Source organism: Pseudoalteromonas sp. DL2-H2.2 (genome assembly GCF_021532535.1).
In the GTDB taxonomy this organism is placed as follows: Bacteria; Pseudomonadota; Gammaproteobacteria; order Enterobacterales; family Alteromonadaceae; genus Pseudoalteromonas; species Pseudoalteromonas rubra_A.
This window is the reverse complement of the sequence record NZ_JAKGBD010000006.1, coordinates 230,687-288,357: the sequence shown is the minus strand read 5'-3', so window position 1 is coordinate 288,357 and position 57,671 is coordinate 230,687. Positions and strand designations below refer to the sequence as shown.

40 protein-coding genes (2 of these 40 running past the window's edge) are annotated in these 57,671 nt (G+C 47.9%); 10 read left to right on the top strand and 30 right to left on the bottom strand.

The window, feature by feature from the left end:
- Nucleotides 1-43, bottom strand: partial view of a 4-hydroxy-tetrahydrodipicolinate reductase gene (dapB, locus tag L1285_RS12835; RefSeq protein WP_235412644.1) — the 5' end (the start) only. 761 nt of this gene lie to the left of the window's left edge; 43 of the gene's 804 nt are visible here — the first part of the coding sequence; the start codon lies at nucleotides 41-43; its stop codon lies beyond the left edge, outside the window.
- Between the two features lie 444 nt (nucleotides 44-487).
- On the opposite strand from dapB, the gene L1285_RS12830 reads away from it, so the two are divergent.
- The 6 genes from L1285_RS12830 to L1285_RS12805 all read left to right on the top strand — a co-directional run bounded on the left by L1285_RS12830 (nucleotide 488) and on the right by L1285_RS12805 (nucleotide 4,879).
- Nucleotides 488-1,801, top strand: a complete 1,314-nt coding sequence (locus L1285_RS12830) for a Na+/H+ antiporter NhaC family protein (protein ID WP_235412643.1) — start codon at nucleotides 488-490, stop codon at nucleotides 1,799-1,801.
- A 172-nt stretch (nucleotides 1,802-1,973) separates the two neighbouring features.
- A complete protein-coding gene (locus L1285_RS12825) occupies nucleotides 1,974-2,720 on the top strand; it encodes a nucleoside-binding protein (protein ID WP_442960499.1) in 747 nt (248 codons plus the stop codon).
- Between the two features lie 158 nt (nucleotides 2,721-2,878).
- Complete coding sequence (locus tag L1285_RS12820; protein ID WP_235412641.1) at nucleotides 2,879-3,379, top strand: DUF2867 domain-containing protein; 501 nt, start codon at nucleotides 2,879-2,881, stop codon at nucleotides 3,377-3,379.
- The gene (locus tag L1285_RS12815; RefSeq protein ID WP_235412640.1) at nucleotides 3,376-3,915 is read left to right on the top strand and encodes a TetR/AcrR family transcriptional regulator; all 540 of its coding nucleotides are present in this window, start codon (nucleotides 3,376-3,378) and stop codon (nucleotides 3,913-3,915) included. The genes L1285_RS12820 and L1285_RS12815 overlap by 4 nt, the downstream gene beginning before the upstream one ends.
- Nucleotides 3,912-4,301 (top strand): DUF6463 family protein, encoded by a 390-nt coding sequence (locus L1285_RS12810; RefSeq protein ID WP_235412639.1) that lies wholly within the window; start codon nucleotides 3,912-3,914, stop codon nucleotides 4,299-4,301. Before L1285_RS12815 ends, L1285_RS12810 begins: the two co-directional genes overlap by 4 nt.
- A 104-nt stretch (nucleotides 4,302-4,405) precedes the next feature.
- The gene (locus L1285_RS12805) at nucleotides 4,406-4,879 is read left to right on the top strand and encodes a hypothetical protein (protein WP_235412638.1); all 474 of its coding nucleotides are present in this window, start codon (nucleotides 4,406-4,408) and stop codon (nucleotides 4,877-4,879) included.
- A 15-nt stretch (nucleotides 4,880-4,894) separates the two neighbouring features.
- Here the strand turns inward: L1285_RS12805 and L1285_RS12800 are convergent, their stop codons facing one another.
- Together L1285_RS12800 and L1285_RS12795 are read right to left on the bottom strand one after the other, a co-directional pair.
- A complete protein-coding gene (locus L1285_RS12800) occupies nucleotides 4,895-5,305 on the bottom strand; it encodes an MAPEG family protein (protein ID WP_235412637.1) in 411 nt (136 codons plus the stop codon).
- A 90-nt stretch (nucleotides 5,306-5,395) separates the two neighbouring features.
- Nucleotides 5,396-8,200 (bottom strand): tetratricopeptide repeat protein, encoded by a 2,805-nt coding sequence (locus L1285_RS12795; RefSeq protein WP_235412636.1) that lies wholly within the window; start codon nucleotides 8,198-8,200, stop codon nucleotides 5,396-5,398.
- Nucleotides 8,201-8,457: 257 nt separating this feature from the next.
- Between L1285_RS12795 and L1285_RS12790 the strand changes: the two genes are divergently transcribed.
- Nucleotides 8,458-9,255 (top strand): substrate-binding periplasmic protein, encoded by a 798-nt coding sequence (locus L1285_RS12790; protein WP_235412635.1) that lies wholly within the window; start codon nucleotides 8,458-8,460, stop codon nucleotides 9,253-9,255.
- Here the strand turns inward: L1285_RS12790 and L1285_RS12785 are convergent.
- Both L1285_RS12785 and L1285_RS12780 read right to left on the bottom strand, forming a co-directional pair.
- Complete coding sequence (locus L1285_RS12785; protein WP_235412634.1) at nucleotides 9,252-9,656, bottom strand: phosphate ABC transporter substrate-binding protein; 405 nt, start codon at nucleotides 9,654-9,656, stop codon at nucleotides 9,252-9,254. The two genes, L1285_RS12790 and L1285_RS12785, sit on opposite strands and share 4 nt — an antisense overlap.
- A gap of 10 nt (nucleotides 9,657-9,666) precedes the next feature.
- Nucleotides 9,667-10,866, bottom strand: coding sequence for a hypothetical protein (locus tag L1285_RS12780; RefSeq protein WP_235412633.1), 1,200 nt, complete (start codon nucleotides 10,864-10,866; stop codon nucleotides 9,667-9,669).
- A 554-nt stretch (nucleotides 10,867-11,420) separates the two neighbouring features.
- Here L1285_RS12780 and L1285_RS12775 point away from each other — a divergent pair.
- From L1285_RS12775 to L1285_RS12765, 3 genes are all read left to right on the top strand, one after another.
- Nucleotides 11,421-13,040 carry a methyl-accepting chemotaxis protein gene (locus L1285_RS12775; RefSeq protein WP_235412632.1) on the top strand — a complete coding sequence of 540 codons (1,620 nt, stop codon included), beginning with the start codon at nucleotides 11,421-11,423 and terminating at the stop codon, nucleotides 13,038-13,040.
- Between the two features lie 184 nt (nucleotides 13,041-13,224).
- Nucleotides 13,225-14,298, top strand: coding sequence for a porin (locus tag L1285_RS12770; RefSeq protein WP_235412631.1), 1,074 nt, complete (start codon nucleotides 13,225-13,227; stop codon nucleotides 14,296-14,298).
- A 10-nt stretch (nucleotides 14,299-14,308) separates the two neighbouring features.
- Complete coding sequence (locus L1285_RS12765) at nucleotides 14,309-14,716, top strand: phosphate ABC transporter substrate-binding protein (protein WP_235412630.1); 408 nt, start codon at nucleotides 14,309-14,311, stop codon at nucleotides 14,714-14,716.
- A gap of 192 nt (nucleotides 14,717-14,908) precedes the next feature.
- Here the strand turns inward: L1285_RS12765 and L1285_RS12760 are convergent, their stop codons facing one another.
- The 25 genes from L1285_RS12760 to L1285_RS12640 all read right to left on the bottom strand — a co-directional run.
- Nucleotides 14,909-15,616 (bottom strand): hypothetical protein, encoded by a 708-nt coding sequence (locus tag L1285_RS12760; RefSeq protein ID WP_235412629.1) that lies wholly within the window; start codon nucleotides 15,614-15,616, stop codon nucleotides 14,909-14,911.
- A 157-nt stretch (nucleotides 15,617-15,773) separates the two neighbouring features.
- Nucleotides 15,774-18,530 (bottom strand): Ig-like domain-containing protein, encoded by a 2,757-nt coding sequence (locus L1285_RS12755; RefSeq protein WP_235412628.1) that lies wholly within the window; start codon nucleotides 18,528-18,530, stop codon nucleotides 15,774-15,776.
- 88 nt (nucleotides 18,531-18,618) lie between these two features.
- On the bottom strand, nucleotides 18,619-21,261 hold the full coding sequence (locus L1285_RS12750) for a glycosyl hydrolase family 18 protein (protein WP_235412627.1): 2,643 nt from the start codon (nucleotides 21,259-21,261) through the stop codon (nucleotides 18,619-18,621).
- 19 nt (nucleotides 21,262-21,280) lie between these two features.
- Nucleotides 21,281-22,870, bottom strand: coding sequence for a lytic polysaccharide monooxygenase (locus L1285_RS12745; protein WP_235412626.1), 1,590 nt, complete (start codon nucleotides 22,868-22,870; stop codon nucleotides 21,281-21,283).
- A gap of 48 nt (nucleotides 22,871-22,918) precedes the next feature.
- On the bottom strand, nucleotides 22,919-26,080 hold the full coding sequence (locus L1285_RS12740) for a glycosyl hydrolase family 18 protein (RefSeq protein WP_235412625.1): 3,162 nt from the start codon (nucleotides 26,078-26,080) through the stop codon (nucleotides 22,919-22,921).
- 640 nt (nucleotides 26,081-26,720) lie between these two features.
- Nucleotides 26,721-28,442, bottom strand: coding sequence for a DUF3466 family protein (locus tag L1285_RS12735; protein WP_235412624.1), 1,722 nt, complete (start codon nucleotides 28,440-28,442; stop codon nucleotides 26,721-26,723).
- An 11-nt stretch (nucleotides 28,443-28,453) separates the two neighbouring features.
- A complete protein-coding gene (gene uup, locus L1285_RS12730) occupies nucleotides 28,454-30,367 on the bottom strand; it encodes an ATP-binding cassette ATPase Uup (RefSeq protein ID WP_235412623.1) in 1,914 nt (637 codons plus the stop codon).
- A gap of 1 nt (nucleotide 30,368) precedes the next feature.
- Entirely contained in the window at nucleotides 30,369-30,599 is a 231-nt protein-coding gene (locus L1285_RS12725) for a glutaredoxin family protein (protein WP_046003123.1), read from the bottom strand.
- A complete protein-coding gene (rlmKL, locus tag L1285_RS12720) occupies nucleotides 30,592-32,703 on the bottom strand; it encodes a bifunctional 23S rRNA (guanine(2069)-N(7))-methyltransferase RlmK/23S rRNA (guanine(2445)-N(2))-methyltransferase RlmL (protein ID WP_235412622.1) in 2,112 nt (703 codons plus the stop codon). The genes L1285_RS12725 and rlmKL overlap by 8 nt, the downstream gene beginning before the upstream one ends.
- A 121-nt stretch (nucleotides 32,704-32,824) precedes the next feature.
- Nucleotides 32,825-33,352 carry a cell division protein ZapC domain-containing protein gene (locus L1285_RS12715; RefSeq protein ID WP_235412621.1) on the bottom strand — a complete coding sequence of 176 codons (528 nt, stop codon included), beginning with the start codon at nucleotides 33,350-33,352 and terminating at the stop codon, nucleotides 32,825-32,827.
- A 245-nt stretch (nucleotides 33,353-33,597) separates the two neighbouring features.
- Nucleotides 33,598-34,608 (bottom strand): quinone-dependent dihydroorotate dehydrogenase, encoded by a 1,011-nt coding sequence (gene pyrD, locus L1285_RS12710; protein ID WP_046003125.1) that lies wholly within the window; start codon nucleotides 34,606-34,608, stop codon nucleotides 33,598-33,600.
- Nucleotides 34,609-34,864: 256 nt separating this feature from the next.
- Entirely contained in the window at nucleotides 34,865-39,703 is a 4,839-nt protein-coding gene (locus tag L1285_RS12705; protein WP_235412620.1) for an NAD-glutamate dehydrogenase, read from the bottom strand.
- Nucleotides 39,704-39,905: 202 nt separating this feature from the next.
- On the bottom strand, nucleotides 39,906-42,236 hold the full coding sequence (locus L1285_RS12700; RefSeq protein WP_235412619.1) for an efflux RND transporter permease subunit: 2,331 nt from the start codon (nucleotides 42,234-42,236) through the stop codon (nucleotides 39,906-39,908).
- The gene (locus tag L1285_RS12695) at nucleotides 42,236-43,234 is read right to left on the bottom strand and encodes a WD40/YVTN/BNR-like repeat-containing protein (protein WP_235412618.1); all 999 of its coding nucleotides are present in this window, start codon (nucleotides 43,232-43,234) and stop codon (nucleotides 42,236-42,238) included. The genes L1285_RS12700 and L1285_RS12695 overlap by 1 nt, the downstream gene beginning before the upstream one ends.
- Before the next feature lie 111 nt (nucleotides 43,235-43,345).
- The gene (locus L1285_RS12690) at nucleotides 43,346-44,713 is read right to left on the bottom strand and encodes a DUF1329 domain-containing protein (protein WP_235412617.1); all 1,368 of its coding nucleotides are present in this window, start codon (nucleotides 44,711-44,713) and stop codon (nucleotides 43,346-43,348) included.
- Between the two features lie 11 nt (nucleotides 44,714-44,724).
- Nucleotides 44,725-46,842 carry a DUF1302 domain-containing protein gene (locus L1285_RS12685; RefSeq protein ID WP_235412616.1) on the bottom strand — a complete coding sequence of 706 codons (2,118 nt, stop codon included), beginning with the start codon at nucleotides 46,840-46,842 and terminating at the stop codon, nucleotides 44,725-44,727.
- A 236-nt stretch (nucleotides 46,843-47,078) separates the two neighbouring features.
- The gene (locus tag L1285_RS12680; protein ID WP_235412615.1) at nucleotides 47,079-47,300 is read right to left on the bottom strand and encodes a DUF2835 domain-containing protein; all 222 of its coding nucleotides are present in this window, start codon (nucleotides 47,298-47,300) and stop codon (nucleotides 47,079-47,081) included.
- Nucleotides 47,301-47,342: 42 nt separating this feature from the next.
- Nucleotides 47,343-49,934 carry an aminopeptidase N gene (pepN, locus tag L1285_RS12675; protein ID WP_235412614.1) on the bottom strand — a complete coding sequence of 864 codons (2,592 nt, stop codon included), beginning with the start codon at nucleotides 49,932-49,934 and terminating at the stop codon, nucleotides 47,343-47,345.
- Between the two features lie 190 nt (nucleotides 49,935-50,124).
- The gene (gene nhaC / locus L1285_RS12670; RefSeq protein ID WP_235412613.1) at nucleotides 50,125-51,600 is read right to left on the bottom strand and encodes a Na+/H+ antiporter NhaC; all 1,476 of its coding nucleotides are present in this window, start codon (nucleotides 51,598-51,600) and stop codon (nucleotides 50,125-50,127) included.
- Between the two features lie 242 nt (nucleotides 51,601-51,842).
- Nucleotides 51,843-53,879 (bottom strand): carboxy terminal-processing peptidase, encoded by a 2,037-nt coding sequence (prc, locus tag L1285_RS12665; protein WP_235412612.1) that lies wholly within the window; start codon nucleotides 53,877-53,879, stop codon nucleotides 51,843-51,845.
- Nucleotides 53,880-53,889: 10 nt separating this feature from the next.
- Nucleotides 53,890-54,561, bottom strand: a complete 672-nt coding sequence (proQ, locus tag L1285_RS12660; protein ID WP_010386041.1) for an RNA chaperone ProQ — start codon at nucleotides 54,559-54,561, stop codon at nucleotides 53,890-53,892.
- An 8-nt stretch (nucleotides 54,562-54,569) separates the two neighbouring features.
- Nucleotides 54,570-54,854, bottom strand: a complete 285-nt coding sequence (locus L1285_RS12655) for a hypothetical protein (RefSeq protein ID WP_125721398.1) — start codon at nucleotides 54,852-54,854, stop codon at nucleotides 54,570-54,572.
- Nucleotides 54,855-55,313: a GAF domain-containing protein gene (locus L1285_RS12650; protein ID WP_046003322.1), complete on the bottom strand. Its 459-nt coding sequence runs from the start codon at nucleotides 55,311-55,313 to the stop codon at nucleotides 54,855-54,857.
- A 122-nt stretch (nucleotides 55,314-55,435) separates the two neighbouring features.
- On the bottom strand, nucleotides 55,436-55,816 hold the full coding sequence (locus L1285_RS12645; protein WP_235412693.1) for a hypothetical protein: 381 nt from the start codon (nucleotides 55,814-55,816) through the stop codon (nucleotides 55,436-55,438).
- An 86-nt stretch (nucleotides 55,817-55,902) separates the two neighbouring features.
- Nucleotides 55,903-57,671, bottom strand: the 3' portion of a protein-coding gene (locus L1285_RS12640; protein WP_235412611.1) for a complex I subunit 5 family protein. The gene runs 1,456 nt beyond the window's last position; only the last 1,769 of its 3,225 coding nucleotides appear in the window; its start codon lies off the right edge, out of view; the stop codon is at nucleotides 55,903-55,905.

Sequence of the window (57,671 nt, the reverse complement as noted above, 5' to 3'; positions counted from 1 at the left end):
GGCCCATGCGGCCATTGGCGCCAAAAATACCGATTTGTGTCATTTTACGGTTTTCCTTTGTGTTAGATATGCCACCTTTAAGGTGGTACGGAAACGTATTTTCCCGATTTTCAGCGCAAGAGAGATAAGCTTAATCAGCCCATTTTTATGCCGGGCGATTAATTTTGTGCCCTAGAGTTTACCCTATCTCTGTGTCATAGTCAGTTGACAATAATACGAATCTATCCTGTTTTGCGAGCTCGTCACTGGCGTGTAACCATACAGACAGCGTGCCATTTCAAGGTGTGTTTTGCGCTATCGAGCACGCTGTTCACGACCAAGGCGACGCACTCAGATAGGTAGATAAATATAATAACGAAACACAATGGACTTTAGACGTCTAACCATATAAACTTCCGCCCTCGCCGATTTCAATTATTGCGGGCGACGTAGTTTAAATGCAGCTAATAATGGATCCGTTGGCTGTGGTTAGTTTTTGGGGAGTGCTATGCAGCCAAACTTAAATCACACACAAGCAAAGCTTTCTTTGCTACCTCTTTTAACCTTTGTTGGCCTATTCCTGGGCGCGGGTCTGTACCTGCAATCACAGGGGGTCGATTATGCTTTCTATCAGTTACCTGCACCGGTGGCCATTTTGCCTGCCATAGTGATCGCGTTTTGGATCAACAAAGGCACCATCAATCAGAGCGTTGAAACCTTTATCAAAGGTGCCGGGCACAGCAATATCATCACCATGTGTTTAATCTACTTGCTTGCCGGCGCCTTTTCGTCGGTGGCCAGTGCCACAGGGGGCGTTGACGCAGTGGTCAACGCCGGTTTATCGCTGATCCCACCCAGTCTGCTATTACCCGGACTGTTTTTAATCGCGGCCGTGGTTTCAACCGCGATGGGGACGTCCATGGGTACCATAGGCGCCATCGGCCCCATTGCTTACGCTGTCTCCGTCAAAACCGGGATCGATCCGGCTCTGATGGCCGGTACCATAGTCTCAGGCGCGATGTTTGGAGATAACTTATCGATTATTTCTGACACCACCATAGCGGCAACCCGTACTCAGGGCTGTGAAATGAAAGACAAATTCAGGGAAAACCTGAAAATTGCTCTGCCCGCTGCTGCACTCACCGTTGCCTTATTGGTGTTCCTGACACCTGAGCCACAAGCCGTTGAAACCAAACCGTTTGACTGGCTGCTGGTGTTACCTTATGCGTTTATTCTGGTGCTGGCTGTGGTGGGTATTAACGTTTTTGTGGTGCTCTTTAGTGGCATTATTTTCGCCGCCCTGATGGGGTTCACCGGTGATTATCAGGGGGCTGCCTTTGTCAAAGACGTGTATAAAGGCTTCAGTGACATGCAAGAGATTTTCCTGCTTTCTATGTTCATTGGCGGTTTGTCTGAATTTATTCGCGTTAATGGTGGACTGGATTACCTGGCACATAAGATCCAGGCAATCACTGCGCTCATCGCCAAATGGCACAGAAAAGTAGCTGATCAACTGGGCATTGCAGCGCTCGTCCTGACCAGTAACCTGTGTATCGCCAACAACACCGTGAGTATTATTGTTGCCGGCCCGGTTGCTAAAAAGCTGGCCGATGATGGGGAGATCTCTGGTAAGCGCTCAGCCAGCCTGTTGGACATTTTTGCCTGTGTTATGCAGGGATCGCTGCCTTATGGCGCACAAGCTTTGTTACTGGGCGCGACCTTTAAGATCAGCCCCTGGGAAGTGTCTACCTCGTCCTTTTACTGCTTTATTCTGGCGTTTACTGCAATTGCCGTTATATGTTTGCGCCGTCATAAAGACTGATCACCAAATGATAATGGCATCCTGAGGATGCCATTATTTGTTCTAAACCAAGAAAATGCGTGTTTTTATTCCCCTTGTTTGTTGATTTGCGTTTATAATTCAGCTGTTTATAACCCCATACACACGAGAAACAATGAAAACACCATTTTTTTCTGCGCTTACTGCCAGTCTTATGCTTAGTGCTGGTACCGCTGCGGCGGCTGACTGGAGCAACACTCAGCTTCACCTTAATCACGGTGAGTTTAAAAACCCATTTAGCCAGCAAGAAGCCAATCAGACGATTTATTCTTTGCAACATGCATCCGGTTACCGCTATGGCGATAACTTCTTCTTTATCGACTACAGCACAGATGATTTAGACGATGGCTATCAGGATGGCGACTTTTATGGCGAGTGGTACTCCACATTTAGCCTGGGGAAACTGGCAGATCTGAAGTTTAATGATTCTGCGCTTCAGGACGTTGGGATTGTGATGGGCTTTAACGCCGCAGGCGATGCCAAGGTGATGAAGTACCTGCCAGGCGTAAAGCTTTCCTGGAATATCGACGGATTTAATTTCTTTTCTACTACTTTGACAGGTTACATCGACGACAGTCGAGGTCTTAATGGCGGTGGCGCACCAAAAGAAACCAACAGTTATATGCTGGATGTGGCCTGGGGCTACCCTTTTGCTATTGGCGGACACAAGTTTGAGTTCACGGGCCACGTGGAATACATCACAGGCCGGGACAATGAATTGGGCGGTGATGTGAAAGGCTGGCTACTGGCGCAACCTATTCTGCGCTGGGATCTGGGTCATGCACTGGAGATGCCCGACAATCAGCTAATGCTGGGTATCGAATGGCAGTACTGGCAAAATAAACTGGGCACCGACACCAACGAGTCAGTGCCTCAGATCCACCTGGCCTGGACCTTCTAAACCAGGCTTTTGCCGGATCATCTGCTCTGATCCGGCTCTCACTCCTTCTTTTTTGGCCTACAACAGTGATGTTTGCGAACAAAAAACAGACAAAGCCATTGACAACTTAACATACCATACTGCATGGTATGTTAAGTTGTCATAAAACGGAGTTGTTTATGTTCAGTCAGATCATCAGTCTTACACCTGAACGCGATCGCCTTCAGGCCAAAGCACGCGCGCACCACTTTCGCGACGCACTGCAAATAACGCTCGACACGCCATCCTTAACACCCAGCCAGCTACAATACCGGATTTTTAATACCTTGCCCGGCTGGGTGACGCAATTGATGCGACTCAGAAATAAGCTGGTTGCCGTATTTGGCTTTTCAGTAGGGCAAGACACGATGGAGCCTTCCAGTGATGAAATGGATGTGGGCGATCAGGCAGGTTTTCTGAACGTTTGCGAAAAGCACCCTGAAGAAATCATCAGCAGCGCTGAGGATCGCCATATGAACTTTTACCTGAGTGTGAAAAAGCAGCAAAATACAGTGATAGTTTCTACTTTAGTGAACCCAAAAACCCTAACGGGTCGCGTTTACCTCACTGCCATTTTGCCCTTTCATTATGTTATTGCCCGAAGTGTTATCTACAGAGCCAAGAAGGCAGGCAGATTATGAGTGACGCAAAACAAAGCTGGCTCGCGTTTGCGCTAAAAACGTTGGTCAGTCATGGCCCGGATGCCCTGACCATAGACCGCCTGTGCAGCCGTAAAAAAGTGACCAAAGGCTCTTTTTACCACCACTTTAAAAATCGCCAGGCTTTTATCGATGCACTGATGACATACTGGTATGAGCAAGCTACCGCACGCCTGATCACCATTGCCGATACTCAGCCCTGCCCTATGACCAGACTGGAACGCCTCGATGAGGCCATTGCGGCCACAGACATAGAAGCTGAACTGCATATTCGTGCCTGGGCCCTGAAAGATACCAGCATCGGGCAGCATTTGTGCACCATAGACGCTCAGCGCCAGCATTACCTTAAAACCTGTTACCTTGAATTAGGCCTGGAGCCAACTCAGGCAGAACAACTGGCAACCGCCAGCTATGCCAGTTTTCTGGGGCTACAGCAACTCTACCCGCGCCTGTCCGTACAGGACTGTCTGACACTGAGTTCCCAACAGGCAAAAACGCAACTGGAGACATTATCGTGAATCGTGCTGCTTTTTTAGGAAATGGATTGATAGCCACTGGCCTGCTTCACAATCTGATCGGTTTATTGATGGGCTGGGACGTACTCACTGAAATGCATCACGAAGGCTGGTTCGCCACGACCGTCGTCAACGGCAGTATGCTGTTTGATCGCGAAGCCATTGTCTGGTTTCTAAGTAGCGGAGTGTTATTTTTGCTCTTGGGTTCTGTGTTACGCCAACTCAGCACCTATCAGATACCCGTGCCAAGGCCTTTTGTACCGTCACTCATACTATTTGGTTTGATACTGGTGATCATCATGCCCCTCTCTGGCGCCTATTTGTTAATTTTGCTTGGCGTACTCCCGGTATTAATAGACAGATTCAGACGCAAGCCGTCGCATTTGTAGTGGTTTTAATCCTAAAGATGTCCAAATGATTGTCGATAAAGATTAAGATAAAAGTATTAATCGATACTTTGTGTGTTTAGCCAAGTGTGACCAGGGAAAGTGCTATGACATTTATAATTCACCAGACAACCAGAGACATTTCCACTTTTCAGAACAAGCCTGCTGTTGCCACCACTGACGAAGCAGCTGAAACCAAAGAGGTGCAGACGACGAAGTCTGTAACGGACACCACAGAAGAAACCCAGGGCATGACTTTGTCTAATGAAGACAAGCATGTGCTGTCTGGAGAAAAAGCCAAAGAAGACGCCGAGGAGTTTGAGGATGTCCCTGCCTATATCCAGCGAATGCTGGAACGCCTGGAGAAGCTCAAAGAGGAAATGACCTTACTCAAAGAAGAGTTAATGGCACTACAAACAGAGCGCGAGCCGGACGAAGCAACTCAGCAATTGACTGAAATGAAAAGCCAGTACCTGATGCAGTTGCAGGAGCAGTATTTTGATATGATAAAGAACATTCAGGAAGCGCTGAAAAAAGAAGGGATCACCGATCCCGGCATCATAATTCGCGCCATAACCTGAATACGCACGCCTGGATTATCTTAACCAGGCGGCCATGCCACTAACAAAAATACCCGACAGGCTGAGATAGCAGACGCCAAAAGAGATACTTCGCATTAGTTTCTGATCTAAGTAGTAACACACCATATGCCCAACTCTGGACAGCAGGTATGTGACAGCTAATCCGTTGAGCCAATCCGGATGTGTACCCGAGAATACCGCAAAAAGCACCACCAATATCAAGATCCCCACGGTTTCGTTGCTATTGGCAAACACTCGGTTACTTCGAAACAACAGCGTTTGCGGGTCCTGCGCGACCGCCACGCCAGGCGGATGCTTTTGCTTAATTGCGATAATATCGACAACCGCCAGTTGAATTAAAAACAGTCCACCCGATAACCCGAGCACCAGAATAGTCAGTTGATATGGGACCAGTAACTCTGTCACGCAGAGCTCCTTATTTGTATTTATTTTGGGTGCATATACATTGACCTATTGAGTCAATTAATTCAACTTAGTCACTGAAAAAATCTACCGTCATCCTAATTTTGTCGGGAAAACCAACTCAAATGTGCAGCCCTGTGGTACATTGGGTTTGCACTGAATGTTGCCATTTAGCACATAGGTCACCAAGTTAAACACCATATATAAGCCCAGGCCCACGCTCCCTTTATGGCGCGCAGTAGTATGAAATGGCTCAAAAATCTGCGCAAGCTCAGCCTTGTCGATCCCTTTACCATTATCTGAAAACAGTATGGTTATCATTTCTTGTTGTTGTCTGACTTGAATCAAAATACGCCCCTCAGCAGTATCGAAGCCATGCTCTATTGCGTTTGCAAGCAAGTCTTCGAGTATTTTTTCGAGTGCCTGACCATTACTGAAGATATTGATTGGGTCGTGACAGTCAAGCTCAACCTTTACTTTGCTTTCCTTTATCCTGTATGCCAAAAACGCCTCAATAAAGGATTTCAATTCGATTGGGTCGTTACTGCTGATATATTCCTGAGCGGATGCCTGCTTAAAACGCTTAACCAGCTGAGCTGCACGGGCTGTATTGCTGTCCACCAGCTGCGCGCTAGACTCTGCAACATCAATAAAAGCCTGGGTGTCGCTCAATGTTAGCTTGCTACTGTCCAGCTGCTCCTTAAAGCTTCGCAAAGACTGAGTTAATACTGAGCTGGCCGTTATGGCTGTGCCAAGCGGTGTGTTGAGCTCATGAGAAACGCCGCTGACCAGACGTCCAAGAGACGCCATTTTTTGTGCCTCCACCAGGGTAGATTGTGTTTCGGTGAGTGCTTCAAGGGTATTTGCCAGCTCATTGGCGGATTGTTGTAATCGCTCGGTTCGCTCTTCGACACGCTTTTCAAGGGATTTATTGAGCTCTGCCAGCGCCAGCTCTGTGGCCTTAAGTTCTGATATATCTTTGATTGTGCCACATGCTCTGATGGCGTTGCCCGCTTCGTCTCGTGCCGTTGCTTTGCCTCTGTCCAACACCCATAACCAGTTACCCTGCTTGTCTTTAACCCGGTAACTCACCTCATAGTAATCACTTTCTCCGTTCAGGTGTCTGTTAAACGCTTCTTGCAACCTTGGGTAGTCTTCTGGATGAACGCACGCCCTGAGTGTGCCAAGATCAGAACCAATCTGAGCATCAGGCAACTGCAAATTACCCAGTCGATTATCTCGAGTGATAACCCCCGCAGCCAAATCCCAATCCCACAGTTCATCCCCACTTCCCCATAAGGCCAGTCTCAGGCGCTCTTTTGCATCACTCACTTGTTGCAAAGCAAGTTGCTCTACCTTGAGTTGTTTGTTTTTGCTGTACCAAAAATACAAAAAGAAGACGGTGCCAAATGCCAGTACTAACGCAATCAGAACAGCACCTTTTTGGAATGCCTGCTTTTCTATTTCTAAATCTTTAATTCGATTTTCCTGAACCAGGTCGGCAATTTCACGTTCCTTTTCTTCGACATCAAACTCAACACTCAACGCGCTGAGCCGATACTGGTTGTTCCTGTCTTCCCACTCAGCTTGGCGCAGTAAATAAGCGTTCAGAGATCTCAGTGCCTCCTGTGTCTGACCTACGCGCTCATAGACCTGTGCAAGTTCACGATGATATTGCAGCACCAGCGTGTCTCTTTGATGCCGATGGGCGATTTCAATGGCTCTGAGATAGTGTTCAATCGCCTGGTTTGCTTCTCCCCGCTGCAACGACAATTGCGCGAATGCCTGATAAATCTCAGCTATCCTGTCTTCCCAAGGTGACCCCAGATACAATGGCAAACTTTTATTAAGATAGTCTTCAGCCTTTTTCAGCTCCCCTGTGTCTATGTACAACCGGCCTAGATCCAAATACGTAGATATGTTGGTGTCAAAGCGATTGATCTCCTGCTTCAAACGCTCTGCTTCCATAAGACTGCTTTCAGCGTTGCTATAGTCTTCAACTAAGCGATATGCCGATCCAAGGCGATTATAGGTATGGATCATGCCGACTTGATAATTGAGCGCTTGTTTGTACTCCAAAGATTTTAAGTGCATCTCGATGGCGTTGTCATAGTCATCAATTTCTTCAAAGTAAGTACCCATATTACTGTAATAAATTGCCAGCTTGCGCTCATCATCAAGCTCAGTTGCAATCTGAATGGCCTTGTTTTGACGAAACAGCACCTTCTCATAGAGGTTCATTCTTCTATAAAGTGAAGCAAGACTCTGATGTATAGAAGATGCTCTGTAGTTATCCTGTAATTTACGATACAAATTCAGACTACGAAGAAAGTCAGCTAAAGCGTCGTCAAAGCGCATACGCTGGATATTGAGCGTACCCGATATTTGATGGGCACGAGCGAGATACCTGTCATGCCCTATTTTCGTTGACAACTGCATTACCAAGGCAAGGTCGCCTTCAGCAAGCGCGACATTCTGCTGCCGGGTAGCAACATCTGCGGACACCAGCTTAGACAATATCTGATTGGCCTCGATACGACTTTGCACTGCCAGTATGTAAGCTCGTTCTGACAACTTTTTGGCCTGACTGAGCTCACGTTTCGAAATATGAGCACGTGCCAGATGACTCAATAGCCGAGCACTCAGATCGTCGTTGGGGTTCTTCGCTAACAGCGATAGTCCAATCTGCCCGTAGGCAATTGACTGAGCGGTATGGAAGTGAGAGTGCTGGGCAATATAATCTATAATCGCTTCCACTTTTTCATCGCCCTTTGCGCTTTCTATCTTTTCTGCCATAAATTCGGCCGACAAAGACGTTTGAGCGACAGTCGCTACACTGAATGTCAGGCACAAAACAAACCACACCAGATATTTCAAATCAGCGGTGTTTTCGGACATATAACCACCCGGTTCCGTTGCTTCAGATGTCAAGAAGGCTCATCTCTGTTATTGAATCCATTAGTATAATTCAATGACTGTGTTTTGCTGGCTCTATCAGACTTCTAAGACCCCAATGACCAGGATGGTTAGTGACAGCCTGATTACCATTTTTGTTAGGCATCAACCACCTCGTGCGACACAGAACATCAAGAAAAAACACCGAGATTGAGCTATAACTTATACCAAGCAAGTATTCATCTTCACGCGGCAAAGTTATGCAGAACAGTGTGTATTTAACAACCTTATTATTTTGCTTTTTTGTTAGCGCCCCTAACTTTGCAATGTGTACCTTAATGCGCATGGGGGGGAGTCCGGATGCTCCGCCAATTAGCTACGCTATCCATGAAGACAGGTTGCGTGGGATTGGGTTTGATTTTGTACGACAAATTTTACCTGCACATACGCAAATTAAAATTACTAAGCCTATGCCCTGGCTGAGGGCGATACAATGGGCCAGGGACGGTCACATTGACATACTGGTTGGGCTGCAAAGTAGGGACTATCCGCTTGAGTGGTTTACCTACCTAGAGCCTGCCTTAACTACCTCAGCCCACAGTGTGTTCTATCGACGCGAGGAATTCTCACTGACTGACATGACAGAGCTGATCCCGCTCAGAGGCGCTACCTTGCGCGGCGAAAAATCAACTAGTCAAAGTCACACAGGCTTTGATCTGACTCAGCTTACCCTCACGACCGCTGACAGCGTTGAAAAAGCGCTGAAAATGTTATCAATGAAGCGTATCGACTACTTTATTGCACCTCAGTGGCAGGCCATCAGTAGCTGGCTGAACCTCTATAACGCGCAGGCTTTGCCACTCGCTATGCTGCCAGAGCCTGTGTACATCAATCCTGTATACTTAGTGCTTTCTAACCAAAGCGCCTGCTTATCCTATAAATCTGAGCTGGAAGCTGCAATTATAAAAGCGCAGAAAGAAGGCCTTATGGAAGCTTTGTTAGAACAAAGCTTCCTGTACTCAAATGTGGTCGATCAGTTTCATGATCTGCTGCGCTAAAAAGACGCAACCACTCTGACACTGCCATCGGCACTGCCACTGCTAACATAGCCGATAATGCTCGGATCTGACGCTACCGTTTTTAGCACTTCCTGATCATTGGCCAGCTTTTTCGGCGGTTGTCCTTTACCGGTAAACAGGAGCTTAGACCAGTAGGCTTTTAACTGGCTGGCACTGCGACCGATCACTTTGCTGTAGAACTCTTCACTGGCAGCGCTTGTATCGGACTGACTGACTGGCACGGCTTTACCGGCACCATTAAAGGTTTTTAACTTACCCAAGAATATTTGCTCTATCTGATTCTTGTCCAACGCAGCCGTATTTGAGGGATGGACAACGACATCAACAGCCCAGCATGAAGAAGACAAGCCAATCAAGCCCGTAAATATAATCGCTTTCATTACTTTCCCCTCAAAAGACCAAATCGACGCCCGCGGTCCAAATCGAATAGTCACCGACTGAAGGCCGGGAGTCTTCACCGCTTACATACTGAAACTTCAACGCTGCATTAGGATGGAAATCGTATCTGACAGACAGACCGACACCATCAAACTCTCGCATTGCCAGGTTATTTCGAATCGCAACCCCGGTCGCTCTCAAAGTTGGCTGGTCTACGCCATTGAGAAAATCCAAGTCTTTGTTATCTTGCAAAAACCTTTCGTGATGTACTGTAACGATGACATCATCGACTACACGGTAACCAATTGCTGTATACCAGACCTGATTAAATCCATCACTCGAGTCTTCAACGCCGTAATCGGCATATTCCACATCCAGAATGACGCGGTCGTAATCGATATGAAAGCCCGTGTAACCATAGAGGCCATTTTTGCCATCCCAAACCACGGCATCTCTGAACGCCTGAACCTGTTGCTCTGTTGCCCCCTGGGACTTAGCCAGTTCAATTGCCCCCTGAGCGCCCCCAAGGATCGCATTAGTATCGACCGTGCCGCCTTCTATTTCGACTATGAAGAAACCACCGTACACGGTCCACCAGTCTTTAGATAATTCGAGCCTGACAGACAGCTCGTCTTTGAATCCAAAAGATTCGTCCTGCTGTGTTGCGGCCAGAAAGGTCGTACCGCGCCAACTGCCATACAGTACTTTGGTCGACAATGCATAGTCACCAAAAATAAAGTTGCTGTCTAAAGACACCCCTTCAATTGTGGTGAAATCAAATCCGATGTAGACCGCTTTGGGTAAACGGCCAAAATTGTGTGTATAGCCAACATTTTGGTATTCAGATTGGTAAAAACTAGGATTGGCAAAGCGCCCCATGCTGATAGTATGTTGCGGATTGATTTCATAGCTTACGTACGCCCACCTTGCCTCAGCATCGAAATCCCCCTTTCCTTCGGCGAGCAGCTGAACAGTTGCACTAAGGCCATCGCCCAGGTCTGCTCGTGCCTGAAGAGCAAACAGAGATTCATCAGAAAACGAGATATCGCCATCACCCTCTAGTGTCTCAAATGGCGAGGTGCCCCCATCACTGTCGGCGGCAGTGGCTCTGAGTGAAGCAAACCCATTAAATACGACATCGGCGTAGCTGGCGAAACTGCTCGTCACCAAAGCGCCTCCAATTACCCATTTCATAGCATGATTACAGTTCATAATTTGTCCTACCCGTTAGTCTTATCTGTGCGCGCAGAGTTACATAACGCCTTTTAACCGTAGCGCAACTTAATCCTTTTGCTAGCAGGGATATTTTAATTTCCTGATGCAGGTAATACCGGCTCTGGTCAGCCTCTCACGCTGCCGTCAACAGGGCGACTTACAGGTTGTTCTCACAACATTCATGCGCCTGAGCGCCTCTTAACAGCAGCGAATACTGAGCTAAGCGGATTTCGCAGAAGGTAAGAATCATTATATTTCTGACAGTTAGAGACATATAGCCACTTATTCCTGAGCCCCCATTGCACTGCTAAAAAGTCACAAAACTTGGGCAAGGCGCGTGTATTGCAGTACCGTACACACAGACCGATACAGGCCGCTGACAATGTAACAAAGGTTAAGTCATCCCTTTTTTATTTAATTTTTACAAACAATTGGCAAATTGGGCGTTTATGGCTAAGACTTGTTACTGTGTTGGACTAGCATCGCGCCTGTGCAGGTAAAGGCGGTCATTCAGTTGATAGTTTGGTGTTTTAATACTGGGGAACTCGGTTATGCATTGGTTTAAAAACCTACCACTGTTTTACAAAATAAGTTTAATTGTTGCTCTGTCTGTCTCCGTGTTCACTGCCAACCTGCTCATCAATTTCTTTGCCTTTCAGAACACTCAAAAAGAGCTCGTACTGCTAGAACGGCAAATTTACAAAACGGTTCAACTGTCCACAATTAACAGTGTTCTCATCCGTCGGGCAGATGAGCTGTTCAGTCAGGCGGTGTCGTTTGCCGATAACGATGTCATGAATCAAGCCTTGCAAACGGTGCAAGACCTGAAAGCCAACCTCGATGAACTGCGTGTATTAGATGTTGACAACAGTACACTGATCAAAAACCAGCTCGAAGTCATTGCCGAATACAAAACACTGTCTGAGCGGCTCGCGCAAGGCATGATCAATGACACCATTGATTTCAGTACACTTCCTACGCTTGCGAAACAAAAATCAGACCTGTTTGAAAAAGCTGAAAACGGCCTGACGGCCTACCAAAAAAGTGTCGACGAGTTGTTTCAAAGTACCATAAGAAAAGCATATGAAAGCGGTAATGACGGTTTGTGGCTATCAATCCAGTCAGGCGTGGTGCTGACGATTCTGCTGGTAATTGTGGCACTGTCTGTTGCTCGCAATATCAGCTTCACTGCCAATGAATTACGGAGCTCGTTAAGTGAACTGGCAGATGGGCATGGTGACTTAAATCAGCGTATTGAAGTACTAGGTGACGATGAGCTAGGCCGCACAGCGCTCAACTTCAACAAATTTATGGATACACTCACCACTGCTATCAATGGTGTTATGTCCGTTTCACAACCACTCCTTGATACCTCAGAAAAGCTGGTACACAGCACTGAAAAAGTAAGAAGAGTGACAGATCAGCAATCAGCCCAGGCAGCGCAAACACAACAGTCGATTAATGAACTCATTCAATCCATCGACAGCATTAGCGACTCTGCATCTGCGGCGAACACCGCTGCGCATGAAACCGAGCAAGAAGCCCACAATGGCCTTTCAGCGGTAACCGATACCATAGCTAATTCGAAAGAGCTAAACCAACAGATTGGCGAAGCGGCCGAGGCGGTCAATGATCTCGCTAAAGGCACCGGCAATGTCTCATCCATTTTAGACGTGATCAGTTCAATCGCTGAGCAAACGAACCTGCTTGCGCTTAATGCTGCCATCGAGGCTGCCCGGGCAGGTGAACAAGGCCGGGGTTTTGCGGTGGTTGCTGATGAAGTGCGTACGCTGGCCTCGCGCACTGGTGATGCCACGACAGAAATACGCACAATGCTCGACTCACTGCAAAATGCTGCTGAGCGCAGCGTTAAAATGATGAGCCAGGCCGATGAACAGGCAAGCAGTAATGAATCCAGAGCGCTAAAAGCCGGGCAGGCATTAGAAGAGATCCAAAGTAAAATCGCCAATATTACGCTAATGAACAATCAAATTGCGTCTGCAACAGAACAGCAGAGCTCTGTGGCTGCTCAGGTTGCCGATACGATTGAAAAGATGAATGAAGGACAGAAACAGGTTAACGCATCCTTCAGCGACCTCGATGATGTTTCTCACAGACTGCATCAGGCTTCTGATCGGTTAGTGTCAGCGACCAGTCAGTTCAAACTCTAGATTTGGCGTGCCAAATTGTGTCTTACCCGGGCTCTGCAGCCCGGCCGAAGGCATGTACCCAAAGCTTCTTGGCTCCCCTCCCACAGCCCACGAAACTGCTCACAATTTATGCAAAAAACCTTTCTTTTTTGCATATATAACTATACTTAGCAGTGCCAACAACACGAGTTTAGCGGAGCTATCCATGAAACTAAAATATACTCTCTTGGTCACAGCGTTAGCATCAACGACACTTCATGCCGAGGTCAACATATCTGGGTTCGCCAGTATGACAGGTGGCCAGGTATTAAGTGGTTCGGGTGTCCCTCAGTTCGGTCTGGAACCTACTTTTCTGGCTGACTATCCCATCGTGAGCGCTTATAAAGAGGACTTATCCTTTTCGCCTGAATCACTGATTGGTTTGCAGATCAGCAGCGACCTGGGTGAAGGCCTGAGCGTCACGGGTCAAATTGTCGCCAGGGGTGCCAATGATTACGATGCAGAATTTGAATGGGCCTATGCCTCATACGAAATAAACGACAACTGGACATTTCAGGTCGGTAAAAAGCGTTTACCTTTGTTTTATTACTCTGATTTTTATGATGTAGGGTACGCGTATGTGTGGATGCGGGCCCCGGCCGACAACTATACCTGGCAGATATTTAATTATGAAGGTGCCAATCTGTTGTACAGCGGTGCAATTGGAGATTGGGGCATTTCTGCTAACGTATACACAGGTCGTGAAGACGACACAGAAAATAAACTCTTGTCTGAATTCTTCTTCCAAACCCCTACGCGGGAGATTTGGGAAGATATTCTGGGCGGTGTGTTACAACTCAGCTATGACTGGCTTGAGTTGCGAGTCACCCACATGCGCTATACCAACAAGCGTTTTCGCAATGGTGAACCGGAATTGTGGAATGGTTCTGACTCACGTGATGGCAAGTTTTATGGCCTGGCAGCAAATGCCGACTTTGGCAATGTCTTTATCTTATCTGAGTTTAATCGACTGGATCTCGATGGTGATTTAGATACCTACATGATCAGTGCTGGCTACCGCTTCGACACTGTCACCCCATACATTATGTATTCCAACTTTGAACAAAAGGATGGAGACGATCCGGAAAAACACGACACTCGTGCCATTGGGGTTAGATGGGATTTCCATCCTTCTGCAGCCTTCAAAGTACAATACGACAAAGTCGAAGATGACTCGACTGCACTGGCAGTAGCGGGCGACAGTGAATCACTCACTTTTGGTATTGATTTGGTTTTTTAGGGGAAATGACATGAAAAATTTAATATACGCAGTGCTATTGTCGTCGGCTTTTAACACGTATGCTGGCGTATCCGTGATTGTTCACCCCAGCAACGGCAGTAGCTTTGATACCTCAACGATCAACCGTATTTTTACAGGTAAAGAGAAATCTTTTTCCAATGGAAATAAAGCAATCCCAGTGTCACAGGAACCGGGTAATCCTATTACCGATGAGTTTAACAGCAAAGCGCTCAATAAGTCTTCAGCACAGCTAAAGGCGTATTGGTCTAAACTCATTTTTACAGGTAAAGGTACACCGCCCAAAGAAGTCTCGAATGATGCCGAAGTGATTAAAATGGTCTCAGCGAACCCAGATACAATCGGTTTTGTGTCTTCCGACGCGGTGACGGATGGCGTGAAGGTAATACAGCAATACTAGCTTGATTGAATAGAGTTACCTCGAGGTTAAAGCCGAAGTATTTGCTTCGGCTTTAACCTCACAAGGCCAAAAGTAAACAGGCTCTGTCGAATTATCTCAATCAGCTTAAGCTATCTTTTTGGCTTTAAGTATGCTCAGGAACACTGAAGATACCCATTGGTACAACCAAACACCCCTTAACTTAGCTAGCCCTTAATTATCCGTGTGTTTAAAGGTAACTTCTTGCGTTTCAAGGGAAAAGGTCTTGCCATTATCCAGCTCAATCTCGATATAAAAAGTCATATTCACTGGATAGTCTGGCCCGGTATTCAATACAAGATTGCGTGTAAACCCGGCATTTAGCCCGCCATTGACCTGACCATATTGCACATACTCCTCGACTGTAAAAAACGTTTTTATCTCGTTTTTATAGCTGTAGTACTTATTCAGTGTATCTGTATAGGTCACCGAGAACAGTGCATTCAGATTGGTACCAGATGGATAGACCTGGCCAAAATCGGACGCTGACGTAATGTTAATTGAAACGATGTTCTCTTCTGTCTGAAGCGGTACGGGCGACAAGGCATAGGCTTTTGTGAACAACGAAAACGAATGAGGTATATCACGCCAGGATGCCGTTGTAACCGATTCAGTTTGAGTGTCCAGACCAAAAACAATGTCCTGGTAGGTCACTTCCTCAGTGCCCTGATAGGGTGTGTCTCGATTATATTCAGGGTTTTGCGTATCTTGTTCCGCCAGTCGATTGTAAACGCGGACTTCAAATCCTTGAGTCACTATTTTGGAGTTTTTCTCGCTGGGCTTGGGTGGCACATCCGGCCCGGATATGGTGCCATTACTACTCGACCCGCAACCAGCAAGTATGCCCGATAGCGCCAGTGCGCACAGTGTTTGTATCTTCATTGTTTGATTTCCTTACTCGACTTCCTCACCATAGTCTATCTGTATGGATTTGGGAAACAATGGATTAGGTGTTATTAAATATTACCCTTTGCTCAGTAAAACGAATATTCAATTGATTCGGGCCCGAGGCAAACGCTGTTCAGGCCCTTATTGTTAGTTACTTGCAATCTCCTTTGTCTTTCCACACAGCCCAGCGGCTAGCATTGTCGGCCGGGTTCTGATTGCGAGTCCACCACTTAGCCTGAAACAAGCGTCCGTTGTAACTCACCTGATCGCCGGCAGTATAAACCGTATTGGCGGACCAGGCAGCGACTCGACAACCGGGGGTCTGTGTTTTGACGCTTATGTTGTGCGTGGCTGAGCGAGTTTGCAGCCCACTCTTATCGCTGGCCATCGCATATATCTCATACGCACCCGCTTCGCTCAAGGTCACCGAGGCTGAGTAAGGTTTTGTATGACTGCTTGCCACCTGTTTGCCATTAACAAAATACCGAACTTGAACCAAGTCGTCATCCTTATCAGAGGCGCTAACCTGCAGTGCGATTGGCTGCCCCGGTGCAAACTCACCGCCATTTTTGGGGCTGTTCAGGGTTACTTCTGGCGCATGGGTCTCACCAGGCGCTGCGCTCACGTTAATTGTGCGTGTTGCCACCGCAGAGCGGGCGTCCTTGTTATCTATGGCAACCGCACTCAGAATGTATTCTCCAGCTTGTTTTACGTCAAAGTTAAATGCATAAGGTGCCTGAGTAAGCTCAGTCAGCAACTGCCCATTGACGCTAACTAGTACCTGTTTAATTGTGCCATCTCTGTCGGTTGCATTTAATGCTACCGCCACCTTACTGCCTTCACTCACTTCCAGGTGATTATCTGGTGATAAGAAAGCCAATTCAGGTATCTGATTTGGCTGCTCCGCAGTGACACCGCACTCAACACCGCGCTGCCATACGCCCCAGGAACCTGAGTTATGCTCGGGACTCTGGCCTCGGTTCCACCATTTGGCGATATATTCATAGCCATCAAAGGCGGCTTTATTGCCCTGTACATAGACCTTGTTTTCTCTCCACTGAGGAGTCTGGCATTGTGCAGGGTCTATTAAAGTAAACCGCACGGGTTCTGAGGTGACTGTCAGTCCTTCATTATCTTCTACAACAGCACTGAGTTGATAGATGCCGGTTTCACCGCTTTGCCAGCGCACCTCAAAAGGCTCAGCGGTTAATATCCGATATTGCTCACCGTTCACCATAAAGGTCACTTTTGCAACCTCACCATAGTCATCTTTTGCATCAGCACTGAAGGTCAACTCTGACTCAATCTTAAAGCGACTGCCCTCACCCGGGTTCGTTATGGTGATTTCTGGTGCTTTATTTTCTGTACAGGCAAACACCCCCACTTGTTTAAACGCCGCGCCAACATCTGTAATGTCGTAACCCAGCTCCTCGGCAGCATCCGTTACACCGCAAGCTAAGGACTCAAAATTGCCGTTGTAAACCCAGTAGTGCTTGTTGGCATGCAACATCACTTCATAGGCTTTTTTCACGCCCCAGCCGGGTGTGTTTGCCAGATGATAAAATGCTTTATTAAACACCCCAGAGCTATAGTGAACATCCAGCCCTATGGTGTAATCATCCGCATGACCAATGGACTTGCCATCTTTGCTTGGGTCATCCATATAGCGCAGCGCTGTGCGGTTTTTGAAAATACTGGCTCCAATTAACCAGTCTACTTCACAATTGCCATCGGCGTCTTGATTCAAAAAGCACTCCAGTGCTTCCGATGTCATATCTGAAAACGCTTCGTTTACACCGCCGGACATACTGCTATATACCAGCTTGGAGTTTTGTGACGTCACACCATGGGCAATCTCATGGGCGACCACGCCCAGTGATGTAAAGGGATATACGCCATAACGCGACAAGTTACCGTCGCCAAATATAACTTCCTTGCCGTTCCAAAATGCATTCAGGTAATTTTCACGGTAGTGCACCCGCATCACCAAATCGCCTTCAAGCGCGCGGCTGCTGTACCAGTCATCAAACATCTCCAGCGTTGCTTTACCATAGTACATGGCATCATTGAGCGGAGAATAGGCACCGTTAACTGACTTATGCTGGTTCTCGTGGCAATCAAACACAAAGGTCTCTGTATTACTGATGTCGTGTTCCATGTCGATCACGCGAATATCATCATGCGCCAGGGCACAGCGCCCATCGTCACGCTCTGTGGCATAGAACTTGGGCTTATCTTCGCCGTAATAATGGCGGCCGATTTTCTCATTGCCGCCGGGGCCCGTACCAATTTTGCCGTGGGTCAGGGTTTCAACATGACTCAACACCTCTGCACTATGGGCATCAATAAAGAACTCCGGCCGGCTGGGCGCTTGCTCTGTCTCAGCAAAGAAGGTGATCATGTATGCCAATCTAAAGCCATCCTGATAAGGATAAACCACCAGTTCAATCTGTTCATTCTGGGTCAGCAAAAGATCCGGGATACTGGCTTTTGCGCTACGTAAAGCTTTCGCTTCATCAATTGACGCCACCACTGAATCCAGCTTAGGCGCCGGGACCACTGAGCCACTGATACCCGTGATATTTCCCTCCGGGGCAAACCACACACTAAACAGGTTTTGCGCATCATGATGGGTGACGATTTCCCCACCATGTACCCGTATACCCTGATAATACTGGCTACGACGAAAGTGTTTGCCATCTTCGCTGCGACTGTGGGTTTTAAATTCAAAGCCAGGCATAGTGCTTGCCTGACGGGACTGGAAAAAGCGCGTTGACTGCTGCAACTGTTCAATCAGCTGTGATTCCAGCTGCTTATTACTGTGGACACTGATCGGGGCGGTGTTAGCCGTGGCACCAAACACACTCACTGCGGCGAGAAAAGACGCTATGGGTGATAACTTAGACATGATTTTACTCTTATTGTTCGTTGTTTTTATTTATCTGTTAGAAGCGCGTCCGTGCGCTGTTAGGGGTTATCCGTAAGCGTGCGTTAATTTATAGCTTGCGCCAGACACCATTGCTGCCAGGCGACTGACCTCGTGTCCACCAGCGTGCCTGCCAGGTTTCACCGTTATGCATAACCTTGTCACCGCCGGTATAAACCAGGTCACTGCGCCAGGCACGCACTTTGCCATCGGCTGGAATGATCTCCTGCCACACACCGCCGTTGGCAGGCAGCGCCCCTCGTGTCCACCAGCGAGCGCGATATTCAACGCCTTTGTAAAACACCTTGTCGCCGCCTACATATACTTTGTTGGCATCCCAGGTGGTGTTGCCGTCACCTGGTGTCGGCTCCGGTGTGTCAGCCAGGTTTTTCACGGTAACGTTGAATTGACGTTGCACGTCATGGATGCCATCGCTGACGGTCACAGTGCCGGTCACAGTCTGTGTTTTATCTACTTCGGAGGCCGTCAGGGTCACAGATGCGCCCTGACCACTGATTGTGTGACCAGGCACATTCCACTGGTAACTCAATGTTTTACCTTCTGGATCAGTGGCACCCACAGTCAGCGTTTTGCTGGCCTTTTCATCCAGGCTAATACTCGCTATGTCTCCAACAACGGGGGCTTTGTTTTCAACTACCGGCGCCTTCACCTGTACTTTGACTTGTCGCTGTACCTGGTTCACCCCATCGGAGACCTGTAAGTTAACAGTAAAAACCGAGTCCTGAGTGACATTGGGCGCCGTCACGATAACGCTGTCATGCTCGCTTTGCAGATTCAGCTGAGCATCGCCTGACCAAAGATAGGTCAGCGCTTTACCTTCCGGGTCGTGCGCGTCAGCAGTCAGGATATCGATGTCACCCGCCGTCAACGTCAGGCTTGCCGGCATAGTGACTATGGGTGCTTTGTTCACGGGCACCGGCTCAGTGACTTTTCCTGCCAAGCCTTCGTGCATGGCATTGAGAATATCGCCGTTATCGGCATCAATTTCCCAGGCGAACAAGCCGCCCAGGTCGTGCTCACGGACATATTGCCCCTTGGCTCTGACGGAACGCGGGCTGTCATAGGTCACCAGCGTCCCTGTATCGCGATTCCACACATAGGCCGCTTCGGCTGTGGTGTCATAACCCACTTCAAAGCCATTAATGCCCTGCTCACCACTGCCAATCATGTGCGCCTTTAGGCCTTTATAGTCAATGACACCCGCTTCCCAGACGCCCTGTGACGTGCTGCCTCGTAGCTTACCATTGGCCGGTGCCGTCATCGGGTTATCGGCGATTTTGGCATTTTTGGGATATACCCCTTCCCAGCCACGTCCGTACATGGCTGCACCGACGACCAGTTTTTCGCTGGGAACGCCTTGCTTGAGTAGTAACTGAATGGCATTATCCAGCGTATAAGCAGGGCCTTTTCTTGCTTCACCTAGCTCATCAACACCCGTGCCCCGGCATTCATCTGAACTCAGATGTGAACCACAGTAAATGCCCGTCTGATGGCCGGTTTCATTGTTCCAGCCACCGTAAAAGTCATAGGTCATGGCAAAGATGTAGTCCATGTACTGAGCAGCGTCGCGATAATCAACATCTTCGATTTTGTCCCAGCCGGTACCAATTGCTGAAGTTAATTCGTATTCACGACCGGTTTGACTTTCCAGCTCATCCAACATCTCTCTGAGCTCTTTCATCAGTAAGACATAGGTTTCGCCATCCGTACTGGAACCCAAATCAGGGTGCGCACCATCACCACCGGGGAACTCCCAATCAATGTCTACGCCGTCATAAAATTTCCAGGTAGTCAGAAACTCGCGCATTGACTTCACAAAGGTGTCGCGGTTTGCTTTGTCCGTGAAATCAAAGAAGGGATCGGATAAAGTCCAGCCCCCTACCGAAGGTAAGATCTTCAGATCCGGGTTGCGTTGTTTAAGCGCCATCAATTGCGCATAGGTGCCACGAATTGGATCTTTACTGCTGATCCCAGGCAGGGCCTTTTGCACCGCAGCCCAGGGGTCATGGATCACCACTTCATAGTCTTCAGAGCTGCCACAGGCGAGCTTTAAGGCACGCAGGCTATTGCCATTTTCAATTTCTGCCAGCGAGTCATTCGGACCACAAACAGGAATAAAGCCATATAAAAGGTGAGTCAGGTTATCCGCCGGGATCTGAGTCACATCAAAGCTTCGACCGTATATGCCCCACTCAACAAAATAGGCACCTACCACGGTATTGGGGTCGGTGTCATACTTTTTGTTATTGGGATTGACGTTCAGCTTGAGTGGTTCCAGGTGCCCGCCATCGGTATCCGCAATTACGATAGGCTTACTGGCAGAGGTGGCACAACCCGACGCATCACACAATGCAACGCGCAATTCATGCCGCCCTGATTTATGATAAGGGAAGCGGATCACCCCACTGGTGGTGCCTTTCGCCAGCTGCCCTTCATTAACCACCTCGTCATCAAAGTACACTTTGTAACTTTCACCCCCTTTGCCCGACCAGGCATTCCACTCGATAGCGATATCCACTACCTCTTTGGCCTGGATCAGCTGTTTGTAGGAGCCTCTGCCATAAATGTTCACATCAACAAAGGAGTAATTTTGTGGTTTCCAGTTGATGCTCGGGGTTGATGGCGCAGCGACTACTGTCGCGACCGATAAAGCTGATGCGACCGCAGCCGCACTGATCAAATAGTTAAACATGTTTTTTCCTCGTTCGTTGTTATAGTTTTTTCCACACGCTGTGCTTGCCAGGTTGCTGGCCTCGGGTCCACCAACGCGCCTGATAACGCTCGCCCTGATAGCGCACAACGGCACCACCGGTATAAGCCACGGAGGCTTGCCATTGGTCTTGCGGTTCTGAGGGCGACGCTATGCGCTCCCAGGCATGGCTGGTATCGGGGCGTTGCCCGCGAACCCACCATTTGGCGCGATATTGGTTGCCGTTAAAGCTGACAATGTCTCCGCCGGTATAGACTTTATCCGCGTGCCAGGTATCACTATCAGGGGGCGTCGGGGTGTCATTTTGGTTGGTCACGGCAATGACCAGATTGACTGAGGTACTAAGTTGCCCGTCGGAGACCGTAACTTTGCCGCTAAATTGCGTGTCCTTATCTACCTGTGGGGCCGTGACTGTGATGGTTGCGCCGTTACCGGTGTAACTGACTTGGGCAGGCAACTGCCAGTCGAATTCCAGTCTGCTTTGCTGGTCATCAAAGGCATGCACATGCAAATGTGCGCTTTGTCCTTCTTGTACCGTCAACACGGCCGGGGTATGCACTGTGGGTGGTGTATTCACAGGCCTGGCAACCACACTGAGATTAAAGGTATGTGCCTGATCGCTCACAAAAACCTGATTGCTCGCCAGATTAGTTGTATCAAAGTGAATATTGCCGTGCGCATCCTGCACCCCAATGCGGATCAGTGCAGCAAACGCCTCATTAAGTTGAGTTGCAAAATACGCTGGCCAGTCGACAAGGCGCTGCTCAGAAATGGCGAGTTTTTCCTGTATCAACTCTTTACCATTGGTGTCGAACACCCGCATCCAAATCGTATCGCCAACATGCGCTTGCTGCCCCTGACGCAGATAGTACCCGGCGCTATGCCAGCTTTGCGGTGGCTGAGGTTCTGCTCCCCTGACAATGGTAATGTCACTACAGTTGTAAAAACCTTCCCCGACTACATCGTCCCGCTGCCAGCGACTGTACAGGATCGCATCACCCGAAAAGCGCTCGGGAATGGCGACTTTCATCTCGTAGTAACGTTTACCATCGGGTGCCATAAAAAAGTCGACATTGCCATGGCTTTGCACCAGCTCCAGATCGGCCCAGCTGAGTGCTTTGTTTTCAAAATCCACGCCCGGCTTGGTCAAATAAAACTGCCAAAAGCTCGGATTGTGTGGCGTGGTGGCCCGATAGCGGATCTTGATTTGCCCCTTGCCATCGACCATCACCGGGGTTTTCTGCCAGTCTTTGGAGGGTAAGCCCATGCCAGCTTTGTTTTTATCTCCGGCATGGCATAAAGTCCCATCGGGAATATTCGCCTCGACCGCGCTTTGATCGTTAAACTCTGCCGTATTGACGGCAAATTCATGTTTCTGGATAAACTGCACATGACCGGATTTCAAAAATGCAGCACGGCAAGCTGCATTGGGGATTTTGGAACCATCTTTTGGCCACCAAAACCCGCCCTGCTCCTGACAAATCGCCTGACGGGCCTTGGGAAAGTCCATATAGCCATGAGCATGCGCCTGATTGATGGCAGCCAAAGTCATCCCCACGGCCAAAGCCGATAGGGTTTTATTGTATTTCATAGGGTTATCTCCTGCGGTGGCAGTGATGCCACCGCTATTTTTTGAGGGTTAAAGCGCGCAAACCTGCTGCCAGGCACCACCATTGGACGGTGTTGCATTGGTCCACCACTTTGCTTTGTAGACGTAACCGTTATGGATCAGCATATCGCCACCGAGCGCATGGCTCGGTGTACCGGCCCAATTGGTGCGCGGCCACTGGGGATATTGATTGATATTGCTCAGCTCGACGCCCTGACAACGTGAGCCCTGTGGTGGATTACCGCCGGATGTGTCGTCCGACTTTTTCGCTACAGGTAACTCGGGGTATTCGCTACTGAAGGCGTATTGCTTGCCGTCTTTTTCGATGACAAAGTTAACCGGTCCTGTGATAGGCATGTAGTACATAACCTGGGCATTCACTGTCTCTCCCGGCTTGAATGACTCAAGCTGGCCACCCCACTCGTTTTTCAGGGTAATTGAGAAACGATGAAATTCGTTGTCAAAGCCACCTATGTTATTACCGCGTGTGTTGCTGGCATCATGCTCTACTTTCATGCCCAGCTTTTTGCGGGCGTTCCAGTTGGACTTGAAAATCGCCGAGGTTGAGACTGGCACATTGAAACTGATGGTTGCCCCGCTCAGGTCCAGCTCCGAGTGGTTAGTGAACGCGAATGTAGGTCTGATCGGGTAGTTCTGATCGCCAACCGGGAAGTCTTTAGCATTAAAGCGAATATCGACTGCCATCTCAGGTACCGTGAATTCGGCATCACCCTGCGTCGTTGCGTAGTCAGTGCCATCTTGATTGAAAGTGTTGTAGGCAAGGCTCGTCATAGTCGAGCCCATAAAGTACTCACCTTTATCTGCATGGTAGTCAAAGTCGCCGGCCAGCTCCCAGAACATCACACCACCCAGGCCTTTTTCAACCACATAATTGAGCTTAGTCTGCATGGATTCAGTATCTTCCATGGACAGGAAGACTTTTTTCTGTTCGTTGTACAACCAGGGTGCGACAGCGATGTCATCGTAATGCCGCACATAGTCTCCCCGCAGCACATCATCCGAGTCTGTGTCTGGCGTTAAGCCATAGTCGGTTAGGTAGCTTGGGTTGATGCCGTGTTGCAAGTTCTTTGCGTGCCAAAGTGGATTGGAGCCTGCAGCGACTTCTTGTCCGTTTTCAATATCGTGCCAGAGGTTGTCGATGCCAATGGCACCGTTGCCACATTTGTTTTTCTCGCCAATCCCAGTCCCTTTCGGGCAGGCGTTTTGATCTGGCAAAGGCGCGCGACCCCAGAGGCCGTTTTCACCGCCACGCACATCTTTAAAGCCACGGGTGTAATAAGGGATACCAATGTTGATCCGCCCGGCAGGCAATGCACCTCTGAAATAATTCACGGCCCAATCTGTATTGAGATAACCAATTCCCCCAAATTCTCTGGTGCCATAGACATTCCAGGTTTTCAGCTCGGTGTCTTTACCCGTGTCATACAAAGGCGCGTTGTGGCCAACATGGTCATTCCAGGCGCCGTGCAGGTCGTAACTCATGATGTTAACAAAATCAAGATATTGTGCAGTCTGGAAAGTTTCCATTCCTCTTAGCAGATAGCCTGAGGACGGAGAAGCAATGGTCAGCATGTAGTGCTTACCATCCTGCTCACCCGCCTTGTCCAGCGCTTCACGCAGTGACTTCATCAGAACCTGATAAGACTTATTCAGGCCAGCACGGCGCTGGTTGCTGATCTCAAAATCTTCAGGGTGGCCCGAGTCTTTCATCGAGGACGGGTATTCGTAGTCAATGTCCAGACCATCAAAACCGTACTGACGTAAGAAGGCCACAGAGCTGGCAACAAAGGCTTTTATTCCGTCATGATTAACACTGCCATCGGCGTGGGTAGTCATAGTGTAAAACCCGCCACTGTTGACGCGCTTACCGGTTTCATCAAAGTAACCGCCCGTCTCAGCCCAGCCGCCAACAGAGATCATGGTTTTGACGTGTGGATACTGCTTTTTGTAACGATTTAATAAGTTAAAGTGACCGGTATAAGGCAGACTTGGATCCATTTCGGCGCCTGCCTTACCTGGCCAGGTCATATTGGTTGCCGCATTACCCTGTGCTTTCGGGTCGCCAATACTTAGCTCATTTTGGCTGTTTACATGGGCAAAGGCATAGTTAATGTGGGTGATCTTGTCCCATGGAATATCATTGACCAGATAGCTTGGCTGATTATTTTTACCATGGCGCCAGCTGGTAAAATAACCAATCACACGCCGTGGATGATCTGCCCCCATTTTCTCCCGACCTTCGCTATCGTAGACATCACAATAAGCACTGGTTACGCCGGGTGTACGATATAATCCGGCAGGCAAACAATCCAGCTGACTGGTTTTATCGTCACCAGGCGCTTTTACAATGAAAGTACGCGTTATTGTTTCTGACACTAGGCCATGCTCGTCCGTTGCCTGCAAAGTAAACTCATGACGCCCGGCAGAGGCTGCCGACCAGTTATAATGCGCTTCAGTCAGATCTGTGCGCTTCACCTCTTTGCCATTGTGTGTCAACACCTGCGTTATGCGATCATTTTCTTTATCATGACTTCGCAGCGTCAGGCGAACCTGACTGCCCACTTCAAGCTCACTGGGCAACTCGGCTGTCAGGCGTGCAACCGGTGCGGTGTTTTTATCTTCAGGCGGTAACGCGTTCGCCACGACTGTCCGTTTGGTCGATACAGATTTTGCCCCGTCGTCATCAATGGCCACCGCATGAAACAGGTGTTTCCCTGCCCGCGCTTTCCAGTTAAGTGCATAGGGGGCTTCATCCAGCACTTTGACCAGGGTGTCATTGTGATAAACCAAAACCTGCTTGATCACACCATCACTGTCACTCGCTTCAAAAACGAACTGGATCTGTTCGCCTTCGCTTACATTTACCTCACCCTGAGGCTGAGCGATATCAATAACCGGCGACTGATTGGGTAGCTCAGTGCCACGACATTCTCCCAGCTTACGCCATTCCTGCCATTGCCCGGAGCGAAGCTTAGGTGATGAACGATTCCACCAATTTGCCCGATAAGCTATGTTATCTTGTTGCACTTGCTGACCAGACGTATACACCTGACCGGCTTGCCACTGAGGTATCCCACCACAATCCACCGCCGCACTCGCGTGATGTGCCATTAATGCCAGCGCTATGGCGCTAAGCTTAACGGCTGGCTTTGACATGTTAATTATCTGCATAAATACATCCTCACTTGTTTTTATTTTTAACCTGGCATCAATAAAAAATGAGTTTTTTTCCATCTTGGTCCAGGCGGATGCAGTGTATCGTTCCAAAAACACATAACAAGTGACTATATAAAAATAATAACCTAGTACATTTTTACTTTTACTTACTCTGCGATGTGAGCCATAAATGTATTTATGCTATTGATAATATTTGAGATTATTTATTTGTTGCATTATTATGAATACTGAGATAGTTAACCCGCACCATTGTGTATCTTAAAACTTACAAAAAGCACTGGTAAGAACAGCCATAAGGATGGCTAAAAATGATTTTTATAGCACTTTTAACCTAAAGGAAGGCACAAGGTATCTGTTGTATAAGGTAGAATTGACACAAGCAGTGATATTAACACTCAATCAAATAGACTAAGCAGTAACCAAGCCATCTATTCTCAGAGCTCGATTTGTGTACTTATTAGAGGCAAAAGATAGTAATCAGCTATAAAGCTAAACGAGTGCAGTGAGACATCAGCTTACCCTAACTATAACCAATAACGATAGGAAGCTTAGGCGGATATAGCGCTTTAATAGGACAGGTTTGCAGTGGTGATAGATACGGGGTATACCAGTGAAGGCATACCCCGAAAGGTGTTTATTTCTGACGTCTGCGGCGTACCCACAGCAGCGGCAGTGCAAGTAAAGACAACCAGCTCAGCGACGCTGACTGACGTTCATAAGTCTCAGTTTCCGGAGCTACACACTGCTCAAGCTCTGTACTGCCCGTTTTTGTCAATACAACTGGTACAATCACTGATTCTGACGCTTCATTGCCGTTGGAGTCTTTGTCCGGGTTGCCAAACGAGTCCAACTTGGTAACCGTTTTGGTTGCGACTGCGTAAATCGTATTGTCGTCTGTGATACGAATGGCTTCGGCGACTGTATATGGGAATTCATCGCTTTGGCAAGGCAGCAAATCGTTGATGTTAGTTAGCTTTTCATCGCCAAGCTTATACATAAATGCTTCACTGCGCGGGTTAGAAACGTTTTTCTCTGTCTCACCCTGGCCAACAATGTAACCAGCATTGTTAATGTCTCTGACATAAGTGTCTGAGCCACTGAAATAACTGGGTATTTCCACAAGCGTTTTATTGCTCATATCGTAGTAAAACCCGGCTACCTCAAACAAGGAGCCCTGGTATTGTCTGCCTACGTATCCTGCAATCACATTACTGTCGTTGATGTCGACCGCATTTCCTGCCTGGTCAAAGACATCGTGCTCGCGCAAAGTGAAAAACTGACCATTCTGATAGTAGCCCGGTTCTTCATAGGCTTTCAGGCTATCGTCAACTCTGATCCTGGATTTACCAACAGCAATCCCCGCCTTATTAACAGCAAACGCTGAGCTATAGAACGGGTTATCTTCATCGTCTTTGCGCTCGAGGCCAATACCCAGATTCTTTGTCTCTATAACGTTGAAATCTTTATCCAGCGTCCATTGGTAAGCACGCAAATCATAGACACCACGGCCCTGACGCCAAATACAGACCGCTTCAGGTTCGTCTTTGTCATCACAGTTATCGGTGATGGTTGTTTGGCTGTTCTCTGGCAAGCCCACTGATGCCTGGCCCACCACCAGATAGTTGCCTTCATCGGTCAGGGTAATGTCTGTCGCGATACTGTAGCCACCATATTCGGTGAACTCAGGCTCCAGTGTAACACGCTTGCCACCTGGAGAGATTACGATGCCACGTGCATGCCAGTCGCGAATGAAATAGGTTTTCGCTTCACTTTCTCCTTCAGGCGTAAACGTGATCTTTTTAAAAGGTGCCGAGCCCCAGCCAGCCACAGTGCCATCTGCCGCGATGGCCGTCATCGCATTACTGACGGAGCGTGTCAGGCCCGCATAGTCTGGCGACTCTATATCAAATAAATCAATCAGATTAACGCTGGTGCCGGTGAATTCAAGCCCAGCCACAGAACTGATTTTTTGGAATTCAGCGCTGGCGCTTTGGGTGCTAGACGACAAGTAGCTCAGCATAAAGGTGTGCGCTTCTGCGTCTGTCGCAAGCGCATTACCATTCTGTATGTCATCCAGGGTAAAAGTGATGGTTTCATCCCTGTTTTCCAGAATTGCTTTATAGGTATCGTAATAATTGGTGATCGAGCTGTCTTGAAAATCGATGTAACTAATATCGACAGGCAGATTATACAGTCCCGTAACGCGACCAATGGCTTCGCCGCTTTCATTGGCATCCGTTACATAGTTCATCTTGCCTATGTCACTGATGGGTAATTCAGTGAGTTTATAGGGTGCGGCAACTGCCACACCAGATAGGCCGAAGATAATGCTGGCGGCCATAAGTGAATATTTCATTTCAATCCTTACTACTGATTCTGTAATGCTTCTAATTCTTCCCAACGCTCAAACGCGGCTTCAAGCTTGGACTCAAGGTCGGCCAAATGGTTCAACGCGGTTTGGGTCGTTTCAGGATCTTGCTTGAAAAACTCTGGTGAATTCACCAGGTTTTGCTGCTCTTCCAACTCGTTTTCCAGAGCCTCTACTTTACCCGGCAATGTTTCCAGTTCAAGCTTTAATTTGTAGCTTAACTTGCCTGATTTGTTTTTATTGGCTGATTTTTTGTTATCGCTCGCCTGCTGCTTCTCTTTATCGAGCTTTTCCAATGCTTTTTGCTGTTCCTGGCGCTGTGTCCGATATGCTTCAAAATCACTAAAACCACCGACAATCTCGGTCACTTTGCCTTCGCCCTCAAATGCCCAGACACTGTTACAGGTATTATCGATAAACTCCCTGTCGTGGCTGACTATCAGGATCGTGCCCTGATACTGGTTGATGATCTCTTCGAGCAATTCCAGTGTTTCGATATCCAGATCATTGGTTGGCTCATCGAGTACCAATACATTTGACGGTTTAAGGAATAGCTTGGCCAGCAACAGACGGTTTTTCTCTCCACCGGACAGGGCCTTAACCGGGGTGCGCGCTCGTGCAGGCGGGAATAAGAAGTCTTGCAGGTAACCCAGAACATGGCGACTGCGGCCCCCCATTTGTACTTCCTGCTTGCCTTCGGCAACGTTGTCCTGAACGGTTTTTTCCTCATCCAGCTTTTCACGATACTGGTCGAAATAGGCCACTTCAAGGTTTACGCCCTGCTTCACTTTGCCGTTATCCGGCGCAATATCACCAAATAAAATTTTCAGTAAAGTGGTTTTACCGACGCCGTTGGGACCGATAAGCCCCACCCGATCGCCACGCATGACCAGGGTCGAGAAATCATCCACAATGCGCTTATCTTTAAAGGCATGACCAATATGTTGTGCCTCGAAGACCAACTTACCGGAACGATCGGCTGACTCAATGTTAAAGTCAGTCTTGCCGACTTGCTCAACACGTTGCTTGCGCTCAACCCGCAGTGCTTTGAGCGCTCTGACTCGTCCTTCGTTGCGTGTGCGGCGTGCTTTGATCCCCTGACGGATCCAGGCTTCTTCTTCGGCGAGTTTTTTGTCAAATAAGGCGTTTTGTGCCTCTTCAACTTTCAGAACGTGCGCCTTTTGTTCCAGATACTTAGCATAATCGCCCGGGTAAGAGATAAGCTTACCTCGGTCCAAATCAAGAATACGCGTTGCAACGCCGCGGATAAATGCCCGGTCGTGGGAGATAAAAACAATACCGCCTTTGAATTCCTTTAAGAATTGCTCAAGCCACTCAACACTGCTCATGTCTAGGTGGTTGGTTGGTTCGTCCAACAGCAACAAGTCCGGGTCGCTCACCAATGCCTTAGCTAAAGCCACTTTGCGCAGCCAGCCACCGGAGAGTTTTTCCAGCTTCATGTTGGCACTCAGCTGCAATTGGGTCAGTACCAGCTTAATACGGCTTTCGAAACGCCACGCATCTTTCGCTTCAATATCGGCTGATAAACGCTCCAGACGACTGAGCAAGCTGCTTGAATGATCCGTTTGCAGTGCTTCACTGACATGATGATAGTCAATCAGTAGCTGGGCAATATCTGGCAGGCCGCCGGCGACATAATCGAATACGCTGCCCTGTGCGCCCTTTGGCGGATCTTGCTCGAGCCGCGATACTTTCAATCCCGATACCCGGTTAATTTCACCATCGTCGAGCTGAACTTGCCCGTCGAGAACCTTGAGCAGGGTTGATTTACCGGCACCGTTGCGCCCGACAATACAGACCCGCTCTCCGGCTTCAATGACCGCATCCGCCTGATCTAACAAAGGATGAGTACCAAAAGCCAGCTGGGCCCTTGCAATTCTGATTAAATCCATCTTACTTTAATAACTCTTTTATATCTTGTTCTGTGAAGGGCCAGAACAAAGTCCTGGCACTGTCTGTTGACTTAAGTACGGGAATGGACGTCTGATAGTCAGCCATCAGCTGAGGGTCGTCCACAATATCCTGATGCACTACAGCGTCACTGTCGACACAACGTAGCACCAATTCGTGAGCTTGCTCGCAAAGGTGACAGCCGTCAGTATAAAACAGGGTAAGCTTAGCCATGGGTGATCAACCAACTGTTGTGAATTTGCTTGTTGCGCTTGAAATCCGGTGACAGAGTTTGCTCTGACACGTTTTCAGCCTTGAGACCAAGCCCCATGAGGCCAACTTCATCCATTTTAAAGCCCCGTTTATTATTGGAGAACAACAAGGTACCACCCGGGCTGAGGATTTTTTTCACCCATCCCAGTAGCTGGATATGGTCGCGCTGCACATCAAATACGTCTTTCATACGTTTTGAATTAGAGAACGTTGGCGGGTCAAGGAAGATCAAATCATATTGACCTTGCGCGTGTTCAAGCCACTTAAGACAATCTGCCTGCTCAAATCTAAAACGTGGGTTACGCAACTCGTTTAACGCGAAGTTCTCTTCTGCCCACTTCAGGTAAGTTTTAGACATATCGACGGTAGTCACTGCTTTTGCGCCACCGAGTGCCGCGTGGACCGACGCACTGCCGGTATACGCAAACAAGTTAAGTACACGCTTGTTCTTAGCATTTTGCTGAATATAGCGTCTGGCCAGGCGGTGATCTAAAAACAATCCGGTGTCCAGATAATCGAACAAATTAACTTTGAACTTGGCGCCAAACTCTTCAACCACTTGCACCCGGTTTTGCTTGCTAAGTGCATTGTATTGTTCCTGACCTTTTTGCTTTTTACGCACCTTAACCGCAATATCTGAAGGGTCGATATCCAGCGTTTCTGCTGTCAGCGTGATAACATCCTGAAGGCGCTTGTTGGCGACTAACTCATCGATTTCTTTTGGTGCAGCGTATTCAAATACCACGGCACTGTCGCCGTAGACATCCACAGCCACATTATACTCTGGAATATCGGCATCATACACACGATACGCCTGCACCAGCTCTTTTTTGAGCCAGCTTTTCAAAGCTTGCTTGTTCTTTTTAACCCGGTTGGCAAACGCCCGTGACTGTTCAAAATGCAGCGCGCCGGTCTGTTCGTTTTGCGCCACCTGGCGCTCATCCATATCGTAAAGATACAAAGCGACATCGAGCGGACCGTTTTTAAATTTATAACGCTTTTTCGAGGACAGCTTAAGCGTTTTAAATAGTGCTTCATCTGTACCAAGTAAGGCCACAGACCAGTCTTTATAGTGCTTTTTAAATCGCTCGCCCATACCCCGGTAAAGGCTGATTAGCTCTGCCATAGAGCCTAAGCGCTCACCATAAGGCAAGTTGCTGAGCAATGTACCCGGACGTTTGGCAACGCAAGTCAGCAGGCTGGCATCTCCCTCACTAAAACGGATGTATTGCTCGAGCCCTGCGCGTTTGGCGTTGCCCATTGCGGTTTCCAGCACCTGAGCGTCAATGTCCTGGCCGATGATCCACAAGGGTTTATCCAGCTGTGCCTGTTTTAACTCGCTTTTTAGCTCTTTAAATTTGGCATCACGAAACCCGGGTAAGCGCTTGAAGGCAAAGTCTTTGTTTATATTGGCAGGCAGGTTCAGCGCCATGCTGGCCGCTTCTATCAGCAAAGTACCAGAGCCACAGCATGGGTCAAACAAAGGTTTAGAGGTATCATTCAGCCAACCACTGCGCTGCACCAATGCCGCTGCAAGGTTTTCGCGAATAGGCGCCCGGCCTTGTTTGGTACGATACCCTCTGTCTGACAGACGTGGGCCAGAATAGTCGATATAAAGGGCAATTTTTTCCTTATTGAGTTTAGCTATTACGCGTACATTAGCATCTTGCTTATCGACTGACGGGCGTTGCTCGTACAGATCCTGAAAATAATCCACAATGGCGTCTTTGATCACTAAACCGGAAAACTGCGTGTTTTTCAGCTCTCGATTGGTACCATTGAATTCGACCGCAAATGTTTGCTTAGGACCAAACCACTCCTGCCAGCCCTGAAAACGCGCGAATTTGTATAGATCATCTTTGTTGTTGATGTTTTCGTGCTCATCAATCAGCATCATGACGCGCGTTGCAAAGCGCGTGGTCATACAGAATTTCTGCACTGCCAGACTATCCGCAGTAAAGCGGACCGAACCAACACTTTGTTTGACAACTTCCAGCCCCTGAGACTGAAGCTCTTCAAGCAACAGGTTTTCAATTCCGATGGACGTTAAGGCGATAAACTGCAATGTAAATACTCAATAATTTCAATTGCAGCGAGTATAACACAGCAAGGAGCAGACTGGGATATCAGAGTCAAACAGCATAACCAAGTTGGTCGATTTCAGGCACAGCACAAAGGCTGGAGATTCAGGCTGTCTGGCTCTGTTTGTGTACCTGAATAAGCGGATGTATTCTGTCGTTAAGGACCTTAATTGCCTGGAATTGCTCAAGCTCGATATTTTCATCCAGCATAAAACCCTGAGTAAGATTAATACACAGGCTGCTCTCGTGATTGTGGTCCACAATCAAAAATTCACCAGGCTGGCATTTGGAGTGCAACGTGATGACCGCATCCACCAGAGGCTGACCTCCCGTATAGCTTTTGAAAAACCAGCTTTTAGCTTGTACGGGGAGTAAGTGGAACTTAGCCGCGGTCGCATTAAGGGCGATTTGACAACATTGAGGCTCTGACCAGACTTTGAATCCGAGCAAGTAATCGTATACGTTACGATAAAAAGCGGCTTCTTCGACACTTAAGTCGACACTTTGCAGGGAGTCTTCCGTTAATTGTCTGAGACGAAACGGCGTGCATAACTGAAGGTCATCACCCAAATCAACAAGCAGTCTGTTCCTGTGGCTACATCTTATCCACCGCCACTCTTTGGATGCTTGCAAAACGGACCTCCCGATATCAATGTGTTACGCATCTAAGACCTAGACAGAAGTATATCGCGAAATATCGCTGTGTGAAAATTTTTGTAATAACAAATTGTTTTAGATCATCGCGCTATATGAATGATCTTTATAAGGAAAAAACGATCATTGCGGCATAACAATGATCGTTTTATCAAAATGTATCTCAATGGCGGTTAAGTTACAGAATAATTACACTTATATTCAGTAGCTTATAAAACAACCGGTTAGATCTCAGTGATGATCTTTTTGATCAACTGAGGACCTTCATAAATAAAACCGGTGTAGACCTGGATCAAATCGGCGCCGGCTTCAAGCTTTTCTTTTGCCGCAGCTGCGCTGTCGATCCCGCCAACACCAATAATCGGGAGCTTACCTTCGGTCATACGCTTCAGTTCGCTCACCACCTGTGTCGACTTTTCGCGTACAGGGCGACCCGATAAACCACCCGCCTCTTCTGCGTGCGCAAGACCTGTGACTGCTTCTCGCGACAGTGTGGTGTTAGTGGCAATAACACCATCAATGCGGTTATTAACCAGTGATTCGGCAATTTGCTGTAACTGAACTGCATCCACATCCGGTGCAATCTTAACCAGCATAGGCACTGACTTTTTGTGTTTTTCGATCAGGTCTATCTGCTCGTTTTTCAGGCTCTGTAGTAAATCATCCAGGGCTTCACCATATTGCAGGTCGCGTAATCCTGGTGTATTTGGCGAGGAAATATTGACGGTAATATAAGACGCGTGCTCAAACACTTTACGCATACAGTGAATATAGTCATCTTTACCTTGCTCGTTCGGCGTATCTTTGTTTTTACCTATGTTGATACCCAGGATACCGCTGTAGCGGGCCGCTTTAACATTTGCGACCAGGTTATCTACCCCTTTGTTATTAAAGCCCATACGATTAATAATCGCGTTGGCTTCTGGCAAGCGAAATATCCGGGGCTTGTCGTTACCGGCCTGAGGTCTGGGTGTAACCGTACCCACTTCAATAAAGCCAAAGCCCATCTGGCTGAATGCATCAATACACTCTGCATTTTTGTCGAGTCCCGCAGCTAACCCCACCGGGTTGTCGAACTCCAGGCCCAGAAAATTAACCGGTTTCTTTGGAAGTGACTGTGACCAGGCCATACTTAATGGGGTGTTCGCGAAGCGGCGTAAATTTCCGAGCGCAAAATCATGAGCCCACTCGGCATCTTTACTGAACATATAGCGACGCGCTAAATCATAAAACATGGAGACTCCTTAAGTTCCTAGTAACGTATGACACCAATCAGCATTCATGCATAAACCATTTAAAGGATGAACCGTCGCTAACTGCGCTAAAAACTTCTGATTTAGTACCACACAAAACATAAAATTCTTGCCTGGCTATCACCGAGATTGTCTTGCCTCAAAACGGCTTACTTAAATGAAGCGACTTGGTGTCAATTTTCAAATCTGAGATAAAAAAATACCCCAGCAAAGCCGGGGTATTTTAACGGGTTATTTTCTATTTGGAAGTGTCACAGTTGTGACTCAACAACATCAGTTCACGCAATGCCACTGAGAACTTGGCAAAGTCATGACTCTGCGACGTCTTGAACTCAGCCAGCATTTGCTGCCAACGTAGCAATAGCGTTGACTGATTTTCCATCCACTGATTGATCAGTGAATCGACATCGTGGTCATCGCCCTCAAAGCTGTTCAGAACAACTTCAGACAATGCACGTTGCTGCCAGTCCAGCTCTTCACGGTAAGAGGCACGTGCCAGCGCCTGCCAGTGGTTGGCAACCGGTTGTGCCGTGATCTGGTCAAGGAACCAGTGCAGTCCCATGTTCGCACCCAATTTGAAGTAAGTGTTAGACACTACATCAATGGCGCGGCCAGAGCTTGCAGCTACTTCTGCCAGGTCCATGACTGAGAACAGGCTAGACAGAGACACAATACGCATTGCGATTTGCTCTGGTACACCTTGTGCGATAAGCGCGTCGGCTTTTTCTGTCAGGCGTGCACTTTCTTCTTCAACCATGTAGCTGTTGAGGTTTTTGCTCAGATCTGCAAAGGTCGGCGCAAAGAACGCAATGGTTTGCTCAATTGTCATACCCTTGTTGCGGTGACGCAGGAACCAACGCGTTGTACGGCGTACAGTACGACGTAGCTGATACAACATTTCTGTCTGAACCGCTGATGGAATATGGTTATCCAGCGCAGCAATTGACTGCCAGGTCTGTTTCATTTCAAAGATTTCGCTGGCAATTGAGTAGCACAGCGCAATCTCGGCTTCCGTTGCACCTGTTTCTTCGTGCATACGGACCATGAAGTTCAGGCCCATGTCGTTAACTATGTTGTTCGCCAGTTTCGTCGCGATGATTTCTTTACGCAGTGGGTGGTTATCCATCGCCGCGTTAAAGCGCTCGCGCAGTGGCACCGGGAATGAATTCACTAACAACTGACGGTAATACGGGTTTTCTGAAATCTCATCAACAACCAGAGATTCTTTCAACACCATCTTAGAGTAAGAAACCAGTACCGACAGCTCAGGACGAGTCAGATCAGACCCTGCCGCTGCGCGCTCTGCCAACTCTTCATCCGTTGGTAAGAACTCAATCGTACGGTCCAGTTTGCCCTCTTTCTCCAGCGCATGGATAAAGCGGATCTTCTCTTTCAGTGTTGCCGGACCTTTCGACTTAGTGATAGACAAGGTATGCGTCTGACGGTAACAGTCAGCCAGTACCAGCTCAGACACTTCATCCGTCATGGCATACAGCAGTTCATCACGCTGTTTCTTAGTCAGGTCGCCTTCTGCTACCAGACCGTTCAACAGGATCTTGATGTTTACTTCGTTATCCGAACAAGCTACACCACCTACGTTATCGATGAAGTCGGTGTTAATGCGTCCGCCTTTCTCGGCAAACTCGATACGACCCAGTTGCGTTGCACCCAGGTTACCACCTTCACCAAAGATCTTAGCACCCAGCTCTGAACCATCGATACGCAGACCATCGTTCGCGCGATCGCCCACATCGGCATTGGATTCAGACTTAGCTTTAATGTAAGTACCGATACCACCGTTCCAAAGCAGATCAGCTGGCATCTTAAGCAGCGCTTTGATTAGCTCGTTAGGTGTCATGCTGGCTTTTTTGGTGCCCAGCATCTTCTTCATTTCAGCCGTCAGGTTAATTGACTTAGCTGCACGAGAGAATACACCACCGCCCTCAGAGATCAGCTCTTTGTTGTAATCTTCCCAGCTTGAGCGAGGCAGTTTAAACAAGCGTTCACGCTCTACATAAGAGCTTGCGGCATCCGGATTCGGGTCGATGAAAATGTGCATGTGGTTAAAGGCTGCCTGCAGGCGAATGTGCTTAGACAGCAACATACCATTACCAAATACGTCACCACCCATGTCACCGATAGCAACCGCGGTGAAGTCTGTAGTCTGACAGTCGATGTCCATTTCACGGAAATGACGTTTAACCGACTCCCACGCACCTTTCGCTGTGATACCCATTTTCTTGTGGTCATAACCAATTGAACCACCTGAGGCAAACGCATCACCCAGCCAGAAGTTGTACTCTTCAGCAATGCCGTTCGCGATATCCGAGAACGTCGCGGTGCCTTTGTCGGCAGCGACAACCAGGTACGGGTCGTCTTCGTCATGACGTACAACGTCAACTGGTGGCACAATTTCACCGTGAATGATGTTGTCTGTGATATCTAACAAACCACGGATGAACATCTTGTAGCATTCCTGACCTTCTTTGAAGAAAGCTTCACGGTCACTAGGCAGCTGCTTACAAACGAATCCACCTTTTGAACCAACTGGAACGATTACTGTGTTCTTAACCTGCTGTGCCTTAACCAGACCCAGTACTTCGGTACGGAAATCTTCACGGCGGTCAGACCAACGTAAACCACCACGCGCGACTTTACCACCACGTAAATGCACACCTTCTACGCGCGGAGAGTAGACAAAGATCTCGTACGCAGGCAAAGGCAACGGCATGTCAGGGATGGCACGTGGATTAACCTTGAACGAGACATAAGACTTGTTGCTGTCGTCCGCTTCTTTTTGGTAGAAGTTAGTACGCAGTGTGGCGTTGATCATATCAACGTACATGCGAATGATGCGGTCGTCATCCAGGTTAGCAACGTTTTCCAGCTCCAGGTAGATCTTCTCAATCAGCTTGTCCAGCGTCTTTTGTGCCGCTTTCTTCGCAGGAGAGAATTTCTTCACAAACAGCTCTACGATTTGCGCTGCAATGTGCGGATAGTGCTCAAAGGTATTCTCGATATAAGATTGCGAGAATGTCACACCGATCTGACGCATATATTTAGCGTATGCACGCAAAATAGACGCTTCACGGCCTGTCATGCCACCCAACAATACCATGCGGTTAAAGCCATCGCTTTCCAGACGGTTGTTCCAGACATTGGTCAATGCGGCGCGAAAACGTGCAGATACTTTATCGAAATCTGCAATGCCTTTGGAGTCGATCATCATGGAGAAGTCCATGATCCAGTTTACCTGACCATCGCTAGTTTTGATTGCGTAAGGCGTTTCACCAATCACGCGCAGACCAAAGTTTTCCAACATCGGCATAACGTCTGACAGGTGGATCGGAACATCTTTGTGGAACAAGCTCAGGCGAACGATTTCGCTGTTTGCTTCTTCCTGAGGACGATAGAACAGCATTTCCAGCTTTTTCTCGTCGCTCAGTTGCTCCAGCTTCTCAATGTCGACCACAGCAGCACTAGGCAAAACCTGATCTTTGTATGAGTGTGGGAACGCATTGGCATACTTGCGGTTTAGCTCGTTACCGCGGGTTTCACCGTTGCTGCCAAGCAATGCTGACTGTAGTTTATCTTCCCAAGTGCGAGCGGCTTCTGCCAGATTATTTTCGATGTCTTTCACGTTGTACTTAATACTGTTGTCTGCCACACGCACGATATAATGCGTTCTCGCCAGTGTGGACTCTGAGAAAAAGGTCGTAAACTCAACTTTTTCATTGGACTTAAATGCATCTGCCAATAGTTTTTGAGTTTCACGACGTAGTGCCGTGTTATAGCGCTCACGTGGTACGTATACCATACAAGAGAAGAAGCGCCCGTATACATCACGGCGAACGAACAGACGACACATGTCGCGTTCCTGAATTTGCAATACGCCTGTCGCAACTTCCAGTAGCTCGGCTTCACGGGCCTGAACTAACTCGTCGCGCGGATAGGTTTCGAGCAAGTTTAATACGGCTTTATAAGCGTGCGTACCTTCTGCAAAATCACATTGCTCCATAATACGCTGGATCTTGCTCTTGAGCACAGGCACATCGGCCGCACTATTATTGTAGAAGCTCGATGAGAACAAGCCGATGAAACGGTCTTCACCGATCACATTGCCCTGCTCGTCAAAACGCTTGATACCCACATAATCAATATAGGCTGGACGGTGAACACGAGACAGAGAGTTAGTCTTGGTTAAAATCAGCAGGTTTTTGCTGCGGGCTTCTTTTCGGGCCACTTCTGGCAGCTCAGAAAGCAAACGACCGCCATCGTGGCTGGAGTTTTTCATCAAACCCAGGCTGGTGTCTGGTACTGCGCGCAGCTCATGGTCACCTTGTACTGGCACCAAATCATACTGACGGTAGCCCATAAAAGTGAAGTTATCTGAAGATAGCCATTCAAGGAACTCAACCGCTTCATTGACTTCTGCCTGAGAGCAGTCATGGTGGCGTGTTGGGATCTCTTTACTGACTGCAACCAGTTTATCGCGGATTGGCTTCCAGTCTTCAACCGCCACAGACACGTCTTTCAATACTGATTCCAGTTCTTCGGTAAACGCTTTGATTGCCTTGGCATCTGTCTGACGGTCGATCTCAATGAAAAACACTGTCTTAGTCGACGATGATTCTTGTTCTGCTTTTAAATTTGATAATGCAGTGATCTTGTTATTGCTGTCGCGCTTAATTTTAAGCGGGCTATGCAACAGTAAGTGAGACACGATGTTTTTGCGGCTCAGTGCCATGCGTACCGAGTCAACCAAAAATGGCATGTCTTTGGCGATGATCTCGACGATCGTGTGAGAGGATTGCCAGCCATCTTTGGCTACTTCCGGGTTGAAAACGCGAATAACCGCATCGTCAGTGGCATTCTTTTCGAGAGAATTCCAAAGACTCAATGCGGCTCCGTATAAGTCACTGTCGTTACGATGTGCCAAGTCCTCTTTAGACATATTGCTGTACAAGGCTTTGGCAAAAGTTTCAACGAGCGACACGTTTTCGGCATGAACTTTTTTGTGGATCAGCTTGGTGACGTTATCCAGGATAACCGATGCTGGACCTTCATTTTGTGTCATTATGTGTTCCTTAATCTATACCACCTTTGAACGGTAGATTATTTGTACAGCCATTTATTAGCGTGGAGTCATGTGAATTTTAACCTTTCTGGCGCTAATAAAAAGCCTTTTCGACGAAAACATTATAGCCTTTTCAGCCGGTTGGTCAGATATTCACTAAATATAGATATAAATGGCCGAAACCGGCCATTTATAAGCACTTTTATTCACACTTTTTTTTCTGGTCTGTCCAGATTAAGGTTCCTATTGCAGGTAATAATAAAACGGCACCCAACATATTAACCAGGAACATAAAGGTTAATAATATCCCCATATCGACCTGGAATTTGAGTGCGGAGAAAATCCAGGTACTGACACCGATGGCCAAAGTGATGCCGGTAAACAGCACCGCACTGCCACGCTCGGCCAACGCATTACGATACGCATAGGCCAGTGGGACCCCCTGTTTCAGCTGAGTCATCATCGAAGACAGAATATAGATGCCATAATCCACACCGATACCTACCCCCAGCGCAATCACTGGCAGGGTCGATACTGTCAGGCCAATTTCCAGTTTTACCATCAGCGCTTGCGCCAGCGTTGAGACGATATATAGCGGCAATACCACGGCGATGGTGGCACGCACACTTCTGAAGCTAATCAGACACAACACAATCACAGCACCATATACATAAATCATCATCGGCAGCTGCGCTGCCGAGACCGATTCGTTGGTGGCAGCCATTACACCAATAGGACCCGATGCCAGTTTGAACTGCACCTGATCTGTGCCCTCTTCTTCTGCAAACGCCTTAATTTGCGATACCACATTATCTATGGTTTGCGCCTTGTGATCGGCCATAAAGATGATAATCGGCATCACAGAGCAGTCACCATTTAACAAGCCCGTGCTGGTTTCAACCCGGGATGTGGCCTGAACCAGTGACGCACTGTTGCGCGGCAAGGTTTGCCACTTCAGGTTGCCTTCGTTGTATCCCGCATTCACAGATTGCGCAACGGAGCTCAGTGAAACAGCAGACTGGACACCGGGCAAGTTCTCAACGCGCCACTGGAAGCGACTGATCCTGTCCATCGTGTCATGCTCCGTACACGCAGCCGGATAGGCTTCCACCAATACTTTGAGGATATCCGAAGAAATAGCGTAACGGTCTGAGATCAGGAAGGTATCCTGATTGTAGCGCGCATCTTCATGTAGCGCTGGTGCCCCTGCATGCAGATCACCAATTTGCATATGTTGCGACTGCCAGTATCCCAGGCCAAATAAAACGGCACTCACCAGCAGGATAACCCGGGCAACACGCTTATCCGTGGTTTTCACCAAGGTTTCTCGCATCGAGGTGAATAGCTTGTGGCTGAAAGAATTACCATCGTCAACACGGTGAATTTTGCTGGAGTTATAGTAAGAAGCCAGTACGGGCAACAAGATCAGGTTAGTGAAGATAATCACAGCAACACCTAAACTCGCTGTGATCGCCAGCTCACGGATAATGCCAATATCAATGGCAAGTAAAGTCAAAAAGCCTACGGTGTCGGATAACAGCGCAATACCACCCGGTATTAGCAGGGCTTTAAAGCTTGCTTCTGCCGCCACTTTACTGCTCACGCCTTCCGCCACTTTTTTACCGATCGCATTAATCATCTGCACACCATGGCTCACACCAATGGCAAAGACCAAAAATGGCACCAGGATCGACATAGGATCTAAGCCAAAACCTAGTACGGTGAGCAAGCCCATTTGCCAGACAACGGCAATCAAAGAGCACATGATTGGCAAAAGTGTCAGCTTAAAACTTTTACAGAATAACCACACCATGATGAAGGTGAATAAAATTGCTACCGCAAAAAATAGCACAACGCCTTTGGCACCATCGGCAATATCACCGGCCATTTTGGCAAAGCCGATAATATGAATAGATACTTTGTCTGTGCTCAGTGGCTCACGAATTTCACTTTCAAGCTTTTTAGCAAATGCCAGTGTATCGAGCTTTTCCTGCGTTTGCGGATCCGTTTCCATAAGTTGAGCTGTAACCATGGCACACGAATAATCACTGGCTACCATACGGCCAACCACTTTCGCTTTTTCGATGTTTTGCTTTACCACGGCCAAACCAGCTTCGTCAGCCGTGAAATTTGCCGGAATAATGGGACCGCCGGCAAAGCCGTCTTCAACAACCTCTACAAACCGTGCGCTGGGTGCAAAAATCGAGTTAACCAGTGGGCGATTGACCCCCGGAATAAAATACAGCTGGTCGTGAACGGCTTTCAGCTGAGTAAAAAATTCAGGATTAAAAATATCTCCGTCGGCATCACACACAGAGATCAGAATACTGTTCGCACCACCAAACTGCTTTTCATGCTTCAGGTAAACCTGCATATATTCATGGTTGAGCGGAATATTTTTATTGAAAGAGGCATCAAGCTGGATCTGCGTCGCGCGAAAGCCTAAAAACAGCGTTGCGACAATGAAGAACAAGATCATCGCAACACGATGCCGGAAAACGACGTAAACAAGTTGGTTTAACAATGACTGCATTAGTGTTTCGCCTCTTCTATCTGGATCCCTTGTTCCGTTGCCAATATCAAGTTTCCTTCAAACAACACACCGGCCATGATGGACTTGCCATTTTTAAGCTGTTTAGTAGACAGACCTGTTTCATTTCTGGTGTGAATAACGCCACTGTTTGCAAACAGATATTGCTGTTTATTCACACTCATTACATGGTTAATCGTGGCAGTTTTAGTGAGCGAAAGGCGCTGAAATTGAGACAGATCCGAGTTGGAAACAAACGCATTGCCGCGTAGCCCTGCTGCAACCACCCTGCCATCCGCGGTTTTATTAACTGAGAACAAAGAACCGGCATAAAATGCGGGTAACTTGCGCCAGCTCTTTCCTGCATCATCACTGATAGCGAATAAACCCATTTCACCGGCCAGCAGATATTGCGAGCCATCAATCAGCAACGCATTGAAGTGAGGCAAAATAAACGCGGTTTCATCTTCATAAGCTGCCGGATCATCTTCTTTGAGTTCGGCAAGATAAGTGACGTCATCCGGGTGAACAAAGGCATCAATAAACCGTTTAGTCCATTTTTTACCGCCGTCAGTGGTTTCATACATCATTCCGTAAGCACCAACAGCATAGCCGGTTTGTTCATCGGCAAAGGTAATATCAAGACAAGGTTTTTCAATATCTGGTAAATGTTGCTGGATCTGCCAGCTTTGACCACCGTCTTCGGTGTTCAGAATTGTTGCGTCGTGGCCACATGCCCAGCCTTTTTTTTCGCTGGCAAAGGTCACTGCGGTCAGTAAACTTTGCACCGGCACTGTGGCTTGCTGCCAACTTTTACCATCTTTGCTGGTTACTATGGTGCCATGCTTACCAACCGCAACCAATTGCTGACCTGTGTAACTGATATCTGTCAATAGTGTACGCTGTGGGTGTGCCACCATTAATGCATCAGAAGCTGCGGCTACTGCATCACTTTGCATTGCCATCACTGCAATCGTGGTTGCGACTAACTTCTTAATCATGATGAATACTCGATAAATTTAGTGTGAGAGAGAATAGGAAGAGCAGGTTCAGGGGCTACAAAAGCAGCCCCTGAGAAGTTGTGCTGTGCCGGCACTAACCGGCCACTGTGCTTATCGTCTACCCTCGCGGCGTAACGCGCTTTGTGTAAACTCATTGTCCTGGAAAGACTGGCTGAAATCATACATGCTTTCTTCGTTGTCCAGGCCAATAGCCAGGTAACGACGAGAGTTCAGATCATGATACACGTCTAGCGTACTCCAGTGGGTAGGTACCTCATAGTAGTTCAGACCATGAGCCATCGCCACACGATACATCTGGTCGCGGTTATCATACAAGTCAGCAATGTGGATCTGCCAGCTGTCTTCGTCGATGTAGAATACACGCTTCTTATAGATGTGGCGTGTGCCCTCTTTCAGATTCGCTTCAACCACCCAAACACGGTGCTTTTCATAACGAACATGCTCAGGGTTTACATGACCGGCCATCAGAATATCGTCATACTTTAGCTTATCACTGTGCAGCTTGTAGCTGTTGTATGGGATGTACAGCTCCTGCTTGCCTTTAAGCGTCCAGTTGTAACGGTTAGGTGAGCCGTTAAACATATCGAAATCATCGGTAGTACGTAGGCTGTCTGATGCTGTTCCCGGTGCATCGTAAGCTACGTTTGGTGCACGACGGACACGACGCTGACCCGTGTTGTAAGTCCATGCCTGACGAGGGGTCAGGATCTGGTCCATGGTTTCATGGACCAACAGAGCAGTACCCGCAAGACGCGCAGGTTCTGTTACCTTCTGCTTGAACTTGAACAGTACGTTAGACTCTTTTAGTTCAGCCGGTGTCGCATCTGGATCAGAATATTTTACCAACAGTTTCTCATCGAATCCGATGATGTTGTAAGACCCTGAAGCCGTAGGCATTGCCTGCCCGCCGAAACGCGCGATAGACAAACCACGATAACGCAACAGGTGGTTCCAGATTGCCTCTAAACCATTTTTAGGAATAGGGAAAGGAATACCAATGGCGGTGTCTTTGATGCCGTTACCATCTTCGATCAGCTGTGCTGTTGCTGCATACTTTTTGGTTGCATCGTAAACAAACTGAGGATAGGCAGCACTACGTCGAGTTGGGTAGATGTGCATCTTAAAGGTATCCGGGTAAGTCTCGAACAAGGCCACCTGTCCCGGGCTCAGCTTATCTTTATGCTTGTCGAGATTGGTTTTATCAATCGTGAACAAAATTTTGTCATCGGCGTATGGATCTGGGTGGTGCATGCCCACTTTATATCCCGCAGGCGGCTTAGTGATACCCCCTGTCCACGCAGGGATACTGCCGTCGGCATTACCCGCTTTTTCTGCGCCGATTGGCGTCAGGTCGGCGCCCAAGCGCGCTATTTCTTCTGGGGACATTTTCGCAAATGCACCCGGTGCTGCCATCATAGTTATAATTGTTGCAGCAAGCATAGTAGGTTTTCTAAACATATTGAAAGCCCTTAGATTGAATACTTGATATTAAATGAAACGAAGTCACGATCTGAGAATGTGTTGGTCTTGCCACCACCCCAGAATGCGTTATAGCCGAAGTCAAATGACCAGGCATTTTGGTAGTTAAAGTTCAGGGTCAGACCAACTGACTTACGATCCTCGACAAACAAGAACATAGGATCAGGTGTTATACCATTCACGTCGTGAGAGAACACGATGCGAGGTGACATATTCACGCCTGCAAACAGGTTATTGTATTCACCCTTAGCAATTAAACGATAACCCCATGCAGAAGCCGTTGGGAACGGGTTCTCTTCAGGACCATTAGAAATTGCCATATGCAGCAGATCGTAGCTTTGACCGTTAACACCTTCAATGGTACCGCTTCGGCCAGTACCTGCTACGTTTAAACGTAGTTCATCGTAACTTGGCATGTCTTTGATGGTTACACCACCGACTTCACCAACCAATGCCCAGCTGTCTGCACCTAAAGAAGGGCCAAACAGATGTGTAGCGGTAAACTGTAGCTGCATCGTGTCTTTCAGAACATAGCCTTGTGCGATTTCACCCGGTTTTACGTAAGCAACGTCGTCGCCCTGGCTCAACTGAGACAGACCCGCAACATCAGTACGAATACCAGCTAACGCCAGCTGTTCCAACATACCTGCATAAAGCAATTCTACGTCGTCAATTTGCAGCGGCTCATCTTCGCGATAAGCAAATTCACCTGAGAAAGCCGTTTCGCCAATGGCGGTATTGAAGCTCAGGCCATACAGCTTAATGTCTTCTGGATACTCAATCAGGCCTTGCGTAAATGCGTTGAGGTTAGTGAAGTTTTCTTCGTTAAGCGTGTTGTTCTGAATATAGTTCAGATCAGCGGCAATGGCATCGCTGGTAAAGTTAGAGGCTTTACCTGAGATCAGAGGGCGGCGCGCATGGTAATTAATGTAATATAGCGCAAACTCAGTATCGTTAAGCTCCGGGGCGAACATGCCCAGGCGAATACCAAACTGACCGCCATCTTGCGGCTCTTTCTTACCGTTATGGCCCTTGCCTTTCAAAGCCACTTTAGTCGGGTAAGCCAGATACATCGAAGTTAGCTGCGATACAGCCGCTTCGCTTTGTAATACGTTCGGATCGGTTACGTCCAGGCCCTGAGCTGCCAACGCCCCCATCCAGTTAGCATGCAGGCTATTAAGCGCTTCAGTCAGGTGTGCCAGGTCAATATCCGGGTTTGCGGTAAAGCCAAGCTGAATGTTCTGGTTATAGCCATTCTCTGACGCGAAGTCGTTAGTAGAGAAATAGCTACCTGTCGCAGGAAGGCGAGTCTCGTGCCATTCGTACTGATAGAAGGCTTCCAATGTCACGTTGTCAGTCAAGCCAAGTGAGGCCCAGAACATGCCAACCGGGATAAAGGCTTCTTTAAGTTCAGCACCTGGTGCTTTCAGGCGGTCGATATCAACCGGGTTAACGTTTATCCCGTGGCTGATAAGCGTACTTTCACCCCAGTTAACAACCTGACGACCCAGTCTTACTGCCAATGGGTTTTTACCATCATTGATGTCAAAATCAGCCCAAACGAACGCATCTAACAGGCGCAAGTCTGAACATGCTTGCTCCTTAGTCTTGTCGTCTGCACAGGGGTCTACTTTTTGACCTGATACCGGGTTGGTGTATGCGAAATCACCGTCTTCCATTGCAAAGTCTTTGAAGTACATGAAGCGAGAGAAGAAACCATAGTTGTCCTTCGTAATGCCAAGTTCATGCGTTCCTTTAAGCAACTGAGAAAAAGTGTCACCTGAATCGAAGTTCAGATCGCCGGCGTCACCGTTATTCGAGTATGCACCCTGCTGAGACCAGATCTGAGATGATGAGTAGATGGTGTTGCCAAGTGACGCGTTATAACCCGTCCAGTTATAACGTGGGTGATTACTTTTACCAATGTGATCAAAATCACGGTCTTCTACACGAATGCTCTGACCGTAAGAAAACGTGGAATCAAAGGTTACATCAAAATCACCAACTTGGAACGTGGCGGCTTGCGCAGCAGTGCCAGCGACACCAAGACATGCAGCGCTCAGGCCCAGCATTATCTTGTTCTTCACAAAGCGCGATGTTTTTATCATTATTTCTCCCCCCTTTGGCGGGTAATTCTTATCAAGTTATTGTTTTTTGTTGTCGTAACGATAGAAGCGATAGCTTTAAATTACAAATAATACGCGTCTGATCGGTGCATTTTTATCTCATTGGAGCGCATTTCACTCATGGTAAGACGTCCTACCAGAGTAGTTATAACACGTAATTTAAGTTTAAAACAAACCGATTTAACAAAAATACATTGTGTCTCGTCGCATAATTGTCATCAAACTACTTTTTCTAACGCTACGAAGCGGTTATTTTCATCAAGCAATAAACGGAAGCGCCCTCGGACCCCTAAAGTTGAAACATGGCGTCTGATATGATGCGCCGGGAAGCGAATTCGCTTCCCGCCATCTTCGACAACCTGGATAAACTCGACATGTCCGTGGTAATACGCCATACACTGTTCATGGCTCAAATCCATGTAAAAGTAATACTCTTGCATTCTGTATATAATAACCTTTACACATTACAGCCAGAGGCCCTGTTAATTCAGCGCCTTGTCAATTTTTTCGTACAAATCGTCACTCAGTTCAGGCAATCTCGCCAGCTTCTCTAATTGCGCTTTCATCAGGCCTTGACGGGTTTCATCAAAGCGTTTGAACGACAACAAAGGCGTGATGATCCGCGAGGCGTTTTGCGGGTTGACCTGGTTTAATTCGGCTATCAAATCACCCAATAATGCGTAGCCCTGCCCGTCGTCACGATGGAAATGAAGCGGATTGCTGCGAGTGAATGCGCCAATGAGTGCCCTAACTCGGTTTGGATTCGCTTTGTCGAAACAGGGGTGGCTGTACAGAGACAAAATGTTGTCTAAGCAGTTATCGTCGCGCCGGCTGGCTTGCAGTGCAAACCACTTGTCCATTACCAGCAGATCGGATTGCCACTGCTTGTCAAAATCATCTAGTAACAACTGGGTCAGCACATGATCCGCATTAACTGCGGCCCTGATCGCACCTAGTTTTAGCGTCATGTTGTGGCTTTCACTTTGTTCCTGGATCCAGCCTTGGATCTGGGAGTCCGATACCAGTGCGAGATAAAACAGACATTTATTTTTCATTGTTCGAGTAGCGACCGCGGCGCTGTTCAGGCTGCCATCATCATTGAGCTGTTCATAGGTTGCACACCAGACTGGCTTAAGCTTCTGTGCTATCTGATACTCTATAGTCGAAATCGCCTGGTGCAGCGGCTCAACTGGCACTGTGTTGTAATCAGCACTGAGGGCATCAAAGCCTGGCACGGTAAATTGCTCCGCCAGAATCGACAGATCTCCGCTTAAGTCGTCAAGCAACATACTCAGCGCGTGAGTCAAGCTTTCGGTTAGGCGATATTCAGCAAATGCCTGTGTGTTGACCAGTGATCTAATCTCGGCTCTATATAGCTGCTGAATGGCTTCCCAGCGCGCGTAATCACTGCTTGCAAACTTAGCAATGTGAAGCAACTGATGCTGTTTATAATCGTAGTGCAGTGTACAGGGAGCCGAAAAGTCCTCCAGCAATACGATCACAGGCTCATCTTTTAATCCCGCAAAAACAAAGCTTTGTTGTTTCTCTGTCAACTCAATGACTTTGCCTTGTTTGGCAGTTGATTCAGGAATTGCAATCACCTGCCCTTGCTGGTCTAACAGTTCAATCGCCACTGGAACATGCAGTGGCGCTTCAACAGGATCATTGTCTGCATGGCTTTGCGCCAGATGCAGGGTAAACTCCCCCTGCTGCGCATCATAGCTCGTTCGTGCACTGATTTTCGGGGTACCGACTTGATTGTACCAGAGCTTAAATTGGCTTAAGTCTTTACCATTGGCATCACTCATGGCAGCAACAAAGTCATCGCAGGTAACTGCCTGGCCATCATGACGTTCGAAATACAGCTTCATGCCCTTTTGGAAACCCGCCTCTCCCAGAATGGTATGCATCATACGGATCACTTCAGCGCCTTTGTTGTAGACAGTCACCGTATAGAAGTTATTCATTTCTATCACTTGTTGGGGGCGAATTGGGTGTGCCATTGGCCCGGCATCTTCTGCAAACTGGTGGGTACGAACCGTATTCACCGCATCGATCCGGTTTAATGCGCGAGAGCCCAAGTCGCTGCTGAATTCCTGATCACGAAATACCGTCAGGCCCTCTTTGAGGCTCAGCTGGAACCAGTCGCGACAGGTCACACGATTACCTGTCCAGTTATGGAAATATTCATGTCCAACAATCGACTCAATCACGTGAAAATCTCTGTCGGTCGCGGTTTCCTGATTGGCCAGTACGCAAGCACTGTTAAACACATTGAGGCCTTTGTTTTCCATCGCCCCCATGTTGAAAAAGTCCACAGCAACTATCATGTAAATATCGAGATCGTACTCCAGGTCAAAGCGCGCTTCGTCCCACGCCATGGCCTTCTTCAAAGACGTCATCGCGTGCGGTGCTTTGCTCAGATTACCTTTATCAACGAAGAGTTGCAGGTCGACTTGGCGGCCTGAGCGGGTTTCAAACTTATCAGACAGCACATCAAAGTCGCCGGCGACCAGCGCAAATAAATACGATGGCTTTTTAAAAGGGTCTTCCCAGCATACGTAATGGCGGCCATCATCCAGCTCACCACTATCGACCTTATTACCGTTAGAGAGCAAATAAGGCATTTCTTTGGGCCCGACTATCTTGACCTGATAGGTCGTCAGTACATCCGGTCTATCCAGGAAATAGGTAATTTTCCGAAACCCTTCAGCCTCGCACTGGGTACAGTACGCCCCATCTGACAGATATAAACCTTCAAGAGAGGTATTGGTGCCGGGTGAAATGGTATTGACGATTTCAATTTCAGCGCGCGGACTCAGCCCATGTAACTCAAGACCTGTATCATGTAGTGTGTAGTCTGAATGGTTTTGTCCATTCACTTTCACAGAGTTCAGTGTCAACTCTACACCGTCAAGCATCACAGACTTTGCACCACTTTGCGCCGTCAATGTAAAACGCGCAGTTACCTGAGTATTTTGTGGATCCAGTTCGAATGTTAAGGAGAGGTTTTCAACTGCATGAGTGGGAGGCTGATAATCATGCAGGTATTTAGCCTGGGGTTTTGAGGTCATGACAATTCCTATTATCAAATTCATTTGCAGATGTCAGTGTGGTTCGACTGAGCAAAATGAAAAAATGAGTGCAAATCAATATCTTTATTGTAGAACGACCCGCGCTAAGGACAAAGGGATTTATGGCTAGGAGACAGGTAAAAACGCCCCATTTTTAATGAGGCGCTTTAGTTTCATTCAGATTAAACGCTTAGGGCGCTTCGGAAGCCGGTGTGCCCTGCTGCATTGTTTTGGGCTTGATTTTCAAAATCTTAATACCCAGGTAAGCGTATACAATCGCCAGGAACGGGTTGATCAGGTTAAAGAAAGCATAAACGGCATAATCAAGTGGGTTAATCAGCAGTACGCTTTGCATATAGGCACCACAAGTATTCCAGGGAATCAGAGGACTGGTGATTGTCCCTCCGTCTTCCAGCGTTCTGGATAAGTTCACGCTTCTCAAGCCACGTTGCTTATATTCTTCTTTGAACATACGGCCTGGTACCACAATGGCGATATACTGATCTGCCGCAACCAAGTTAGTACCAAAACAAGTCGCAACCGTAGAGGCAATAAGAGAGCCTGTGCTCTTTGCCACTTTGAGAATGCTCTTAACAAACAGTTCAAGCAGTCCCGTTTTTTCCATAATGGCGCCAAACATCAACGCCGTCATGACCAGCCAGGTTGTTGTCAGCATGCTGGACATACCGCCGCCACTGAGCAGGTCATCCATTTTGGCGTTACCCGTTTCAAGACTGAACCCGTCAAAGAAGGTTGCCCAAACCAGTTTGAAATGACTCACCAGCACACCCTCGTCTGGGTTCACCTGACTCGCTATCAAATCTCCCTGGAACAGCAACGCCCAAATCGCGCCAATGACGGCGCCGATTGAAATAGCCGGAAAAGCAGGCATTTTTTTAATCGCAAGACCTAATAAAATAGCCAGCGGCACCAGGTTAATGATGCTGATGTTGAAGTTACTTTGCAAGATAGTGGCAATTTCATCAATTTTGCTTGATTCACTCGACACATCCGCGTTGAATCCCATAAAGATAAAAATTATCAAAGCAATGACAAAGCTTGGGACTGTGGTCCACAGCATGTGCTGAATATGCTCAAACAGATCACTGCCTGCCACTGCTGGCGCCAGATTGGTCGTTTCTGAAAGTGGCGAAAGTTTGTCGCCAAAGTAAGCACCCGAGATCACCGCGCCGGCCGTGACAACCGGGTCGAGCCCCAGGCCATTGGCGACGCCTAATAGGGCAACACCTATGGTTGCAGCCGTAGTCCAGGAGCTACCGATACTCATGGCAACTATGCCACAGATCAAACAGCCTGCAGCATAGAACCAGGAGGGATGAATGATCTGTAAGCCATAATAGATCAGGGTTGGCACCGTAGCAGACAACAGCCAGGTCCCGATCAAAGCCCCCACCATCAGCAGGATCAGGATTGCCCCTAAAGAAATCGTGATCCCTTTGATCATGGCTTCTTCAAGCGTTTTCCAGGTAAAACCATTTTTTAGGCCAATTAATGCGGCCGTAAAGGTCGCAAACAGCAGGGCTATCTGGTTCGGCCCTGAAGAAGAGTTATCACCGTACAGGTATACAGCAGCGCCTAACAGGCTGACTAGTACCACAATTGGAATAAAGGCATCCAGATAGGATGCTTGCTTTTGTTGTCTCAAACCAGAATACTCCTTCGCACTTAATGGAGTGCTTTATTATTATCTCTGCCGGGTCAGTTCAATGGTTAAGCACAACACCTGAACCTGCGCCCAAGACAGCGCCAGACAGTTTCTTGCCTGACTATTTTTAATATTGCAGCTGTCAATAATAACAAATTTCCCACGCACTGGTAACGAAAAAAGGCGCTCAATGCGCCTTTTCATCGTTTAGCCTGCTGTAAACCTGGCTTTATACCAGCTGCTCAATCACCTGTATTGTTCTTGGCCAGGCGACCATAGTTAATCAAATCTTGTGTGATCAACGCCGCTTCTTCCAGGTAAGGGTCCAGCTCTGCGATGATATCTGGTACATCGTCCAGGTCTTTCACCGGCTCCTGACCTAAGCGCTTAAGACGCTCATTGGTACGCTTCAGTGCACGCTCGTCACGCTCTTCACGTTCTTTGGTACGCTCTGCTTCAACCAGCGAAATCGCAATGTCGTCTTTCTGTTCTTTGTATCGCGCAATGTCATCATAAACGTATGCAAACTCAGGCTCTTTTGCAATACGAAGCCCATGTCGCTCGCTCAGATACTTAATCGTAGGGCTCAGGTCATCTAACTGGCGATATTTGGCTCTTACAATGCTATCCCATGGTAACGCATTATCTTCCTGGCTCTCACCCCACTCTGCCGGGTCAACCGCAGAAGGCAGTAAAATATCCGGAATAACGCCCTTGTTCTGGGTGCTACCACCGTCGATTCGATAGAATTTAGCAATGGTGTAGGTAATGCTGCCAAGTGCGTTATCAAACAGATCATAAGTTTTTCTGAGGCCACGGTGTTGCTGTACCGTACCTTTACCAAACGTTTGCTCCCCGATCACCACTGCACGACCATAATCCTGCATTGCCGCAGCAAAAATCTCTGATGCAGATGCACTGTAACGGTCAACCAATACAGTTAGCGGGCCGTCGTAATAAGTCACCCCGTCACTGTCTTTTTGTGCTTCAACGCGGTTGTATGCAGTGTGGATCTGCACTATCGGGCCTTTATCGATAAATAACCCAGACAGCTGAGTGGCTTCATACAATGAGCCGCCACCGTTTTGTCTGAGATCGATGATAATACCATCCACCTTTTGTTCTTTGAGCTTTTCCAGCTCCTTTTTCACATCTTTCGACAAGTTGTTATAGAAGCTGGGGATTTCAATCACACCGACTTTGCTGGTGAGATCTGAATATTTGGCTTCAAAAACCTCCGACTTCGCAGCTCTGTCTTCAAGACGGATTTTATCCCGCACGATTTCCACCACTTTGGGTGTACCATGGGTGTCACTGCCTTTAAGATACTGAAGCCGTACTTTGGTCCCTTTAGGGCCTTTAATGAGGTCGACAACGTCATCGAGACGCCAGCCAATCACATCAACAAACTCTTCCCCTTCCTGCGCCACGCCTACAATGCGGTCATCCGGTTTGATTTTTTCTGTTTTGTCGGCAGGGCCGCCAGGAACCAGACTGCGAATAATCGTGTAGTCTTCGTCATAACTCAACACGGCGCCTATGCCTTCCAGCTCAAGCTCCATGTCCATTTTAAATTGCTCAGCACGACGGGGCGATAAGTAAGAAGTATGCGCTTCGATGCTGCGCGCAAAGGCATTCATCACAATCTGAAATGCATCTTCGTTATTGGTTTGTACCAAACGTTTGATGGTGTTCTTATAGCGCTTGGTCAGCACTTCTTTGATGCCTGCCCAGTCTTTGCCTGTGAGTTTTAACCGCAGAGCGTCGGACTTAACGCGTTGACGCCAATACTCATCCAGCTCGGCTTGAGTGCTGGCAAATTGCATCTCTTCTCTGTCAAATACAAACTCGTCCGGTTTATCAAACTTCATTTCTGTATCTAACAGAGAAATAGCATAGTTAAAGCGCTCGTAGCGACGTTGCATACTGACGTTGAACATATCAAAGGCAAAATCGAGTTTGCCTTTTTTCAATGCATCGTCAAATTGCTTTCTGTAATTCGCAAACTTGTCGATGTCTGACTGAAGAAACAGTGACTTGTTATAATCGAGATTCTCGATATAACGGTCAAAAATTTGCTCAGACAGCGCATCGTCGAGTTTAAAGCGCTTGTAGTGCTCACGAGTAAATTTACTGGTTACCCTTTTGGTTGCCGTCGCATGCTGGATTTCAGGCTCCAGTACAGGAATGTCTTTTTCCGTGACAGTCTGTGTTGCAGCTGAACACACGCCAGACACAAACAGTGCGATTGCACCAACTAAAGGTAACTTATTACTCATACACTACTCCTTAAAGAATAAACAGGCTTTCAGCTTTTGTTTTAACTTGCATACCTGTCACCAATTCAACATGAACTTCATCTTTGTTGACTTCAGTGATGGTTGCATTAACTAAGGCCTGTCCCAACTTTACTTTAACCTTATTATTTACCTTGACCTCATTTGCCGGCAGAGGTTCAACTTTACCTGAGCTACGACGTTGCTGTTGCTCTGGCTTAGCATTAACTTTAGCGTTTTTATTGCCGTGACGGTGCTTGTTCTCACCGCGAGATTTGTAAGATTTTGTGTCACCGTCGCGACGGCGCTCACCACGACCATCTTGTCTTGGACGTTGCGGCTTCTTACGTTTAGCCATTTTAGCACGTGACTCTTCCAGTGCTTTTTGCGCATGTTCTACATGTTCCTGCTCAACTTTCTCGGCATCATTACCGTCCAAGTCAACACGAAATTCATTGTTAATTACGGCTTCTAAATAACGCCACGAAGAAGTGTACTTGCGCAGCGCCTGACGAACCTGAGTCTTACTGACTTTTTCAGATCCTTCGATTCTGGCGGCAATATCTTTGAAGATACCGACCTTAAGCGGTTTAATACCGTCTTTTTGTTTAAAACACTGAGGAAACTCGGCATATAAAAAGTCGAGAACCTCTTTGATATCTTTTAGCTTGTTTGTGGTTTCCATGTCTAAACCTATAGTTCAATATTATCATCAAGAGATGACTGAATGTAGTGTGTAACCCAGTCAACGAGTTCATCATACTCGGCTTCAACAAGTGCTAAATCGCCGCGCAGATGTTCCCATATTCCATTTATAATTAAATCAATTTGCTCGCACGCCAGATCGTCAGGTATTTGCTCCCAGGCTACGTGGATAAGCTCATTCAACGTTTCTGCGACACGCTCTTCGTCCCCTTCCCAGTCTCCGACATCGAAGTTTGAAAACAGGTAATCCTGAACGTTGAGTAATTCTTTCATTTACAATGTACCTTCAAAGCATTTAACCAGTGCTTCCAGGCCTATTTTATCTTCATCGTCAAACCTTGCCAAACTCGGGCTATCGATATCCAGCACGGCAAATAATTCACCATTTCTCATCACAGGGATGACGATTTCGGAGTTTGATGCAGCATCGCAGGCAATATGACCATCAAAGCTGTGCACATCCTCGACGAGTTGAGTGGTTAACTCAGCGGCCGCAGTGCCACATACGCCTTTGCCAAGCGGAATTCGAATGCAGGCAGGATTGCCCTGGAAAGGACCTAATACGAGCTCATCTTTACCATCTAAAAGATAAAAGCCAGCCCAGTTTATGTCTTCCAATGAGGTAAATAACAGGGCGCTGAGGTTTGCCATATTGGCGATGTAATTGTGCTCATCACCAATCAGGGCCTGAGCTTGTAGGCTGAGAGTATCGTAGAACTTTTTCTTCTGCATTGCGGTCATTCAACAAATTTACATAAGAAGTAAAGGTACTCTTTCGTGCAGCTAAATGAAACCTTTTAGACAGAAAAACTATTAAATTAGTGTAAAACACCACCGAGCTGTATAAAAAGCCATCACACCCTATGCGCATTGCGACGCAAACTGAACAAAAACAGCCCTGCTCCCAGTGCCGCCATCACCGCATTGATAATAAAAACCATGCCGGAACTGGCAACGAACAAAAAGCTAAACAGCGCTCCGCCGAGCATGCCAGCCGTCAAAATGCCTGAATAACTTAGCTTGTTATAGCGCAGCAGCAATAAATAGGCTGGTAAAACAAAAAATGCCATGGATAACCCAACAATATGAGCATTCGCCACCGCCGTCATCAGTATTTGAAACAGCACTTTGCTCTGGCCACTTATCAACGCGTAATAGCTGCCCAGCACAAGCCCAATGATGAGCGGAGACAGTAACGAATACCCCACAGCTTTAGCTACTTGTCTTTTGATCATCTCTTTCACCTTTTCACACTTTGCTTAAACATGCTCAGTGTTAACGGCAAACGCATGTATCACAAGTCAACTTTGGTCTAATAGGTTTAAACAACCATAAACCATAACAACATGCTCAGCAGCACAGCAAACAACACACCCGGCGTCACCGCAAAGCGTATGGTGGCAGTGGCTATGCCTATCAGCCGGGCTTGCCTTTGTAAAACCCGCTGAGGCAGCTGCCAGGAGGTACTCTTTAATTCACCCTTCAGCAATTGCAAACCATCTGCCGTTGTATCTGCGCCAAGACGCACCAGTGTGCCAGCCTCCACATAGGCAAGATTGATATCACCAGGTGGCAGCGGCTCCATGTTATTAACAAAGGGACGTGTTGCGAGGTACAGCCCAAGCCCAAGTAACACTGGCCATGCACTCCCCCATACACTCGCCAAGGCAAGTTGCGTAGACCATGCCGCCTCAGCCTGAGGGATTAGGTAACTCATAACTAAAACCAGGACCAGCAATAGCGCATATGCGCCTAACTGAAGTCTATCCGGCTGACTCTTTGTAGCGTTTGAGCGCTTTTGCCCAATCAATTGTAAGAATCGCATCATCAGCCAGGTGGTACCGACTGCGGTTAATGGCAATACAGTGCCCATAAGCAGATCCCGCCCGACCACATCTTTTAGCGCCACCTTGGCAACCGCGCCACTGGTCAACGGCAACCCGGCCAGCGCAGCAGCAGGCAGCGCTACTGCCACCCAAAACAGCCAGGGATACTTCTGCCATGCCAGGGTGCTATTCATCCCTGCAAAAAGGAACAGCGCCGCTTTAGCCAGTCCGTGGTGCACTGCGTATAATACTACCGCTGGCAACAGCACAGACCATATCTCGGGATATTTGAGCCCCGCACCAACTGCGGCTATCAAGATACCCATCTGGCTCATGGTTGAGTAAGCAAGTAAAGCTTTGGGGTTTTCCTGCGTCACGCCCACTAAAACACCAAAAAATGCCGCAAACAGCCCGAGCACCACGAGTACAGAGCCAAAGGTTGCAAACGCGACTTCACCAAATGGAATAAACTTCAGCCAGCCCAGCAAACCGGCTTTAACCATAATGCCGCTCAGCAACGCACTGGCAGCAACGGGAGCAACCGGGTGCGCCAATGGCAGCCACACATGCAGGCCAAACAACCCTGCTTTTATGCCAAACCCGGCAAGCAAAAACCCAATTGCCCAGGCCGGGTAAGCCTGCTCAGGATTACCTGCTGAGGACGGATCAATTGAGCCAAAAGCGAGACCAGCCAAAGCGGTAAACAGCAACAACTCTCCCAGCACAGCCCATTGCATATAAGACTTACCGGCCTGATGTGCCTCCTCTGTGTCAAAGTGCACAACCAGGCCATACGAGGCCAGACTCATCAAAGTAAAGAAACTGATAAAACCTGACATGTCCTCGGCAAGTATAAGCCCAAAGTTACCGCACATGGCGAGCAGGAAAAACAGGCAAAAACGCACTTTGCGCGCATCGTCTTTGGCAAAGTTGACGGCAAAGACCGCAGCCAGAAGCCATAAGCAGGCCGCGAGCAGGAAAAAGGTCGAGGTCGTCTCATTGAGCGTCATGATACTACCAAAGAACAGCCACGGCGTGGTATTTGTGCCTTGCGATGACACGCTAAATGCCAGCAGTGCTGTAGCGGCAGACACAGGCAAAAACCAATGAGCAATTTCCTGCATCCGCTTGCGCACGAGCAGCAGCGCGCACAATATGGGCGTAATAATTGCCAGCCACATCCAGGGGACCTGTTGCGAACTTAATGCCAGTGTCGACACAAACTCACTACCATACTCCCGGGCTGCTATTAGCTTAACCCAGT

Excerpts from the sequence above, each read along its gene's own strand:
- L1285_RS12830 (WP_235412643.1), top strand. The coding sequence starts at position 488 with ATGCAGCCAAACTTAAATCACACACAAGCAAAGCTTTCTTTGCTACCT.
- L1285_RS12825 (WP_442960499.1), top strand. The coding sequence starts at position 1,974 with ATGCTTAGTGCTGGTACCGCTGCGGCGGCTGACTGGAGCAACACTCAG.
- L1285_RS12820 (WP_235412641.1), top strand. The coding sequence starts at position 2,879 with ATGTTCAGTCAGATCATCAGTCTTACACCTGAACGCGATCGCCTTCAG.
- L1285_RS12815 (WP_235412640.1), top strand. The coding sequence starts at position 3,376 with ATGAGTGACGCAAAACAAAGCTGGCTCGCGTTTGCGCTAAAAACGTTG.
- L1285_RS12805 (WP_235412638.1), top strand. The coding sequence starts at position 4,406 with ATGACATTTATAATTCACCAGACAACCAGAGACATTTCCACTTTTCAG.
- L1285_RS12795 (WP_235412636.1), bottom strand. The coding sequence starts at position 8,200 with ATGTCCGAAAACACCGCTGATTTGAAATATCTGGTGTGGTTTGTTTTG.
- L1285_RS12790 (WP_235412635.1), top strand. The coding sequence starts at position 8,458 with ATGCAGAACAGTGTGTATTTAACAACCTTATTATTTTGCTTTTTTGTT.
- L1285_RS12785 (WP_235412634.1), bottom strand. The coding sequence starts at position 9,656 with ATGAAAGCGATTATATTTACGGGCTTGATTGGCTTGTCTTCTTCATGC.
- L1285_RS12780 (WP_235412633.1), bottom strand. The coding sequence starts at position 10,866 with ATGAACTGTAATCATGCTATGAAATGGGTAATTGGAGGCGCTTTGGTG.
- L1285_RS12775 (WP_235412632.1), top strand. The coding sequence starts at position 11,421 with ATGCATTGGTTTAAAAACCTACCACTGTTTTACAAAATAAGTTTAATT.
- L1285_RS12770 (WP_235412631.1), top strand. The coding sequence starts at position 13,225 with ATGAAACTAAAATATACTCTCTTGGTCACAGCGTTAGCATCAACGACA.
- L1285_RS12765 (WP_235412630.1), top strand. The coding sequence starts at position 14,309 with ATGAAAAATTTAATATACGCAGTGCTATTGTCGTCGGCTTTTAACACG.
- L1285_RS12760 (WP_235412629.1), bottom strand. The coding sequence starts at position 15,616 with ATGAAGATACAAACACTGTGCGCACTGGCGCTATCGGGCATACTTGCT.
- L1285_RS12755 (WP_235412628.1), bottom strand. The coding sequence starts at position 18,530 with ATGTCTAAGTTATCACCCATAGCGTCTTTTCTCGCCGCAGTGAGTGTG.
- L1285_RS12750 (WP_235412627.1), bottom strand. The coding sequence starts at position 21,261 with ATGTTTAACTATTTGATCAGTGCGGCTGCGGTCGCATCAGCTTTATCG.
- L1285_RS12745 (WP_235412626.1), bottom strand. The coding sequence starts at position 22,870 with ATGAAATACAATAAAACCCTATCGGCTTTGGCCGTGGGGATGACTTTG.
- L1285_RS12740 (WP_235412625.1), bottom strand. The coding sequence starts at position 26,080 with ATGCAGATAATTAACATGTCAAAGCCAGCCGTTAAGCTTAGCGCCATA.
- L1285_RS12735 (WP_235412624.1), bottom strand. The coding sequence starts at position 28,442 with ATGAAATATTCACTTATGGCCGCCAGCATTATCTTCGGCCTATCTGGT.
- uup (WP_235412623.1), bottom strand. The coding sequence starts at position 30,367 with ATGGATTTAATCAGAATTGCAAGGGCCCAGCTGGCTTTTGGTACTCAT.
- L1285_RS12725 (WP_046003123.1), bottom strand. The coding sequence starts at position 30,599 with ATGGCTAAGCTTACCCTGTTTTATACTGACGGCTGTCACCTTTGCGAG.
- pyrD (WP_046003125.1), bottom strand. The coding sequence starts at position 34,608 with ATGTTTTATGATTTAGCGCGTCGCTATATGTTCAGTAAAGATGCCGAG.
- L1285_RS12705 (WP_235412620.1), bottom strand. The coding sequence starts at position 39,703 with ATGACACAAAATGAAGGTCCAGCATCGGTTATCCTGGATAACGTCACC.
- L1285_RS12700 (WP_235412619.1), bottom strand. The coding sequence starts at position 42,236 with ATGCAGTCATTGTTAAACCAACTTGTTTACGTCGTTTTCCGGCATCGT.
- L1285_RS12695 (WP_235412618.1), bottom strand. The coding sequence starts at position 43,234 with ATGATTAAGAAGTTAGTCGCAACCACGATTGCAGTGATGGCAATGCAA.
- L1285_RS12690 (WP_235412617.1), bottom strand. The coding sequence starts at position 44,713 with ATGTTTAGAAAACCTACTATGCTTGCTGCAACAATTATAACTATGATG.
- L1285_RS12685 (WP_235412616.1), bottom strand. The coding sequence starts at position 46,842 with ATGATAAAAACATCGCGCTTTGTGAAGAACAAGATAATGCTGGGCCTG.
- L1285_RS12680 (WP_235412615.1), bottom strand. The coding sequence starts at position 47,300 with ATGCAAGAGTATTACTTTTACATGGATTTGAGCCATGAACAGTGTATG.
- pepN (WP_235412614.1), bottom strand. The coding sequence starts at position 49,934 with ATGACCTCAAAACCCCAGGCTAAATACCTGCATGATTATCAGCCTCCC.
- prc (WP_235412612.1), bottom strand. The coding sequence starts at position 53,879 with ATGAGTAATAAGTTACCTTTAGTTGGTGCAATCGCACTGTTTGTGTCT.
- proQ (WP_010386041.1), bottom strand. The coding sequence starts at position 54,561 with ATGGAAACCACAAACAAGCTAAAAGATATCAAAGAGGTTCTCGACTTT.
- L1285_RS12655 (WP_125721398.1), bottom strand. The coding sequence starts at position 54,854 with ATGAAAGAATTACTCAACGTTCAGGATTACCTGTTTTCAAACTTCGAT.
- L1285_RS12650 (WP_046003322.1), bottom strand. The coding sequence starts at position 55,313 with ATGCAGAAGAAAAAGTTCTACGATACTCTCAGCCTACAAGCTCAGGCC.
- L1285_RS12645 (WP_235412693.1), bottom strand. The coding sequence starts at position 55,816 with ATGATCAAAAGACAAGTAGCTAAAGCTGTGGGGTATTCGTTACTGTCT.